The organism is Mesorhizobium sp. M0028 (genome assembly GCF_040323855.1).
Lineage (GTDB): Bacteria > Pseudomonadota > Alphaproteobacteria > Rhizobiales > Rhizobiaceae > Mesorhizobium.
Window position 1 is genome coordinate 1 of sequence record NZ_JAMYVG010000032.1, and the last position, 50,343, is coordinate 50,343.

At 60.2% G+C, this 50,343-nt stretch carries 43 protein-coding genes and 3 pseudogenes; 15 read left to right on the forward strand and 31 right to left on the reverse strand.

Annotation, left to right across the window (positions count from 1 at the left end; all coding sequences use genetic code 11):
* The 15 genes from NKJ93_RS31605 to NKJ93_RS31675 all read right to left on the reverse strand — a co-directional run.
* The coding region (locus NKJ93_RS31605) for a calcium-binding protein (RefSeq protein ID WP_502902613.1) at positions 1-245 on the reverse strand (245 nt) is incomplete at its 3' end.
* A gap of 197 nt (positions 246-442) precedes the next feature.
* Entirely contained in the window at positions 443-1,144 is a 702-nt protein-coding gene (locus NKJ93_RS31610; RefSeq protein ID WP_023722851.1) for an IS6 family transposase, read from the reverse strand.
* A complete protein-coding gene (locus NKJ93_RS31615) occupies positions 1,141-1,662 on the reverse strand; it encodes a hypothetical protein (protein WP_198030579.1) in 522 nt (173 codons plus the stop codon). The genes NKJ93_RS31610 and NKJ93_RS31615 overlap by 4 nt, the downstream gene beginning before the upstream one ends.
* Positions 1,663-1,820: 158 nt before the next feature.
* Entirely contained in the window at positions 1,821-2,198 is a 378-nt protein-coding gene (locus tag NKJ93_RS31620; RefSeq protein WP_156948343.1) for a hypothetical protein, read from the reverse strand.
* A gap of 93 nt (positions 2,199-2,291) precedes the next feature.
* Positions 2,292-2,495 carry a hypothetical protein gene (locus NKJ93_RS31625; protein ID WP_031195303.1) on the reverse strand — a complete coding sequence of 68 codons (204 nt, stop codon included), beginning with the start codon at positions 2,493-2,495 and terminating at the stop codon, positions 2,292-2,294.
* Complete coding sequence (locus NKJ93_RS31630; protein WP_023722846.1) at positions 2,492-2,938, reverse strand: hypothetical protein; 447 nt, start codon at positions 2,936-2,938, stop codon at positions 2,492-2,494. Before NKJ93_RS31630 ends, NKJ93_RS31625 begins: the two co-directional genes overlap by 4 nt.
* 435 nt (positions 2,939-3,373) lie before the next feature.
* Complete coding sequence (locus NKJ93_RS31635) at positions 3,374-5,149, reverse strand: ATP-binding protein (RefSeq protein WP_352549425.1); 1,776 nt, start codon at positions 5,147-5,149, stop codon at positions 3,374-3,376.
* Positions 5,150-5,253: 104 nt separating this feature from the next.
* Positions 5,254-6,843 (reverse strand): ATP-binding protein, encoded by a 1,590-nt coding sequence (locus NKJ93_RS31640; RefSeq protein ID WP_352593255.1) that lies wholly within the window; start codon positions 6,841-6,843, stop codon positions 5,254-5,256.
* Entirely contained in the window at positions 6,840-8,099 is a 1,260-nt protein-coding gene (locus NKJ93_RS31645; protein WP_023722843.1) for a metallophosphoesterase family protein, read from the reverse strand. Before NKJ93_RS31645 ends, NKJ93_RS31640 begins: the two co-directional genes overlap by 4 nt.
* Before the next feature lie 268 nt (positions 8,100-8,367).
* Positions 8,368-11,373 carry a TrlF family AAA-like ATPase gene (locus NKJ93_RS31650; RefSeq protein WP_031195301.1) on the reverse strand — a complete coding sequence of 1,002 codons (3,006 nt, stop codon included), beginning with the start codon at positions 11,371-11,373 and terminating at the stop codon, positions 8,368-8,370.
* A 95-nt stretch (positions 11,374-11,468) separates the two neighbouring features.
* Positions 11,469-11,762, reverse strand: coding sequence for a hypothetical protein (locus NKJ93_RS31655; RefSeq protein ID WP_023722841.1), 294 nt, complete (start codon positions 11,760-11,762; stop codon positions 11,469-11,471).
* Positions 11,763-11,932: 170 nt separating this feature from the next.
* Positions 11,933-14,041: an N-6 DNA methylase gene (locus NKJ93_RS31660; RefSeq protein ID WP_352516077.1), complete on the reverse strand. Its 2,109-nt coding sequence runs from the start codon at positions 14,039-14,041 to the stop codon at positions 11,933-11,935.
* An 82-nt stretch (positions 14,042-14,123) separates the two neighbouring features.
* Entirely contained in the window at positions 14,124-14,930 is an 807-nt protein-coding gene (locus NKJ93_RS31665) for a hypothetical protein (protein ID WP_352516078.1), read from the reverse strand.
* Positions 14,931-15,334: 404 nt separating this feature from the next.
* Positions 15,335-15,664: a hypothetical protein gene (locus NKJ93_RS31670; protein WP_051409787.1), complete on the reverse strand. Its 330-nt coding sequence runs from the start codon at positions 15,662-15,664 to the stop codon at positions 15,335-15,337.
* Positions 15,665-15,782: 118 nt separating this feature from the next.
* A complete protein-coding gene (locus tag NKJ93_RS31675) occupies positions 15,783-16,226 on the reverse strand; it encodes a hypothetical protein (protein ID WP_023722837.1) in 444 nt (147 codons plus the stop codon).
* Between the two features lie 261 nt (positions 16,227-16,487).
* On the opposite strand from NKJ93_RS31675, the gene NKJ93_RS31680 reads away from it, so the two are divergent.
* The gene (locus NKJ93_RS31680; RefSeq protein WP_023722835.1) at positions 16,488-16,694 is read left to right on the forward strand and encodes a hypothetical protein; all 207 of its coding nucleotides are present in this window, start codon (positions 16,488-16,490) and stop codon (positions 16,692-16,694) included.
* Here NKJ93_RS31680 and NKJ93_RS31685 read toward each other — a convergent pair.
* Positions 16,691-18,367 carry a RecQ family ATP-dependent DNA helicase gene (locus NKJ93_RS31685; protein WP_352593257.1) on the reverse strand — a complete coding sequence of 559 codons (1,677 nt, stop codon included), beginning with the start codon at positions 18,365-18,367 and terminating at the stop codon, positions 16,691-16,693. The genes NKJ93_RS31680 and NKJ93_RS31685 overlap by 4 nt on opposite strands.
* Before the next feature lie 117 nt (positions 18,368-18,484).
* Between NKJ93_RS31685 and NKJ93_RS31690 the strand changes: the two genes are divergently transcribed.
* A complete protein-coding gene (locus NKJ93_RS31690; RefSeq protein ID WP_352492926.1) occupies positions 18,485-18,802 on the forward strand; it encodes a hypothetical protein in 318 nt (105 codons plus the stop codon).
* A gap of 349 nt (positions 18,803-19,151) precedes the next feature.
* Here the strand turns inward: NKJ93_RS31690 and NKJ93_RS31695 are convergent, their stop codons facing one another.
* On the reverse strand, positions 19,152-20,183 hold the full coding sequence (locus NKJ93_RS31695) for an RHE_PE00001 family protein (protein WP_280940438.1): 1,032 nt from the start codon (positions 20,181-20,183) through the stop codon (positions 19,152-19,154).
* On the opposite strand from NKJ93_RS31695, the gene NKJ93_RS31700 reads away from it, so the two are divergent.
* The 5 genes and pseudogenes from NKJ93_RS31700 (at position 20,091) to NKJ93_RS31720 (ending at position 26,407) form a co-directional block, all read left to right on the forward strand.
* Positions 20,091-20,288 carry a hypothetical protein gene (locus tag NKJ93_RS31700; protein WP_031195293.1) on the forward strand — a complete coding sequence of 66 codons (198 nt, stop codon included), beginning with the start codon at positions 20,091-20,093 and terminating at the stop codon, positions 20,286-20,288. The two genes, NKJ93_RS31695 and NKJ93_RS31700, sit on opposite strands and share 93 nt — an antisense overlap.
* A gap of 35 nt (positions 20,289-20,323) precedes the next feature.
* Positions 20,324-21,976, forward strand: a complete 1,653-nt coding sequence (locus tag NKJ93_RS31705; RefSeq protein WP_023722830.1) for a TnsB C-terminal domain-containing protein — start codon at positions 20,324-20,326, stop codon at positions 21,974-21,976.
* Between the two features lie 7 nt (positions 21,977-21,983).
* A pseudogene (locus NKJ93_RS31710) lies at positions 21,984-22,861 on the forward strand (TniB family NTP-binding protein).
* A gap of 5 nt (positions 22,862-22,866) precedes the next feature.
* Positions 22,867-23,934 (forward strand): TniQ family protein, encoded by a 1,068-nt coding sequence (locus NKJ93_RS31715; RefSeq protein ID WP_023722827.1) that lies wholly within the window; start codon positions 22,867-22,869, stop codon positions 23,932-23,934.
* 154 nt (positions 23,935-24,088) lie between these two features.
* A complete protein-coding gene (locus tag NKJ93_RS31720) occupies positions 24,089-26,407 on the forward strand; it encodes a TOTE conflict system archaeo-eukaryotic primase domain-containing protein (RefSeq protein WP_352549423.1) in 2,319 nt (772 codons plus the stop codon).
* Positions 26,408-26,489: 82 nt separating this feature from the next.
* Here the strand turns inward: NKJ93_RS31720 and NKJ93_RS31725 are convergent, their stop codons facing one another.
* The 3 genes from NKJ93_RS31725 to NKJ93_RS31735 are packed head-to-tail and all read right to left on the reverse strand — an operon-like array spanning position 26,490 to position 29,964.
* Positions 26,490-28,307, reverse strand: a complete 1,818-nt coding sequence (locus tag NKJ93_RS31725) for an SWIM zinc finger family protein (protein WP_023722825.1) — start codon at positions 28,305-28,307, stop codon at positions 26,490-26,492.
* A complete protein-coding gene (gene scpB, locus NKJ93_RS31730; RefSeq protein WP_051409785.1) occupies positions 28,304-29,005 on the reverse strand; it encodes an SMC-Scp complex subunit ScpB in 702 nt (233 codons plus the stop codon). Before scpB (NKJ93_RS31730) ends, NKJ93_RS31725 begins: the two co-directional genes overlap by 4 nt.
* A gap of 2 nt (positions 29,006-29,007) precedes the next feature.
* Positions 29,008-29,964, reverse strand: coding sequence for a DUF1403 family protein (locus NKJ93_RS31735; RefSeq protein ID WP_352468045.1), 957 nt, complete (start codon positions 29,962-29,964; stop codon positions 29,008-29,010).
* A 126-nt stretch (positions 29,965-30,090) separates the two neighbouring features.
* On the opposite strand from NKJ93_RS31735, the gene NKJ93_RS31740 reads away from it, so the two are divergent.
* Positions 30,091-31,206 (forward strand): tyrosine-type recombinase/integrase, encoded by a 1,116-nt coding sequence (locus NKJ93_RS31740; RefSeq protein WP_023723132.1) that lies wholly within the window; start codon positions 30,091-30,093, stop codon positions 31,204-31,206.
* Between the two features lie 38 nt (positions 31,207-31,244).
* On the opposite strand, the gene NKJ93_RS31745 is transcribed toward NKJ93_RS31740, so the two are convergent.
* Positions 31,245-31,937 carry a nucleotidyl transferase AbiEii/AbiGii toxin family protein gene (locus NKJ93_RS31745; protein WP_023723131.1) on the reverse strand — a complete coding sequence of 231 codons (693 nt, stop codon included), beginning with the start codon at positions 31,935-31,937 and terminating at the stop codon, positions 31,245-31,247.
* Complete coding sequence (locus tag NKJ93_RS31750; protein WP_084643174.1) at positions 31,937-32,200, reverse strand: hypothetical protein; 264 nt, start codon at positions 32,198-32,200, stop codon at positions 31,937-31,939. Before NKJ93_RS31750 ends, NKJ93_RS31745 begins: the two co-directional genes overlap by 1 nt.
* A gap of 612 nt (positions 32,201-32,812) precedes the next feature.
* Between NKJ93_RS31750 and NKJ93_RS31755 the strand changes: the two genes are divergently transcribed.
* On the forward strand, positions 32,813-33,745 hold the full coding sequence (locus NKJ93_RS31755; RefSeq protein WP_031195486.1) for a recombinase family protein: 933 nt from the start codon (positions 32,813-32,815) through the stop codon (positions 33,743-33,745).
* Between the two features lie 301 nt (positions 33,746-34,046).
* Here NKJ93_RS31755 and repC read toward each other — a convergent pair whose 3' ends face one another.
* From repC to NKJ93_RS31775, 4 genes are all read right to left on the reverse strand, one after another.
* Entirely contained in the window at positions 34,047-35,390 is a 1,344-nt protein-coding gene (gene repC, locus NKJ93_RS31760; RefSeq protein WP_023723128.1) for a plasmid replication protein RepC, read from the reverse strand.
* 155 nt (positions 35,391-35,545) lie between these two features.
* A complete protein-coding gene (gene repB / locus NKJ93_RS31765; RefSeq protein ID WP_031195483.1) occupies positions 35,546-36,580 on the reverse strand; it encodes a plasmid partitioning protein RepB in 1,035 nt (344 codons plus the stop codon).
* Positions 36,577-37,758: a plasmid partitioning protein RepA gene (gene repA / locus NKJ93_RS31770; protein WP_023749471.1), complete on the reverse strand. Its 1,182-nt coding sequence runs from the start codon at positions 37,756-37,758 to the stop codon at positions 36,577-36,579. Before repA ends, repB begins: the two co-directional genes overlap by 4 nt.
* A gap of 1,006 nt (positions 37,759-38,764) precedes the next feature.
* On the reverse strand, positions 38,765-39,895 hold the full coding sequence (locus tag NKJ93_RS31775) for a site-specific integrase (protein ID WP_051409794.1): 1,131 nt from the start codon (positions 39,893-39,895) through the stop codon (positions 38,765-38,767).
* A 275-nt stretch (positions 39,896-40,170) separates the two neighbouring features.
* Here NKJ93_RS31775 and NKJ93_RS31780 point away from each other — a divergent pair, with 275 nt between their 5' ends.
* The 4 genes from NKJ93_RS31780 (at position 40,171) to scpB (NKJ93_RS31795) (ending at position 42,959) form a co-directional block, all read left to right on the forward strand.
* On the forward strand, positions 40,171-40,467 hold the full coding sequence (locus tag NKJ93_RS31780; RefSeq protein WP_352468047.1) for a hypothetical protein: 297 nt from the start codon (positions 40,171-40,173) through the stop codon (positions 40,465-40,467).
* Positions 40,457-41,050, forward strand: coding sequence for a type II toxin-antitoxin system VapC family toxin (locus NKJ93_RS31785; RefSeq protein ID WP_023723123.1), 594 nt, complete (start codon positions 40,457-40,459; stop codon positions 41,048-41,050). Before NKJ93_RS31780 ends, NKJ93_RS31785 begins: the two co-directional genes overlap by 11 nt.
* A 242-nt stretch (positions 41,051-41,292) precedes the next feature.
* Positions 41,293-42,243, forward strand: coding sequence for a DUF1403 family protein (locus NKJ93_RS31790; RefSeq protein WP_352516347.1), 951 nt, complete (start codon positions 41,293-41,295; stop codon positions 42,241-42,243).
* Positions 42,244-42,245: 2 nt separating this feature from the next.
* Positions 42,246-42,959: an SMC-Scp complex subunit ScpB gene (gene scpB / locus NKJ93_RS31795; protein WP_352468048.1), complete on the forward strand. Its 714-nt coding sequence runs from the start codon at positions 42,246-42,248 to the stop codon at positions 42,957-42,959.
* A 132-nt stretch (positions 42,960-43,091) separates the two neighbouring features.
* Here the strand turns inward: scpB (NKJ93_RS31795) and NKJ93_RS31800 are convergent, their stop codons facing one another.
* The 3 genes and pseudogenes from NKJ93_RS31800 to NKJ93_RS31810 all read right to left on the reverse strand — a co-directional run.
* The gene (locus NKJ93_RS31800) at positions 43,092-43,526 is read right to left on the reverse strand and encodes an RES family NAD+ phosphorylase (protein WP_352516346.1); all 435 of its coding nucleotides are present in this window, start codon (positions 43,524-43,526) and stop codon (positions 43,092-43,094) included.
* On the reverse strand, positions 43,523-43,909 hold the full coding sequence (locus NKJ93_RS31805; RefSeq protein WP_023680933.1) for a hypothetical protein: 387 nt from the start codon (positions 43,907-43,909) through the stop codon (positions 43,523-43,525). The genes NKJ93_RS31800 and NKJ93_RS31805 overlap by 4 nt, the downstream gene beginning before the upstream one ends.
* Before the next feature lie 89 nt (positions 43,910-43,998).
* Positions 43,999-44,235: pseudogene (locus NKJ93_RS31810) on the reverse strand (hypothetical protein); the annotation flags it as partial.
* Between the two features lie 246 nt (positions 44,236-44,481).
* On the opposite strand from NKJ93_RS31810, the gene NKJ93_RS31815 reads away from it, so the two are divergent.
* Positions 44,482-45,876, forward strand: a complete 1,395-nt coding sequence (locus NKJ93_RS31815) for a Do family serine endopeptidase (RefSeq protein WP_031195538.1) — start codon at positions 44,482-44,484, stop codon at positions 45,874-45,876.
* Between the two features lie 62 nt (positions 45,877-45,938).
* Here NKJ93_RS31815 and NKJ93_RS31820 read toward each other — a convergent pair whose 3' ends face one another.
* Positions 45,939-46,427, reverse strand: a complete 489-nt coding sequence (locus NKJ93_RS31820; RefSeq protein WP_156937504.1) for a hypothetical protein — start codon at positions 46,425-46,427, stop codon at positions 45,939-45,941.
* A 223-nt stretch (positions 46,428-46,650) separates the two neighbouring features.
* A complete protein-coding gene (locus tag NKJ93_RS31825; protein ID WP_352496426.1) occupies positions 46,651-47,385 on the reverse strand; it encodes a thermonuclease family protein in 735 nt (244 codons plus the stop codon).
* A 1,243-nt stretch (positions 47,386-48,628) separates the two neighbouring features.
* Between NKJ93_RS31825 and NKJ93_RS31830 the strand changes: the two are divergent.
* Positions 48,629-49,608 (forward strand): annotated as a pseudogene (locus NKJ93_RS31830) (IS110 family RNA-guided transposase); the annotation flags it as partial.
* Between the last annotated feature and the right edge of the window lie 735 nt (positions 49,609-50,343).

The following is a 50,343-nucleotide window of genomic DNA, read 5'->3' on the forward strand; positions in this document are numbered from 1 at the left end:
TCACCGGAGATGCGCGCGTTGAAGCGGCCGTTGTCGCCGGAGAGATCGTCCCAGCCATCTCCGCCGAAGATGCGGTCGTTACCCTCGCCGCCGATGACTCGGTCACTGCCCGCGCCACCCGAGATCTCGTCGTTGCCGCCACGACCGTCAATCCAGTCATTGCCCCCGAAACCCTCCATCCAATCTTCAAGCTCGGTGCCGAGGAGTGTTTCGGAACCCGGGCCACCCTCGATAATGTTTGCCATCGAAAATACTCCTAATGATGCACCCTGCCTGGCGCGTTCATATTCCTCATCGGATAATTAGAGAAATCGATTGCTTGGATAGACACACATTTACGAAATGGATGCACTCACGTTCACTTCCTTCTGCTGAGCAGTTGCGGGGGCATCGTAAACTTAAAGAGCGCGAGGCGGTCGTAGCCCGCTTGCCCCACGGCGGTTCAAGCCCGCGCGATTTTTGCCCAGAGGTTCATTGCCTCTGAACGCAGTTCGCGATGATGGCTGGAGGAGATTTCGTGGCGGGGGATGTGGAACAGGTTGGCAATCGGATCATGAATTGAGACGAAGCGCTGCAAATGGCGTTGTGACTTGAAGCGTTTCATGATCCGTTCCCGTCGCCGGACTGGCTGATGGGAATTCTCCGCCCGATTGTTCAAGCCTTGATGCGAACGGTGATCGACGCCCGGCATGATCTCTCGCTTTGCAGCGTCGTAAGACCGAAGCTTGTCGGTGATCATCACGCGCGGCGCGCGGCCTTGGCCCTTCAACAGCTTGCGCATCAGACGCTTGGCCGCCTTGGCATTGCGACGACTTTGCACCAGAACTTCCAGGACGAAACCGTCCTGATCGACGGCGCGCCAGAGCCAGTGCTTCTTGCCGCGGATCGAAACGACGGCCTCGTCGAGATGCCACTTGTCACCCAGCCGACCCGCTGAGCGGCGGCGGATCTCGCTGGCAAAGGTCCGCCCGAATTTCTCTGCCCAAAGCCGGACTGTCTGATGCGAGACAATAATCCCTCGTGCCGCCAGCAAGTCCTCGACCATTCGCAAACTGAGAGGAAAACGGAAATAGAGCCAGATAGCATGGGCGATGATCTCGGCGGGGAAGCGATGGCGGCGGTAGAGTGGGTCACGCTCTGTCATAGCCCGTCATCGCACATCGGTATCCACGCTTCGTTAAGTTGACGATGCCCCCCTTGCTCCCCGATAAGATGGGCAAGATTGGGTTTGAGATCGGCCAATCTGGCCAGCACCTCTTGGGCATCGCCTTCACGGACTGCCCAATGCGTGCGGTAGAGCTGGAACCGGTCCGCGCCGAACACCGACCCGGCCATCTCAATGTCGTCGAAACCCACCTCGCCGAAATCGACCAATGTCTCGAAAGTGGTGGAGACCTCTCTTCGCCCTGGCGTGGTGTCGGAGATCCGACCGTACTTGATGAGCATGGAGACGGCGTCTCCGGCCGACTTGATCTCACTGCACAGAAAAGTCGGCAACTTTTCGAGAAAGGCGATCGCAGTGGAATCGAGGCTTTCAAGCCGCTTCTCGGTGTCAGGCGGCGTGTATTCGAACATGCGCCCTCGCCCGATGGTGACGACATCGACGTTCCCCTCGACATATTCCCAGTTGCCAAAAGAGATGTAATTGAAGTTCTCCGTCATGAGTCCCATTCCGTTCGCCAAGCGCATTCTCTAAAGACGCCGGGCGGCGAGAGCAATTTAGTACTCGAGCGCATAACGGACACCTCTGCGATGCGGAGACGAACGAATGCTAGATTCCGTCAGCGGAATGCTCCCGCTGACTAGGATCGAACCAGCGCTCACGATTTGCGCTTCGCAACATAGTTGCGAAAGGCCTCTTTGAATTTCGCTTCGAGATCTACTGCCTGGGCCGAAGTCGGTGACGACAGGTCGAACTCCCAACCGGCTTTATGGTAGGCAATCATCCTTGCTGCGGAATCGGAGGTCGTGTTGGTCACCAGCAACCGATCTTGCTTACCGAGTTCTTCGGCGAGTCCGAGATATCCTCGCGCCAAACCCAACTTCAGGGTGCTCGCGTAAAATTTACATTCGGCTGCGTTCAGGACCTTGCTAGCACGAGGATGCACCTTTTCTTTGCGACAGACGCGCGCTTCGTGTTGATCGATCACGGCGAGATCGCATTCGTGGAGGACACCCGAGCGCCCCGACACTTTCACGCCGATATGCGCCTCAAGCGGCGGGCAGCCTGGTAAGCCTATAACGGCGTGGGTGTATTTCTTCTTCGGGCTGAAGATGTCGCCCGGCGAGGTTCAGAAAATCAAGTTGGTGGTGGCATTTCCATCGTTCGCCTCGAAAGCGATGGTGGCCCCAGCGGCGCGGGCCGCCCTCACGACGATCGCGAGCGTATAGCCTTCGAACACGTCGTTGGCGTCCGACGCCGCGGAGTAATTCATGCCATGTGCCGGACCGAGAATCGCGGAGATCTGTCCGACGAGAGTCGATGCGGTCATCATGCGGCGGTAACTCCAGCTTGCTGGCGCAGTTCCCGGAAGCGGCGGCGGGCTGCCTCCTGCTGTTTGCCTGAATCGCTGCGCAAGCTGTGGCCATCATCGCCTTCTCGTTCAGAAACGAACGTCACGCTCTTTACTTCCAAGATCTTCAGCGCATCGGTTGCGAACTGCGGGAGAGCCAATATGCGATCGATGGCATCGAGAAGAAGATTTAGGCGCTCAATGTTGGAAAAGAGCTGAGTCGTAACGAACTCCTGCATTTGCCGTCTGCCGCGCCGCTGACCCGCGACTTGGTCATCGATGAACTCGCTGGCATCAGCTTTAGTGATGACCGTCTTCCCGAGATAGATGCTCTCCTCAACTTGCTCTACTACCCAATTCAACCCGACCTTTCGGAGCACATCCGATATTTCATCATAAGCGCTCTTCGCCTCTTGTTCATCCATCGTTTTTCCCCCGGAGCTGTTGTTGTGTCACGCCATGATAGCAGCTGCGGTGCCTACCTCTGCTCAATGCGGTAGAGAGATCAAGTACACGGAGGCATTTATACCGGTCCGAATGTCCACTCTCCTACAATTCAATGTCGATTGTCAGCGAGCGGTCAGCATCCGGGATTCGCGGCGGGGTCCAATCCCAATCAACAATGCCTGGTCCTGCAGAAAATTGTCGTTCGGTGTGACCCGCGTGGATGACGGCTTTGTCCCGGCGCAGTCGCTAGGGTCGCTCGCCGCCGAGACCTCGGAGGAATGACCGGTTTCGGGAGAAGCGTGTCGTCGTCCGAAAGGCGGAGATGGGGCGCAAAGCGGCCATCCAAGGTTCGGCCTACGGAAGTCGTCTTTGGGTAGCAGGTGCATCAACTCATGCTACGCGACAGCAGGCAACTATCCGAGCTCGTGGATCGTTACGCCCGGCACGACAGCCTTGGCGATCTCGCATAGGTGCTGGTGATGCGTAAGGTAGATCACCTGACCCGCACTTGCCATCTCGCCAAACAGTCTGAAAACCTCCTCGGACCGGAAATGGTCGAAAGTCTCCATTATGTCATCGGCAATGAATGGCACTGAGGGTCGAAACTGGGCAAATTCGTAATACCCGGCAAGCCTCAGGGCCAGGTAGAGCTGAAAACGCGCGCCCTTTGACAACGCGTCGGCGACCTTGGACTGCCCGTCGCGCTGCAATGCGATGAGGACTTCGCCGCCCTTCACCGGTTGGGTTGCCAGGCCCGAGTACTGACCGCGCGTGATGAGCGCGAAAGCGTCAGATGCCCGCGCCATCATCCCGGAGCGATGACGCTCGCGGTATACGCGCAGAGCGTTTCCAGCCGACATAACTCCCAGTTTAAGCTCGATATAATGGACGGCCTTTTCTTCGATTTCCAGAAGGACGGTGCGACGTTCGGCATCTATTCGGGCAACAGCACTATCGCCGCCAATGGCGTCCAGTTTGTCCGCCGCTCGCGTCTGCCGGATAAGCTGTTGTTGTATCGCTTCATCAAGATCCCGAAGCCGCTGCTCGCCTTCAGCCTTTTCGATTGCAAGGCTATCGAAATCGAGAGCATTCAATATTGAACACGCCTGTTCGATCCCCTCCACAGCGAGCTCGGTCGACAACTGCTCCTCAAGGTCGGCTACAGCAGCGCGCAGACGATCTCTGTCCCGCAGCAGCTCGTCGCGTTCCACGACTTCGGATAGGGTGGTTACGCCAAAGACGCCCAAGACCTCGTTCTTGCGGCGTTCATGCGCCGCGATCTCGACATCGAGTGTGCCACGAGCATCTTGAAGGCGCTGCAGGTCATTGACGAGGTTTGCCTTCGCCTCGCGAGTGCGATCGGCGCGCTCCAGGCGCTCAGCAAGCCGGATCGCCAACTGTTCCGGTTCGTCGTCGTTCGGCGGTTCACCCGCTTCGGCTGCAGCTGCGGTAATCTCGACAATGAAATTATCTCTGTCTGCCTCCATCTTCCCGATGCGGAGCTGCATGGCATCCCGATCCTGAAGGGTTTTGGACAGTTCAGCCAATTGATCGAGTACGCTCCCCACTCCGGGCGCCGAAAGCCCGCTCTCGAGCCAGGTACCCTTAAGCGCCTCCGCAACGCCGGCCAGCCATTCTTCCTCACGCCTTTCTGCCACGTCCACGGCCCGTCGTCTGGCAGCCAGATCCTCCTCCTTCGCGCTGACTGTTCGGAGCGCCTCGGCACGTTCAGCGTCCACTTTGAGCTGCCTGTCGAGGAACAGCTCTGTGACGGCCATGATCGTCTCCAAACTCTCTTCGGAGTCAGACTGTATTCCGACGCTCTCCAGCGCCCCGCTCAACTCCAGGCGTATCTGGTCTCCCTCGTCGGCCGCCCGACCAGCCTTCTTACGTGCGACCTCGATCCCCTCCCACGCCGCGAGCGCATCGGTCCGGGCAGAAGTACGATCCTCGATCAGTTCGATCATTCGTTCAGGCGAAGATTCCAGGCTATCTCCGAGCAGATCTCTTGCCGATACGCGGATTTCCGACAGTGCTGCTTCCACGTCCAAATCGACCTGGGAAAGTTGGGCGCTCGCACGCGAGATGAAGGCCGCGGTTTCGGCAAGGCTGCGGGTCGTGGTTCGGATCTCGGCGAGCTCCCGCACGTTGGCCAGACGAACTGCTCCAACACTGTCGTCACGAGCCAACGCTACCGCGAAATCGTCCGCTGTTTCGCCCTTAAGGTCATCTCGATGCCTTGTCCAAGCCTCGTCCCGGGCACGCCGGATGGCTGCGGCGGCTTCATCGTCCGTTATGTCACCGAGCCACGAAGGGCGTCCAGCCGCGCCGAGAGCAACTCGTGATTGGCCTGGTATTCGGCAAGACGTTCTGAAAGGACTGCCCTGCTCGTCCCAAGCTCTGCTGAGCGAGTTTTCCATGCACCAATCTGCCGGGCCGTCGGAACTGAGATCTTGGCCAGCGCCTGAGCATCTCCGGACCAGGGATGCATGCGATGGACCGCTGTTTCCCATCGAATTCCGCTCTCGTCCTCTGCCTCCCGTGCCATCTTGATCTCCTTTAGGTGCCCACTCCCCCTCGCTTTCGACAAAGCCGAGGTAAGCCTTGCCCTGGCAGGCTCGGGCACGGCCCTTTCTTCACCGACCCGTTCGCGTGCCGTCTGAAGCGCATCAAGGGCTGCCGCGGCTTCGTCTCGGGCGACGCGCACGCTGGTAGCAATTCCGGATCGCTGCTCGACCATATTGCGAACAGCACCAGCAATGGCAGCAGGCAAAATCAGGGCGGCAGGCTCTGGCTCGGAGGACCTTCCCAGTGCGGCAAGGCAAGTTGCCATGGCGTTATCGAGTATTTGCAGCTCCGTCCTGCGACTGGGCAGGTCCAAGCCTGCCGAGATATAGCGCACCTTGCGATCCGCCAGTCCGCGAACCCGCTCGGAGATTGCAAGGATCACCTCGTCCACCTCGACCGACGCGATTTTCATCGTCACTCGCTCGACTTCGTCGACGTTTGCTGACAGCCGAGTTCTCAGGCTGGCGTCCTCATCGATCATTTCGGCGACACTACCTGTCCAGGTCCGTGGCGGTGAAGCGATGTCAGGCAACTCAGCCAGCCGGGCTACCTTACGTCGGATATCCGCGAGGATCGGGACTGCGCGGAGATACTTGGCAATGGTATCGAGCCTAGCCGACAGCACCGACCGTTCGGTGATGCTGCGATCGTATTTTTCCGCCGCATCAAGACGTTCGGCCTCGAGGGTCTCGAACGTCGAAGCCAGTGTGTCGATAGCATCCTTCCGGGACTTCAGTTCCGCAAGTCGCTTCTTGAGAAGCGCGAGTTCGGTTCCGTGTGCCTGCTTCCGATAAAGCCCGTCCGCTTCTGCCTCGAGCGCGCTTAATGTGTCACTCGCGTGTCCAAGACCGGCGCTGGCCGTGAACAGGAGCTTGCCCAGGTCTCCACGCGACTCCAGTATCGATTTTCCGCCGGCTTCCAGTGTCTCGTCGTCCAACGAGAACATGGTGCCGTATGCGTCCCGGGACAGACCTGCGAGATGTGCCGCAATCGCCAGTTCGCTCACCGGCTGGCCCATTGCGTTCAACAACGAGTTGTTGCGCTGTTTCGTGCGTGAGAACGTATGCTCCTCTCCCCCGAATTCGAGCACGCCGCCGATGCGCATCGCGCTATATTCATGCAGGAAATTGTAGCGGCTGCGTTCTTCAATCCCGAACAGCAAGTCCAGATAGCCGGAAAGCGCGGTTGACTTGCCGGCCTCGTTCAGCCCGAATACAATATGCAAGTCGGGCCCGGAATCCGGTTTTGGTCCGAACTCGATCGTCCTGTCGGTGAACTTTCCATAACGAATGAGATCAAGGCGCCGGAGCCTCATTGCGATCCACCTGCCTTGAGGCGGGCCGTGACCAGGTCAGCGCCGCTGGCAAGAACCCTGTCGAGGAATAATTCCAGCGCGGCCTCGTCTTTTCCGGCGAAGTCGCGCCCGTCGGGCGGAAGGTCCGCGATGGTTTTCAGGACGAATTCCCTCGCTTCAGCACGGAAGGCTTCTGAACTTGCATCGGCGCGCATGGATTCAGCGAGTTCGAAAATCGGATCCGCGACGCCTTCGAGTGCTTCCGTCCTGGGCGGAGAGAGGCCCAGCTCGAGCTTTTCCACCCATGTGTCGCCGGCCTGTTCCGCTACCTGCTCGGCTTCGGCCAGGAGCAGGTCCCTGTCGCGGATCAGTGCCCAAGACAAAGGCGAGTCACCGGTCAGACCGAGACGGACAACAACGTGACGGGATCTGACGGAAGCCCGGATATCTTCGAGCGCGGATCGGATTCGCCCGACGACTTCTGGCCACTCGACAGTCCCTGTCAGGTCGACGTTCACCCGCTCGAATTGCGCGATACTGGTCAGCCTTTCCTCGACCTCGACGGAACGGTCGTCACGTATCGTTACCAAAGTGACTGACTTTTCGCCGGCCTCGTTTATGTCCCTGCCTTGCGGCATTCCTGGCATCACCACCGTGCTCGCTCTAGGATGAACCTTGCGGACGTGGATGTGCCCGAGCGCCCAGTAGTCAAAACCATGGCCGTGCAAGTCAGCGACGCTGCAAGGGGCGTAGACGTCGTGACCGGGCGATCCGGCAAGACTCGTGTGCATGACACCCACATTGACCGCCCCTTCACGGGCGGCTGTATACTTGGGCAGCAGACTTTCAGGTGCCTTGGGGCTTGCGAAGCTCAATCCATGGAACATGACGTCAAGACCGCCGGCCGTTTGAAGTACGGACTGGGGACGGCCGCTGAAGATCGTTACCGTGTCGGGAAAGACGAGCTGTTTCGATATCCGCGACAGGGCGTCGTGATTTCCGCGGATCTTGAAAACCCTGACGCCGGCCTGGTGGAGGCGTGTCATCTGCGATGCCAGGAACCGTGCTGTTTTCATCGAAGTCTGATCGCCATCATAAAGATCGCCGGCAATGACGAGCGCATCGACGCGCTCCGCAAGGCACAGATCCACAATGGAGACAAACGCCTGGCGACTGGCGTCTCCGACGAGTTCGGCAAGATCGGGGCTTCGCATCGCGAGCGAACGCAGCGGCGAGTCGAGATGAATATCGGCCGTATGTATAAATCGAAATGCCATTCGGCGGTCTCCGGCCACTGAACATAGGGTGTTCGACTGCGGCTCGACAAAAAATTATACGACACGCGGTGTTGGCTGTCCTGAGCTCAGGCTGCCATTCATCTAGCACTCATGCCGGCGTAGTTTCGCTAGGCTCCTATCACGTCGCAGGATGCAGTTGTCAAAGCTCTGGCGGGACTTGCTATGTGCCTTTGCACCATCGATCTAGTTCCGCTTCGCCGGCAGTTCTCACAGGGCTAAACCCTGACGCAGGCCTGACGATGCACGGCTAGAAATTATACTTTAGGCGCCTCTTAACGAACGCCGGCTGAGACCCTTCCAATACATCGACAATACGCCGGTTAATATTAGGATTTTCAATTGCGCCACTCTCGTAGGAAAACTTGTAATTCTTGGTCTTGTCGAGTTTCACATAGACGATTTGCTCGGCATCCGCACCAACAGCTAGGTTCGGGTTGTGCGTCACGAGAACGACCTGACGACGTTTCTTGGCCGTTCGAATGCAATTGGAAAGCACCGAGAAGATGCTTTGATTGTCGAGATTGTCCTCGGGCTGATCGATGATAAGCGGGATGTCGTTCTTGTCGAGCTGCAAATAGAAGACAAGCAGAAGGAGTCCTTTCTCACCCGGCGACAGCTCCTCAAGATCCTTGCCGCTAAGACGCAACTTGTACGATGGTTCAATGTATTCGAGACTGAATAGGAAGTCGTAAAACTCCTTCTGGTCGCGCACCTGGTCGGTGAACTTCAAGTCCTCCGTCTGCATCGCGTCGAGAATTCGGTCGAGGCCCGCTGAAATCGCGGCGAAATCATTCCAGCTGACATCGCGGAGGAAGTCGGACAAGGTTTGGCCCGGCTCCTTGATTTGGCCATTGAACGGGCCTCGTTTGTTTTTGCTGACCTTGGACAGAAAGCTATCCTGAAAGTCCTTACTGAGAACGAACGACGCGTCGATCTCGACGCTGAAGCCCTCGATCGCAACCTCGGATAGCTTGGTGTCGACACTCTTCTTAAGGTCGGCATAGAATTTCAGGATCTTGTTCTTGCTCGCATAGATCGCTTCGACAAGCTTACGCCTCGCCTCCCGAGCCGCGACGATTTTCGCCGGCAAATCATTGTCCAGAGCGGTGATCTGGCTCTCGATATATCGAATGGTGTTCGGTTGCGGGTCGGTTTCATTGCCCGTGATCAGGATATTTCGGCTCTTCCAGGCGTCGAGGCGCTCCAGATACTGCTGATATGCGCGCCGCGGCGCGCTAAGCTTGTCCCGCGCGAGATTGACGGCATCGACCAAATGGTCGATGGCCTTCCGGATGTCCGGCAGGCTCTCAAGGGTCGAGAAGTCAAACCCGTGCTCAAACGTTAATTCATTGTTAGCTTCGAGCTTGCCGATCTGGTTGGTCAGGTCGGCAGCAAGGCTAAGCAAGGCCGCATTCTGGATGCGCAGCGAAACGATTTGATCGGCATCAAGCCCGAATTTACCAAGATCCGATCGGATCTGCTCGACCGCATCTGCGACCCGCTTGGTAAGACTTTCAAGTGACTCATTAACACCTTCGAGAACTTGCTTTTTTCTCTTTAGCTCAGCCAGATACTCGATGGCGGGTTGCTCCCGAGAGCGCAGAGCTGTAAGCTGGGCGCTGTATTGTTCGACGGTCGCTGAAAGGACTTTCTGTTCTGGGGTTTCAATATCATCCGGTGCGTCCATCACCTCCGGCTTGGCTAAAGCGTTCAATTCATTATACTTAGCATCAAGCTGCGCTTTCAGAGTCCGGCGAAACTGCGGATCAGCTTGTTCCTCCAAGGCGACCAGATTCACGTTCTGGGCACGAAGGCGCGTCTTTAGCGCACTGGTCTCGTCCTTGCTGCGCAAAGTTTTCAGATCCTGCAACTCCTTGAAGGAGGCTTGACCCATCTGTTCGGTCTCGTCCACGTGGGAGAAAACAACGTCTTCGATCTGCCGCCGGAATTTCTCGATCTGGATTTCGTTGGTGAGTTTTTCAAAATAGTTCTGCGGCAGGTAGCGGACCAACTCCGGCTTTGTACTTTCGACATGGTCACTCAGCCGCTTCGCGGTGAGGCTTCCACTCTGCCATTCAAGCTCGGCCTCGAAGTTCTCTGCGTAGCGTCTCTGCCGAAATTTCTTGTTTTCGGGGGAGTCTGACAGGAATGCGAAGTATTCCTCAAGGCGGCTTTCGCCGAGCAGACCGATGATGTCGACCAATGCGCTCTTGCCACTTCCCTTGTTTCCGATGATTGCCGTCAGTTCGGGATTGAGTGGAAGGTCTACGTTTTTAAACCACTGCCCCTGGGCGCCATCATAGCCTCTCACCTGCCCTATCTTGAGTCCTCTGAGAATCTTCGTCGGATGTTGGATCTTTCGCGTCTCGACGGGAGGTTCTTCTCCGATGAACACCCGAGCTTCGGGCTCGTAACAGATCTGTTGCAGGCCGCGAAACGTCGTGTCGGCTTTGATCCACGTGTATGGGTAGGAGGGGATGTTTCCCTGCAGCCGCTCTAAATCTTCAAATGAATGCGCGTCGCTGCCCCAGATCACGGGCTTGGGCTCCGACTGGCCGTCGTCATAGCGATCTTTTCGCAAGAAATGGTCGCGGCTCGCGCCATAACCTAGAAAGGCGTGGCATATCCGGTCAATGTTGTCCGCTACCCTCACTTTCCGAGGTGAAGACATGTCGGTGGACTTCATGCCATCGTTCTTAGCGGGAAACGCGAGGAGATAGGGCTGGCTATCACCGAATGCTTCGTTGAGCTTCTTGTTAAGATCCTCGAACGCCACCGAGGCGGACTCATAGTCCGCAGGCTTTGAAAGTTCAGCGCAGGATATGGAGGCGCCGGAACGATCCACACCTTTCGTTGTCAGCAGCTGCAGAAATTTCTCGATCTTTCTGCGGGGACAGAACTGCTCGTCGCTGTCGAAAATCACGTGAAGATGCGGGCTGTCACTCGCTGCGTTAATTGCGTCGGAGAGGCGAAATTCGATGTTAATGAAAAATGCCTTAGGGGAATCAGGATGCCTCTTGTGGAAAGCGTCAATTATCTCGAACGACCTGTCACAGCTGAAATAGTCAGTAATTCCGAAAACTTCGATGGGAGACGCTTCGAGTGCATCAATGTACTTTTCATCGATCTCTGGAGACGAATTCCCATATCCATTGGACATCTTGGTCCCCGGTGGGTGGAGATGTAAATCCCAACGGCGCCACACTGCCCCATTCTTGGAACCTGGTTTCATTCGTCCCCCGATCTCGCCCATTTGTTAGTGCCGTCTGCAACGATTATCAACTTGTCAATTGTTGTTGCCATTGAATGTATATCGCGCTCGGCCTCTGCTGGAGGCGAGAAGGTGGATCATTTGCTCGTCCGGTTTCCCCACAATGCTTCCAAGCCCTCGCGCACTTGGTTGCCGACCCTCTCGATAACGGCGCATTCGTAAAAGTCCACGTCGATATGAATCATGTGGTCGCCCACGAGCCGCGAGGTGATCGTGACTTTGGTTTTCCCTTTGAGCGGAAAGAATTTGTCAGGTTTCACTCGGAATCTCTTGCACTGGTATTCGACCAGTGACTTCACCTTCTCGTAGTCGATCTCGTAGTCGATCTCGGGGCGAGCTGACGCCCTGGCGTGTTCCAGCTTTTCGAGCACTGCGGGAGCCGATCCGAAGCGTTCCGTGAATTTTCGTTCCAAAAGAATTGGATTGAGTCCGTGTTCCGCCGCGATTTGGTAGCAGCCGCCAGCTCGCCACCACCTTCGACTTCGCCCCGCAAATCAGCGAGAGCATCTTCCACTGCATTGGTCATGCGGATTACCCTTGATTACGACAGCAGCTCGAACACGATCTCGTTGATCTCGCGGCCTTCGTCTGTGGAATCCAGGAGTTCCCGGATATGTCGTCGCGTGGCCGCGAAATGGAGATCACGGTCGATTGCAAAGCCTGCCACAATGCTTTCGGCCGCACTGCCCAACCTCGATAGCGTCCGATGAATTTCATTATTGGCATCGTATAGCGGGATAGGCACTTCCCAGACGTGCTTGTGGATATCGCGCTCGTCCTTGCCATACGACATGAACGGCCTGGCAAGCTCCGTGGTTACAGGCGCGTTCAACACCGCGCAAAGGTAATCTGCTTCCTGGACGGAATGAACCGCAGCCCAATAGAGCCCGTTGGCGACAATGGCTCTGCGGTTATCGATTTTAGCTGCGGCGACATGCATACCAGCACGGTTGTAGACCACCCGAAGCGGGGGGATCGGAAGCTGCTTGGAAAGGGTCGTTTGATAGTCGAGCCGATCGGCAAGTGTCATCCGATCGCTTGAGCGATTGCTGTCCCACAACTCGACGGCTCGAGACCACCATTGATGCAGGCCGGGGTGCATTTCGATCTGGCTTTGGTCGAGAAGTTCTCGCGCACTGCATGGGATCACCGAAAGAAGCGGATTGCCAACCCGGTAAGGAAACACGTTGTCGCCCGTAAAATACGGCCGCACGAATTCCGACTCAATCACGCCCTCTATCGCGGGCGAGTCCTTCCACGGCTTCTTTTCTTGAACGCTTCGCGACGATTTCACCGCAACGGTGCCCTGAACCCGTCCAAGTGGTGACACCTCTTGTTTCTCGACAACAAAAGCAACTCGCGGCGTGAAGGTCGCCCCTTGCGTAAACGCCGGAGCATATGGCGATTTCGTAATCTGCCCGACCCGGCGGACTTTGCCGTCAGCCCGCACGAGAGAAAGGCGGGCTTCTTCCCAGTGGCTGTTGGGTGTCCGCAAGCGGCCAGACCAGATTTCCGCTTCTTCAGGCATCGGTCGGCTGACTTCCGACCTCGTTCCGAATACCACACTCGCCGCCCTCGGGAAAAAGTGGGGTCGTATGCGCCGGAGATCCCATGAAGGGCCGAATGAAAGCGCAAGTCCTCCAGCTCCGTCGCCATAATGCCCGCGCCGGAAACCATCATAATGATCCCGGTCGATTGCCGCATTTGGCAGCACGAGACCGAATTTGCCGTCTTTGCGAAGATAGAGTTCGCTAGCCCTTACGACAAAGAGACCCGCCAAATCCTGATGGGTCGCGATTTCTGCGCCAGCCCAAAGACCACGGGCCTCGCTCATCTTACGAAAAGTCGCCTGCATGTTTGCTGGCATATGTCGGTAAGCAAGCCATGGCGGATTCCCGATCAGCACGTCCACGCGGTTGCCTGGACGCGACATCCAGAGCGGCCTCGCCAGGTTCCGCACATAGTAGCCCCAGATATGGTCTCGTCCTTCGTCGTGAAGGCGGCACATCGTTTTGAAGGTACCATTGATAACCGCGCGGTGCTGCTCCGGAATAGCCAACCGGTTGAACACAGGGTTCAGCGAAGGGATGGGATCACCCGCTTTCCTGCCTGCCGCCTTGTTGGCCATTTCGTTCACAAGAAGGTCAAACCTGGCCGCGTCTTCGAGCAGAGCATCGGGAAAGCGGAGTTCGGAATCGAACAACTCGCGCTCGTCGTCTGCACGGATGACAAGATTTCCTGCCGACCAAAGATCGACACCCTGTTCCTGAAACTGCAGGGAGTCACCAAGGTAGACAGGAATCTGGATTACGCCGCGATCCTCGTCGGTGAGCCTTTCGCGCCCGATCGCCAGAAGATAGGTGACGCGGGCAAGCGTGACGGCGACAGGATGCAAATCCATGCCAACCACGTGCTTGGTAATCCCATCGATCATTTCCCGAATGCCGATGCCAGCAGATTCCGCGGCCGCGACATATTTTCGGATCGCGTGAAACAGGAATGTTCCCGATCCGCAGGCGGCATCTAGCACTCGTGATTCCAATGGATCAGTGACCGTCTCGGCAACGATCACATGAGCCAGCCAGTCGGGGGTGTAGTATTCCCCCAGCCGCTTTCGGGTTTCAGCGCCAATGACGCTTTCGTAGAGCACCTTGAGAACGTCCTGCTCAACAGCGCTCCAGTCGAACCGCGCCAGTCTCTTGGCAAGCGTCCTGACGAATGTGTCGCCTTCCTCAACCTCTACAACCCAATCGAATTAAATCTGGTTCGACAACGCCGTAGATGCCGCTCTCATCGAATTTATCGCCAGCAAGGAGGGCAGCAGGCGAAATGGATTCGAGATGAAGCCCGAGAACGGCGTGCGCGATGATCTCCGCCGAATTTACCAGCAGCGTGTGCTCAATAAAGAGGTCATCGGTATCTTCGAACTGGGTCCCGAGTGCCGATGTCAAAAGGCGGGCCCAAAGCGTCCGCTTCATGATTACGCTCGGGTTTGTCTTGTTCCGTTCGTAGAGTGAGGACAGCGTTGCCCGATCGAGCGCATAGGAACTGCTGCCGGCACCAAGGCGCATTTCAATGTTCTGTGCGGTCGGCGCGATGCCGTGGGCAGTCGCCAAGACACCCTCAAGCCAGACGACGAGCCTCTCGACCTCGCCAGCGACGAGCGTTATCGCGGATACCAGATGGAGGCGGTCATCAACGAGGTTGTAGCAAATCCACTCGGTGCCGTCGGTCAGCACGCCGACATATCGAAGCCCCGTCTGTGTCATGCGGCGGGCAACATAGTCCGCCAGCTGTTCTTCCGCTTCGCGCTTCGCTTTCTCACGACGAAGATCTCGCTTCACCTCGATGACGGTGGAGCCGACCTCGACGTCAATCCGCTTGCCGTCACCCACCTGGGCTTCAAGATTTACGATGCGGACATCGTCATCCTCTAGTTCGAACGGTGCAGACAGAATAAACTGTCGCACGTCCGCCTGGATTTCCGATTCCGTCCGCTTGTCGTTCCGCCGCGCTATCCGCGAAAATAATTCGAGCAATACAGTATCCGCCCCGTCAAACCGATCACACCATTCACCGTTCGCACCTCTTGTGCAACCGGAAGGCTTTTTCGTTCACTGCTGCAGCGAGCTTATGCACTCGCCATAGAACGTCTGGGTGTCCTGACCGGGAGCGCTGACGCTTACGTTCGCAGGGAGCCTTAGGGAAAATGTGAATTCTTGAGCGCCGTAGGCTGCTGTCATCAAATTCGATCCTACACTCATAGGAACGGGCTTAGTCTGGCCAACTTGAAGCGAGTTGTCGTCGGCACCCATGCCACCGCGGAATGTCAGGATCATGGGAGGCATCTTCTCGAACTGGCAACTGACGACGGTGGGTTCGGCGGCTGTCGCCATGGTTGGCAGCAGTAAGAGCCAGGCGGACGCGAGGAAACGACGCGCCATTAGAATTTGAACTCTGGTCTTGATGCCGACGCGTTCGCTTCCATTTCGACGCAGCCCTTCAGGATTGAGTAGGAACTTCCACTGACATTGGCGACTTCGTCACAATAGCTGCGAGTCTGTGATGGAACGCCAGACCACACAGGCCTGAGATCGTCGTAAGCCTCTTGTTCCATTTTCATGCATCCGTTGTAGATCATCGCTGATCCGCCGCTCACATCGGAAACGTCCTTGCCGTACCCCGCCGGGTCATACCTTGGGATCTCCTGCGCGTGCGCGTACAACGTCGACACGATGAGAAACGACGCTATTAACACTGTTCTGATTGTCATCATGCCCCTCCACGACCGCGGCGACACTCGGACAAAGAGGAAGGGAATTCAAGCACCATTCATGGCGCTCAGCGGGTACATGCCTGATCTTCCAGGCCGACAATCGGCCCTTCTACCTCTAGAATGCCTTGGTTTTGCAGAAATTGGCGTTGAAGTAGCTTACAGCAGCAATAATCCGGGACGGTTCCCGCAGGATCGAACCGTGCATACTGTCGCTGTTGCACTTGATGTATCCACCCTCCCGAGCACCGCATCCGAAGCCGGGATCCTGCCGATACTCGTAAGGTACGCCGTCCTTCTGTGGCCAATAGACCGTGCTCGAGCTGAGAGGCGGATAGACAGTCTCTTGGGTTTGCCGATTGATCATGTCGATCTGCGTCTGGAGGGTTGGTGGTTCTTCCGACAATCGCTCGAGGTTGCGTGCCCTAAACATTTCAGTGACGGGTTCACTCCCGGTGTCGGAGATCCCGCTAAAGAGAAAGGCGGCAGTCTCTGCGGATTGTGCGAAAGCGGAACCGGCATCAAAACCAGATACATCGCTACTGTCCGAAGCATTCGCCATCCCCAAGCCCGACCCTTCGTCGACACAATCACATCTATCTGAGCCCCGGCAACAGAATTATGAAGCCGTACAGCTTTCCCGTTGCTTCACTCGAGAAGCCCCTTTTTCACCACGATTTGGTACGTGTCGGCCGTCAGCTTGCCAATCGGACAGCCGCTTTCCCGGTCATCCAAGGCGGCATGTCATCGTTTGCCATGCGGCTGACGGGCGATCCGTTCAGGTGAAGGCAACCGGTACGGACGCGGACCGGTCTTTCGGCATATGGACACGAGTACTGATCACCTGCTGCTTTTCGACATCGATTTCGACAGCCTCAAGGGTGAGGTCATCTTCAAGGGCCCCGAGAAGGTGGCCTTGGCAAAGATACCCGTGAGCTGGATCGGGCAGCGTCCGGTTGCCAAAGGCATCATCCGGGCGGCTGACAAATCTGTAGACGATCGAGATCGGCTAGGGCGCATAGATCGCTAGCTGAGAACCCCGGCAACGTATCCGCTCATGCCACGCCTCTTGATTTCGGCCCGGTCGCAATGATCACAGCAAGCTCGAAATCCCATTGTGGGCGAGCGGCTCCCGAATACCCAGTCGAGAATTCTGACTGACAGACTCGGACGTTCCCTGGATTTCGGGCCTTGGAAGTAGGTCGAGATCGCCTCTCTCATACAGCTCTGCGACCTCATCATCTCGTTCACCTGGTCGATCTGGCGGAAGCGTTGTTCAAGCCTGTGTTCGCGATCGACAATCAAGACATCAGTCGATGCGACTGTTTTCTCGGCCATGAATCGAAGACGCGAGACGTCGCGGTTTACACTTGAGCCATTGTGGAACATGACAGCCACAGAGGGCCTTCCGTCCCGGCCCGCGCGGCCGAATTCTTGCAGTTGATCCTCGACAGAGGCCGACTGCTGCCAGTGGATCACCAGGCGGACGTTCGGGACATCGAGACCCATCCCAAACGCGTTCGTGCAAATGATCTGGTCGACTGACGGTCTGCTCTGCCCGAGGAATCTTTTCACGAGTTCCTGACGATCCCAAGAGGTTCCCAGCTTCGAATGGTACAACGGGACATCAAGCCCGCCATCGCATAGTGCCTGCTGCAAGTGCTCGCCGACTGCTACCGACGGCACGAAGATCATCGCCTTCTGGCCGCGGAGCTGAGGCAATCTGAGCAGAGTAGCGATTTCCGTTGCCCTGTGTTCGGTCGCACACCTCCAACGGGCGAGCGCGATGTTGGGGCGGTCTACGTCCCGGACGAAAACTACGGCATCGTCAACACCAAGCGAAGCCAGGATGCGTTCCTGCATCTCCCTCCCTGCCGTCGCAGTAAATGCGAGCACGGGTGGCGATCCCAATTTCTCCCTGACCTCACGTAGGCGGCCGTATTCAGTTCGGAAATCGCGACCCCATTGGTCGACGCAATGGGCTTCGTCGACGACCAGGAATGTTGGCTTCGTTTGCTTGAGGCGCTGTCGCTCTTCCTCGCTGCGGACGAAAAACCGCTCGGGTGCGAGATACAGCAATTTGATCGCGGATTGGCCGAGCAACGAAAACCGCGTTTGCTTCTCTTCTGCATTCAGATCGCTATTGATGAAGGTGGCCGGAATCTTTTTGGCGAGTAGGTCCGATACCTGCTCCGCCATCAGGGTCTTCAGCGGACTGACAACCATGGTGAGACCGCAACGGAGAACCGCAGGAAGTTGGAAGCACAGCGTCTTGCCGGATCCGGTTGGGCTGACGACGAGAACGGATTTGCCTGACAGGGCAGCCAGAACGATCGGCAGTTGCCCTTGGCGGAACCGATCCAACCCGAAGAGACGGAGAGCCGGGCCGAAATTCGCGACCGCTTCCGAATACTGACCGTCAGTATCCAGCCATCTGGCCAGCCTGACCGCCCATCTTTCGATAACCCTGCGTGCTAGTCCGCCTGCAAGATTTGGATGATGAGATGCGTGGCACCCATCGCAGAGGGTGATGAGGTTCGAGAGTTCGTCACTTCCGCCCATTGACCGCGGCAGGAGATGGTGAACATCAGCCTCGGCGGATTTCACGGGTGTCGAGCAGGCCACGCAGCGGTAGTTGTCGCGTTTGAGAACCAGGAGGCGAGTGACCTGCCATGTGCCTGCGTTAGACGATTGGTCCATCATCCGGTCATGCCCATCCCCCGTGAAGGTACAGACCTGTAGCAGACGTGGGTTTACCAAAGACTGACCATTGATCAGCGCCACCGCTTTGGTAGAGAATAGGCTGGGCAACGGGGGTTCTTGAATTTTATGATGCGTTGGGCAGCCGTCTGCGCGATGATGGGGCTGGCAATCTTTTCAAGTTCAGCGATAGCCGCCGAAGTCGAACTTCTCGATCTCCCGGGCGACCTCGAAATTATCAGCATCAAGGGCGAGATCACCGATGGCGCCACCGATCGGTTCCACGAGCTGGTAGAGAAAAAGGAGCGGATATCCGTCGTTCTTCAAAGTCCGGGTGGCCTGATCAAGGAAGCCCTGCAGATCGGCGCAGAAATCCCGCTCCGAAATTCTCGACAACGGTTTTCGCCGACGGCGAATGCTACTCCGCCTGCGGCCTGATCTGAGTATCCGGTGCCAGGCGTTACATGTCGCCAGATTCAAAGATTGGCTTCCAGGCAGCTTTCCGCAGCCGTCGCCGCCCGCACGATGGCAGCGAACCATTCTTTCTCGTGTGTGAACGCCTGTAAGCGCTCATCCGACCCCCTCGATTCCGGCCCTGCTCAGCCTGGCCTGACCATGCGAAGAATCCTCTGATTTGGACGGAGGTGACTGCATGGATAGAGACGGCAAAATGGGCGTCCAATTGGACGCCTCAAGCGACGGCTATGCCGGTCGGCTGGAGGTGATCGAGGGCCCGACGGGCCGGCGGCGACGCACGGACGCCGAGAACGCGCTGCATTCCCGGTCATCAGACAACGGCCCAGGCCTGGAACCGCTTTCGGCCGGTGATTTCGCGCAGATTGAGCGCACCTACAAGATCCTGCGCACCCTGCCGGCTGACCTCCAGTTCCTTCTGGACCATGGCCGTCGACACCAGCGGCCGCGCCAGGACCAAGTCTATCAGCCGCGGCAGTTGCGAGTTCGTCCGCCGCGACCGCAAGCGCCGCTCCAGCTGGCACCGCGCCAGCACCAGCCGGTCATGTTCTTTCAGCCCGGCCGATGCCGCCGCGTGGATGGTCTCGAGGACAGCGAGCAGCCGCACACTTTTCTCACGGGCGCGCCGCCGGTCCCTTTGGATAGCGCGCAAGCCGACAGAGAGACTGGCGAGATGGTTGGCGGTCGTGCCGGTCTGACGCAGCAGGGCCGCGGCCAAAAGCGGCCCGAGCCATGGCGCGTGCTGCAAGACCTCGATCTCGGTCCAGGCGTCGATAAGCAACGCGACGCGCAGCACGGCGGGCAGGTCGATTGTTGCCTGCAGCACTGCCTGCCATTCAACCAGCCGTGCATCCTCATCCCAGTCGAGGTCGTAGACCAGCGCCGGCCGGTCGTTCGCGATCGGCCTTTTTGGACCGGCCTCGATGCCGGCGAGCACCTTTGTCGATCGGGCGAGCAAGGCGTCGATTTCGGCGAACTCGTGCGCCAACGCGTCCTGCTCGGCCGACGACCCCCCCTCATCGACGCCCTCTTCAGAAGGCCAGGCACCCTCGCCGTCGCGGCCTTTTTGCGCCGGCTCCGCAGCTGCGCCGCCGCGGCCAGTCAGCGCCAAAAGCCCGTCGCGGCCGAGCGCCCAGTTCGGCTTGTTCGCAAAAATGTGGCGGCGGGCGCGCAGCACCGCATGTGCCCGGGTGAGCTCATGGGTCGGGGTGCGGATGTCCATATGGGCGTCGTGCAGGACGAGATCCTCAAGGTGCACGAGCTCGCCCTCGATCCACAGCGCGGCGGCGGCATCTGCAAAGTTCTGGCGTTCGACAAAGCCGTCGCGGACGGGCGAGCGGGCCAGCCGCTCGTCGAGGCGGGTCAGTGCCGCGGTTGTGGCTTTTACTTGCGGATTTCAATCCTGCGAATGTCATATCCGCGTTGGCTTTGGGTGGTATTGCGCGACTGATTTCTCGCTAAGAATTTCAATCATGGGGTGCCGCCTTGCAGAAGCTGGTGCAAAAGGGGCCTTCGGCCGCGTCCCGAACTGCGACCGACGACCACTGGTCGCAGGCGCGGCGGATAGCGAGCGAACTCGACAAGGTCCTCGATGGTTCCGCGCCGCGCCGATCGGCGATTGCTCGCGTAGCGGCTGAGCTGCAGTTGTCGACCCGTCAGATCTACAATCTCCTGGCGCGCTATCGTGACGACCGAACAGTAACGGTGCTCTTGCCGAAAACGGGCAACACACGCCGGAAGCGGTTGCCGTCGAAGATCGAGGAAATCATTGCTGCGACATTGCGCGAGCAGTGGCTTGTTCTGGAAGCGCCGCCGCTTGCCCCTGTCGTCGCCGAAATCCGCGCGCGTTGCGAGGAGGCCGGCCTTCGACCGCCGTCCTACATTGCCGCCGCGCGCCGCATCCCGGCTTTGTTCACGCCGGAAGAGATTGCCAAGGGGCGGTCAGCCAACCCGAAGCACCTTCGTCGCCTCAAGCCGCGGCCGGGCTATATCCATGCCCCGCGCCCGCTCGACGTCTGTCAGATCGATCACACGCCGACCGACATCAACTTCGTCGAGGTGGTCGACGGTGCCGGCATTTTCGTCGGCCGCGCCTACCTGACCATCCTCACCGACGTGTTCTCGCGCTGCATTCTGGGTTTCTGCCTGTCCCTGGAAAAGCCGTCTTCCCTCTCCGTCGCACTCTGTCTTGCGCACGCAATGTGCCCGAAGGAGCAGTGGATGGCCGCACGCGGCCTTGACCATGACTGGCCAATGCTCGGCCGACCACGCCGACTCGTCACGGACTCGGCCAAGGAGTTCAAGGGGCGGGCGTTTCAGCGCGGCTGCGAGGAATACGGCATCGGCATCCGATATCGTGACCGCGGCCGCGTCCATCAGGGTGGTGTGGTCGAGCGTCTGCTGGGCAAGCTCAATGCCGTGCTTGCTACGCACCCGGGATCGACCGGACGATCGGTGGCCGACCGTGACGAATATCCGTCCGAGAAACGTGCTTGCCTGAGCTTTGCCGATCTCGAGCGTTGCGTCGCGCTTGCTGTCGTCGATCACAATCTCCAGGAGAACGCCAAGACGCTAAAAGTGCCGCTTACCGAGTGGCAGGCACACGCGGTGGATAATCCGCGCTTCAATTACGACGCGCATGACGTCCTGCTGACGTTTCTGCCGGGTGCCGAACGGCGCCTGACGCCGCAAGGCATCAGCATGTTTGCCCTGTTCTATTACGCGCCATGGCTCGGTTCGTTCGTTCCCGAACGCGACCGGTTGGGCAAGCTGGAGATTCGTTACGATCCGCGCGACATCAGTCATGTCTATGTCCGCGACCCCGCAGGTGTCGCCTTTCGCTCGGTCCGGCGCCGTGACGGGATTTTGACGCCGGTCACCCTGTGGGAGCACGAAAGCGACCGCGCCAACCGCCGGATGGCGAATGCCCGGTCGAATGTCGAGAAGGTCCAGCTCCGCCGTGAGATTGCGTCCGTTGCCGGAACCGCCAAGCACAAGAAGACGGAATTGCGCAACGCCGTTCGCGCTGGCCATGCGGCGGGAGCTTCCAAGCCTTATGAGGCAATGGCGCCGGTGCCGCCGGCCCCGGTGGAGCACCCGGTGCGTCAAAAGCGGCGGCTGCCGATCGAAGAATGGTAGCGCGTGAATGGCCGATCATCTTCTCGACCATGTACGGCCCTATCTCGATGGAAACATCGAGGAGCGGATCGCCTTCATCCGCTCGCCGCGCTGGATCGGCCATCACGCGGCGCTGGACGCTCATGAGCGGTTGGCCGACTTGCTTTCCCGTCCGGCTGCACTGCGCACCGGCGGCCTGATGCTGATTGGTCCTTACGCCAACGGCAAGACGATGGTCGCCGAGCGATTCGCAATCGAGCATTTGAGGATGTCTCCGACGCAACGGGTCTGGATCGTGCAAACCCACGAGGGCGCGGGGCTTGCCCATTTCTATGCCAGCGTCCTTCAGGCGCTGAAAGCGCCGATCGGCAACGTCCGCAATGTGGTCGGAAGGCTGCGCAACTCGATCACTTGCTCGCCAGCCTCGCGCCCCGAATCCTGATCTTCGACGAATTCCACAACGCGTTACGCGGCCGCACCCGCGACGTCGAGGCGATCTTCGCCTTCCTGCGTCGGCTTGGCCGGATTCACGACATCTCGCCGGTGCTGATCGGTGAGGTCGCCGTCTATGACTTTATCAATGCGACCGATGAAATGGCGAGCCGGTTCGAGCTGTGCGCGGTCCCGCGGTGGCGCTATGGCGAAGAATATCTGGCGCTCCTCGACAGTCTCGAGGCGGCCCTGCCGCTCGCCAAAAGCTCCGACCTGTCGGAGGAAGAGATGGCGCGCAAGATCTTTTCGCTCTCGGAGGGCCTGATCGGCGAGGTCGTCGCCATCCTCACCAAGGCGGCGGCGGTCGCCGTCCGATCCGGCGCCGAGTGCATCTCGATGGCGATGATCGATCGGTTAGGCCACATTCCACTCTCGGCCCGTCGTCAGGCGCCGGTGCGCGAAGCCCTGCTATAGCGGCTATGACCGGCACGGCCGAGTTCGCGATCGAAGTGCAGTCGCACTACCGGGAGATTCATTCCGACCGCTGGCCAGTCGTGGTCGTGCCGCAAGCGGATGAGCTGCTATCGAGCTGGCTCAATCGCCTGGCGTTCGCCAATGGCATCGCACCGCGCCATTTTGCCGACGTTTTCGGGATAGACGGCGGCATGTGGTCGGCGCGGCTCGATCTTGCGCTGCCGGATGGCGCGGCGCGCCTGCTTCATCACTATTCCGGAGTTGCGCGAGACACTTTGGCTGCAATGACCCTTGCGCAGGATGAGCGCACGCGCCTCCTGCTACCACTGCGCCAGACCGGCCACCGAGGGCGCTCGACCTGGCTGCAATTCTGCCCTCAGTGCCTCACCTCCGATTTGGCGCCTTACTTCCGCCGGCGGTGGCGGATGGCGAGCAGTATCTCCTGCCCGATGCACGGCTGCGGGCTGCGTGACCGGTGTCCGTCTTGCGGCAGCGGCACTGCAGCATTTAATCAATCGGGCCTTATTCCGCAGCATCATTGCGCCACTTGCCATTTCGACCTGAGAACAGCCGCGAAAGTCAGCGTGAAAGCGGCAACGCGGCGTTTCGAGCGCTGCCTTCATGACATGCTCCGCATGGAGGCCGCCAAGGGCTTTCTCGCAAAGAGTTCGCTGATCGCGCGACTCCTCAGCCTTCCGACGGCCGTTGATCCCGGCTCGGCCAGGACGCTGATCAACCTATCTTCAGCCGCGCGCATCCGCTGTTTCGACCAAATAGCAGAAGAATGTCACGATCATCTGACGGCCGGGACGGAGGCTTTCGAAATCATCTTCTGGCGTCAGCGCATTCTCGCCGCCGGTAGCCTTGCTGCAGCCTTGCAACCGCTCTGCCAGTGGATGCGCAAGCGTGTCATGATCGAGGACGAAGCTCCCCAAAGGACGATTGATATCCAGGGCGTCGATCTTTCTGCCCTGATTGGCGCTTATCGACGTGTTAGAGAACGGCAGTTAGGTGGTCATGGTACCAGAGCATATCGGCCTGTTGGAGGCCGAGCTGACATATCTGGCGTTTGATTGACAGACAGTGGTTCAGGCTGTGTCGAAATGCGATTTTGAAAGAGACGATGAGATTGACCGTATCCGTGCCCGCCTGGAATCGCTGGCTGCGGAGCGACGAGCCCTTGAAGCAAGACTTGTCGAGCTTGATCAGCCACAGGCACTGCTCCCCTTGGCGGACCTGTCCGCGCCTTTCGCCGAAGCCGCGCCGGTCACCAATGCGTCAACGGCGGTAGACAAAATTGCTCTGTTCCGCCGCCTATTTGCTGGCCGATCGGACGTGCATCCGGTCCGCTGGGAAAACAGGAAGGCGGGGCGGTCGGGCTATGCGCCGGCCTGCGCCAATGAGTGGGTGAAGGGAATCTGCGGCAAGCCGCGGGTAAAATGTGGCGAATGTCCACGTCAGGCCTTCATTCCGGTCTCCGACGACGTAATTGAAAACCATCTGCGTGGCGCGACCGGGTCGCGACGCGGCTCCGAGAACTTCGTTGCCGGGGTCTACCCGCTGCTGCTCGACGAAACCTGCTGGTTCCTGGCGGCTGATTTCGACGGCGAGAGTTGGTCCGCGGATGCAATCGCCATGATGGAAACTTGCGATGCCAAGGGCATTGATTCCGCGCTCGAGCGGTCGCGGTCCGGCAATGGCGGGCATCTCTGGATTTTCTTCTCCGAACCGATCCCGGCGCGCACCGCGCGACAGCTCGGCTCCCTCCTCGTGACCGAGACCATGGAGCGACGCCCGGAAATCGGCGTTGCTTCTTACGACCGCTTCTTTCCAAGCCAGGACACCATGCCTATTGGCGGATTCGGGAACCTCATCGCCCTTCCGCTGCAGCGGCGCGCGCGGGAACAGGGCAACAGCGTCTTTGTCGATCGAGATCTGCGTCCCTATGCCGACCAGTGGGCGTTCCTGTCGTCATTGCCGCTTCTGCCCGCCGACGCGGTGAGCCGCTTGGTAGACGAGGCGGAGATGCGGGGCCGCGTGCTCGGCGTGCGATTGCCGGTCGAGGACGAAGCAGCGGATGAGCCCTGGCGGATGACGCCTTCCAGGCGTGCTCCGATCGTAGTCACCGAGCCGCTGCCAGACCGAATCAAGATCGTGCTCGCGGATCAGGCCTATGTCGAACGCACCGGCCTGCCCGCCACCATGGTGGCGCGGCTCATTCGGTTGGCTGCTTTCCAGAATCCGGAGTTCTATCGCGCCCAGGCCATGCGCCTGTCGACCTTCGGCAAACCCCGGATCATTTCCTGCGCGGAGGTGCATCCGAGTCATGTCGGCCTGCCGCGCGGCTGTCTGGACGAGGTGATCGGCCTGATCCGGAATCACGGCGGTGACGTCGACCTGGAGGATCGCCGGGAATCGGGAGCTTCGCTTCCCGAAGGCACACGGTTTCTCGGCGCGCTGAGGGGCAGGCAGGTCGAAGCCAATGAAGCGCTGGCGGCGCGCGACTTTGGCGTGCTAGCTGCCGCCACGGCATTCGGCAAGACGGTCGTCACCGCGGCACTGATCGCGCAGCGCGCCCGCAACACGCTGATCCTCGTGCACCGCCGAGAACTGCTCGCCCAGTGGGTCGAACGTCTGAAAGCCTTCCTCGCAATTGACCCGCAGCATATCGGCGTCATTGGCGGCGGGCGCCGCAAACCGACAGGCATTATCGACATCGCGCTTATCCAGAGCCTTGTCCGGCGCGGCGAAGTTTCGGATCTGGTGGCCGACTACGGCCATCTCGTCGTAGACGAGTGCCATCATCTGTCCGCAGCAAGCTTCGAGCTGGTGGCGCGGCGCGCCAAGGCGAAATACGTCCTCGGCCTGTCGGCGACTGTCGCGCGCAAGGACGGGCACCATCCGATCATCTTCATGCAATGCGGACCGGTCCGGTATCGCGCGAGTGCGCGCCACCAGGCAATCGAAAGCACATTGAGCCACCGTGTCCTGGAACGATCGACCACATTCCAGCTTCCGCTTTCCCTTGCGAACATGGAACGCCCCTCGATGCCAGCAATCTATGCCGCGCTTGCTGTGGACGAGCCCCGCAACGATCTGATCTTCGACGACGTGCTGAAGGCGCTGGAAGCGGGGCGGTCGCCGGTCGTGCTGACCGAACGGCGGGATCATCTCGAACGCTTGCAGGCGCGATTTGCCAAGTTTGCTCGCAATCTCGTGGTCCTGCGCGGCGGCATGAAGGCTGCGGACCGCAATGCGGCCGAGGCTGCCCTTCGCGTATCGGACGATCAGGAACGGCTCATTCTGGCGACAGGCCGCTATCTCGGAGAAGGCTTTGACGACCATCGGCTCGACACGCTGTTCCTGACCATGCCGATCTCGTGGAAGGGGACGCTCGCCCAGTATGTCGGGCGCCTGCATCGCGAACATCAGGGCAAGTCCGACGTTCTCGTCTATGATTATGTCGACGGGGCCGTGCAGGTTCTGGCGCGTATGGCCGCGAAGCGGCGGACCGGATATCGGACCCTTGGCTACCGTCTGGAATAGCGTCGGTCAGGGTCTATCGACGATGTTGCCGCGTTCGTGCGACGATATGGCGGTTTGGCTCTCCAAGGCCGTCCGGCCATGCCTATGCGCCCGGGCGCAACGCTTGGAGCAGCGGCTTGAGCTTGTGCTTGCGCCGGTGTTTTTCGATAAGCTTGTCGATTCTTTCGATCCAGTCGTCGAACCGGCCCGCCGCATCATAGGCGAGCACCGCCTTTTCCAGCCACTGCGCCGCCAGTTCGTAGAATCCGGCCTGGCCCGAATCCATGACGTTGACGGCCATGCGCTCGCAGACATCGATGACCCAGTCGGGATGGCTGGCGTGCGCCGCCTCGGCGAGGCGCATAAGAACCGTATTGGACGGATTGCGCAAAACGTTCTCGACGTCGACGGACCGCACCGCCTCGTCGATCCTGCCTTCGTTCAGGAAAATCTCGGTCCGGTCGTGAGCGTGTTTCGCCGCCGCCAGCTTCGCGAGAAGGCGGGCGCGCATCGCCGTCCATTCCGGTCCGGCCAGGGTCTCGGCCGCCCGAAAATCATCGAGCGACAGACTGTGCTCGAAAGCGGCGCCCGCCGCCGTCAATGCGGGTTCTCTCCTGGCCAGCGCGGCGGCGCAATCGCGCAGCCAGCGCGCGAGACCGACAATCCCATAGGAGCGGTCCTCTTCCGCCTTCAGCGTCAGACCCCATTCGGCCAGTTCCAGCGCCTCGTCGATCTGTCCCGCCTCCTTCAAGACCTGTGAGAGCAGCAGAACCTCTTCGGCGGAGCGAAACTGTTTCCGGGCATAAGCGGCAGCTTCCGCGACACGTGCCAGCCGCACGAGCATCGCGGCATGATCGCCATGCCGTCCCGCCGCTCTGGCGAGGTTGAGAAATTCCTCCGCCCGCCCGCCGATATCGAGCACCCGCAGCCGGGCTTCCGTCAGCCGCTCCATGATCCAGTCGCCCAGGCCCGAGAGCGGCCAGGTTCGTCCCCGGCCGGCCATCACGTCCGCAAGACCGATCTCATCCCAGCCCTGTTCGAGCGCATCGATCGCGACCTGCAGATGGTCGTCGAGGCCGTAGCCGTCGAGTTCGCCCTGCCAGACATCGAGCCGCGCCATCAGGTCGTCGCGTTCGCCAGGTGCGAGATCGCTCATCAGGACCGCCTCGGCGATCAGTTGGCCGAGCACGGGAAAAAACTCGTGCAGCGTTTCGTCCCAGTCGGCCTGTTCGAGCCATGCGGGCACCAGGGCCTCGGTGACCGGCTCCAAAATGGCGAGGGCGTTGCGACCGTCACCCGCCTCGAGGAAAGGCCTCGCCTTGTCGATCAGCGCCGCGACGCCGTCCTCGTCGATCGCGGGGACATCGTCGCTCCAGCCGCGTCTTCGGGAATTGCGCCCCGACAGCAGCGCCTCAGCCTGCCGTCTGATCGGTTTCGGATCGACGGCGGTGCGACGCGCACCCGCCAAAAATCCGTCCGGCGCGCCGACGGCCAGTTCCGCCTCGAGCCAGAGCACCAAGCCCGGATCCTCCTCGGCCCGGCTGATCAGCAGCGCCGCCAGCGCCGCCCGATCGAGGTCCCGGAGCATGTCCGCGAGCGGAAGCCTTTCCACGACCTCGCCCGGCTTGGCAACAAACTTCAGGAGCACGGCGACGACATGCTTGCAGGCGCCGCCCCAGTCGTAGGGGCAGGAGCAGCGTGTCTCGATCACGCCGCGCGTGTCGGCGACGCCGCCATCGCGGAGCCTGACCGACACGACGTAAGGCGCGAATTCGCTGCCTTCGACCTGCGCGGTCAGGACATCGCCGCGGCGCACGAGTTCGGAAACAGCCCCGCTGCGAAAGTAGCTTTTGCCGCGCGCGAAGGATTCCTCGGTGGCGAGGGCACGGATCGTGTCTTCCCCGAATGGCGGTGGCGTCATGGCAGCCCCTGCTCCTCCGCCTCTGCGTCTTCGCTGACAATGCCGAGCGCGCCGGACAAGTCGGCGAGCAGTTTTGCCTTGTCGAGCAGGCCGGCGTCCTCGAGCTTCTCCATGTCGGGGAGATCGCGCAGCGTCTCGAAGCTGAAGTGGGACAGGAAGGTCTTCGTCGTCACATAGGTGTAGGGCGCCCCCGGCTGCGGCGCGCGCGGTCCGGAAGCAATGAAGCCGGCGCCGCGCAGATTGCCAATGAGGTCGCGGCTGATCTCGCGGCCGAAAAAACCGGACAGCTCGGCGCGGGTGATCGGCTGGAAATACGCCACCGTCATCAGCACCAGCGCTTCCGATTGCGACAGGTCGACGGTCTGTTCGCTGACGCCCGAAGCGGCGCGGATAGCGTCTGAAAAAGCCGGCCGGGTGCGGTGCTGCCAGCCGTCGGCGACCGCCACTAGATCGTAGGGTCGGCCGCGCAGTTCGGCGCGGATGTCGTCGATCAGAAGATCGAGATTGCAGTCGCGGCCCACCATCCGCGCAAGAACCTCCCGCGACACCGGCTGGTGGGAAGCGAAAATGACGGCCTCGACCCGCCCCATCCATTCACGCCACCGAACCTCCGGCGGCAGGTGGTCGAGATCTCGGTCAAGCAACAGTCGTTGCCCATCCCCATTTCCTCGGCGAGCCTTCGTCGGACGCGCCGCCATCATCACAGCCCGTAGATGCGAAAGGTGGCGCGGCCGGACAGTTCGCGCACCGCGCCGAGACCGGTCAGCCGCTCGAACAGGCGCCGCGCGCCCCATCGCGACAGATGGGGCGTCTGCAGCGAGCCGGGCACGGCGTCCTCGTCGAGAAGCAACCTGATCGCCTCCCCCGCCCCTTTCGCCCTGAGCTTGGGCGCCGCCGCGGCAAGCCGGGCGGCGTTCCGGGCGATGTCGGCGGCCAGCCGGCAGGCCTCCACCGAGGCTTGCGCGACCGCGAGGCAGACCGCCCGCTCGAACTTTTGCTCCCCCGGCCGTATTTTTGCGCCTCGTGCGCCCTCGGTGCGAAAGGCTGACGAATGCACCTGCGCCATCAGGAGCGGCACCGGCCGCGGCCAGCGCAATCTTTGCGCCAGCGACAGGTCGGCGAGCCACCAGCCCAAAAACGCCGCCTCCGGCCGCGCGGCGTGGACGTGCCCGGCGATGGCGGCGGCCATGAACGGCGCCGGCGGCGCGGACCGCAGCAGATCGTCCATGCGTTCGGGGATGGTCGCCAGCGCGCCATCCCAGCGGACCCCGAGCAAGTCGCAGATTCCGCGCAGGCCGTCGGCGTCGACCGCCGGCGAGCGTGAGGCCAGTCGTTTCCATGCCACAAAAATGGCGCCGGAGGGGCCGGGATCGTCGCCTGGGCTGCGCAGATGCCAGGCGTCGCGCAGCGCCGCCTCGTCCTCGGCGCGGCCGGCGAGGCGCACGGCGGCCGCGGCGCATTTCAACGCCTGGCGCTGGCGCCAGGCGCCGGCCCAGGGCGGTGCCGCGCGCACCAGAGTGTCGAGCGCATGCAACGCCGCGCCGGCCATGAACGCCGCCTCCGCATCGCTTGTCACCGACCCGCGCTGGGTCGCCCAGCCGGGCACGGTGGGCGGCTCGCAGGTCGATGCAATCGGCGACATGGCGGGACGAATCATGGCGTGGACGATAACGCCATCGTGCGCTTTTCGCTAGCGATCCGGTGCAAAGCGCACAGCCTGTCGCAACGCTTTTATGTCCGATAAGCTTGCCTTATCGGACGTATTCTGATAGCCTCCCAAATCATGCAAAATCCCCCGGAAAACAGGGCCATAACCGACGAACCGACCCACGACGATTTGCCCGACATCGTCGACCTTGTGCTGGAAATGGGCTCCTCACCCCCCGCCTCGCGGGCGCCGGCGCGTCTGGAAGCCCTCGTCGAGACCGCGACGGCCTACGCCAAGGCGGCCAGCTCCGACAACACGAGAGACGCTTACGCCAAGGATTGGCGGCATTTCACCAGCTGGTGCCGCCGGGAGGGATTCGATCCGATGCCGCCGTCGAGCCAGGTCATCGGCCTCTATATTGGCGCCTGCGCCGCCGGGGATCCGAGACGCGGCCTCCCCCCACTTTCTGTCGCGACGATCGAGCGGCGCCTCTCCGGTCTTGCCTGGAACTTTACCCAGCGCGGCGTGCCAATGGATCGCGCCGATCGGCATATTGCCACCGTGCTCGCCGGCATTCGCCGCAAGCACGCAAAGCCACCGCGGCAAAAAGAGGCCGTGCTCGGCGACGATCTCATCGCCATGATCGCGACGCTCGGCCATGATCTGCGCGGCCTGCGCGACCGCGCTATTTTGCTGCTTGGCTTCGCCGGCGGGCTGCGGCGCTCGGAAATCGTCGGCCTCGACGTCGCGCGCGACGACCATCTCGATGGCAACCACAGCGACGGCGCCGGCTGGATCGAGATTTTTCCTGACCAGGGCGTCCTGGTGACGCTGCGCGGCAAGACCGGCTGGCGCGAGGTCGAGGTCGGCCGCGGCGCCTCCGACCAGACCTGCCCCGTCGCTGCCCTCGAGAGCTGGATCCGCTTCGGCCGCATCGCGAGAGGCCCGCTCTTCCGGCGCATCTTCAAGGACAACAAGACCGTCGACGTCGAGCGGCTCTCCGACAAGCATGTCGCGCGCCTGGTCAAGCAGACCGCACTCGCCGCCGGCGTCCGCTCGGATCTTCCGGAAGGGGAACGGAAACTGCTGTTCTCAGGACATTCGCTGCGCGCCGGCCTTGCCTCCTCGGCCGACATCGAGGAGCGTTACGTCCAGAAGCAGCTTGGCCACGCCTCGGCCGAGATGACGCGCAAATATCAGCGGCGGCGGGATCGGTTCCGCGTCAATCTCACCAAGGCGTCTGGGCTCTGAAAGCCCCTCCCCCGCTTGAAGCCGGCTGCCGGCGTTGGTCAGGATGATGTCGCTGGCGACAGCACCTCTTCGAGCAGGGCTGTTGCAGTGGCAAGGCTATCAGCAGCCATCTCCTCGTAGTCTGGCATGATCATGAGCTGTGCAATCGTCCGTCTGACGAACTCCGGATTCAGCTCTGCAAGCCGCTCCCTTGTTCGAGCGACACGATCCGGAAATGCCCGGAGGGCTCCGACAACGCCGGCTCGATGCGATCGCGCGGCGGCTGCGATATCGAAGATGTCCCGCGGTCTGGGCTCCGCGCCTCGGTAATAAACCTTCTTGGCAATGATCTCGGGAATGGTCTCAAGCCATACCGAACGACCTTCTACCTCTCGCTTTTCGAAAGGTGTCCCGGTCAAGGCCCCGGCCACGATGAAGTCAATCTCGCCCAAGCCCTCGAACGCGAATTTCTGAAACCTCGTCCCGTCGCCGTCATATGCGGCAGGACCCGTGCTGAAGCTCAGTTGGCTCTTGGATGGGTCAATGAAGCCGAGTAGCTGAGGGTCGTCGAGGAAGATATCGACGTCGTGGCTTTCGCGATGGTTGATGTGGATCATCATCGCCGTGCCGCCGCCAAACGACCATTCGAATTCAAAACCTCCGGCCTTCTCCCGGAGCTGGTCGATCAGATCGGCAGCAATGGCGAAAAGCCGCCGCCATTCGGACGGACGACGGCTATGGACCTCGATCATCAGGCAGCGAGTTGATAGCTCTCGCCGGACCAGGCAGAGAAATGGGCCGCGAAAGCCTTCAGATCATCAACCGCTATCTGGTGCGCGGCGGCGAACTCCATCTGCTGCTCGACCGGTACTTCTCCAAGGAAGGCACTGACCTGCCCAGGATACTGCTTCGCCAGATCTAGATCCGAAAGACAATGAGCCAGCGCCACCCCGTCGAGCTGTTCGCTGTAGGGCGCGTTCACTGTCGTCAGAACCAAGGCCAGATGCTCACTCATAGTCATGCAAAATAGTCAATTCGTGGATGGGGCACAAGCTGCGAGACTCGGGCACTGCAAATGGCTCGCGAGACTCACAATCGTCCTTCCGTCGACCACAGTGACGCCTGAGCGGCCATGCGCGCGTAAACGGACGAGCTACAGACGCGCGCGGGATCGAGCGGCATTCGGCCAGCTGCGAACTGATCTTCGGAAGCACGACTCCGGCACGTCTCGCCCTTACGAAGCCGCAGGGCGAGATCGGCGGTGGCGCGATCGGTTCCGCGTCGACCTCACCAAAGGCTCTGAAGGTCCCCTCCCCGCGCTTGAAGCCGTAAGGTGTAAACGGCGGTACTGAACTTCAGCTTACGACTTCAATTGAAATCGGGAAATAAAAGCGACAGTCACAGGCGATATCTTCGGCAAGAAAGCTCACTATCGATAATGACCTCATATCGGGACTGTACAGCACCACGCCCTGGGGCGGTCAGGAGGCTAGAAATGGTTGATTTTCAGCCTCATCGAAGCCGTAGGAGCTACCCAAAGGGCCACTAGAGACGTTTACAAACGATCGTTTGTTGATATCTTCGGTGTTTGTACAAACGCCCTTTCCTAAGCTGAGAGACGCCGCAAATGGCCCGTGAAGCGCAAGATCGACGCTCCGGACGACCACAGGGCCGACAAATCGGGTACGCGCGCGTGTCGACGGACGAACAAGCGACGGAAGCGCAGGAAATTGAGCTGCGGTCGGCTGGCTGCGACGTGGTCGTTCAGGAACATGGATCCGGGGCGTCAAGAGCTCGCCCTGCCCTACTGCGGTTGATGAGCGATATCGGCGCCGGCGATGTCCTGGTCGTGGTGCGCCTCGATCGCCTCGCGCGCTCGGTAAGCCATCTTCTTCAGGTGATCGAGGATCTGACTGAGAAGGGCGCGCATTTCCGATCTCTCCGAGATCCGATCGACACGTCGACGCCACAGGGCATGTTTTCGCTACAGGTACTCGGCGCCGTTGCCCAACTCGAGCGTGCGCTGATTTCAGAGCGGACCAAGGCCGGCATTATCGCTGCACGATCGAAGGGGCGGCTGCCAGGCAATCCTGGTATCCGGGAGCGCAGGCCCGAAGCCCTGGCGAAGATGACAGCGGTACAAAAGGCAGCCTATGGCCGACGGCTACAATCAACGATGAACCAGTGGCTTCCGACGGTCCGCCGGATGCGACCCGACCACAACTGGGACGACATCGTTCGGGTCTTGAAGCAGCGCGGCCTCGACTGGACGCCTGAACGACTGCGGCGGGCAGTGAGGTGGCTCGTCACAGAGCACCTGGCCGACTCCACACTGCTAAAGCGGGCGTCTCCTCTGTCTCCCGAAGATCGCCTGATGACTCTCGTGGCAGGGATTTCGCAGTCTAACCCAAACCTGTCGCTCCGCGACATCGCTGGCCAGCTCGAGCGTCTGCATGAGCGAACCCCACGAGGAAGCGCAAAATGGTCTGCCTCCTCAGTCAAGAACCTGCTCGATCGAGCCCGACGGCTTGGACTCGTCGCCGAACTACCTGCGAACTGACCGCCATCCCGCTGCAGAACAGTCCTCAGTTTACGGTCTGTGGCTGACGCTCAACGTTCCCGAGCCGCTTGTACGCGGCCCAGGCATCAGCTGGAACGGCGCTGCCGGCCCGCGCCAGCCAAGCCGCACGATCGGATTCGGTAAGCGAATTCCACCACACCATCCCGGCGGTTTCATCGGGCGTCGGTTGCGGGTCATGTTCTTTTCTCATACCTTCGATGCTCGCATAAGACGCTCGTCCCGACAAGCGCCGCAGCGACCCGCCCAAGCTCATAAAGCGGATCGAAACCCGCCCACCTCATCATGATCCGCGCCCCGGCTTGTCGAGGCTGCGGCGCAACGCATTGCTGATTTCCAGCCGGGATTCGGTGCGCACGACCTTGCCCGCCATCTCCAAATCGACGGCAGCGGCTTCAGCTCCGGTTCCGGTCATTTTCGACGCGTCAAGCTTGGCCCGCAACAAGGCCATCACCATCGGCCAGACCGAGAACTTTCCGACCTTTGCTCGATCTGTCAGGCTGCGCAAATAGCCGCCGGCGCTGTTGATCTGGTCCTGCCGCTGGTAGATCGCGGCAATGGAAATTGCCGCCTGCTGCTCACCCATTGCCGTTCGCGCTTCCTCCCAGGCGCTCGGGCTGACGCCCATGGACGGTCGGGCAACCTCGGCCGCGGCCAGAAATTCACGCCAGTTGCGGATTCCGCCGCCGCCCTTCACCAGCCAAAGCATGTTCGGGCAGGCATCCAGCACGATCCCTAGCGGCAGTTCGCGTTTCGGTAGGCTCCGTACGTTGTCGGTGTCCGCAACGTTTCCGCCCGCTTCATCTTTATTTCCTGAGCCGCTTTCAGATTCAAATTTAGAGTCTGGTTTTGAATTCTGTATGTGGCGCCCATTTTGGGACTCATTGGCGTCCACTTTCTGTGTTTTTACAAATGATTCCAATGCTTCACGCACTTCAGCCCAAAGGCCTTCAAGTTCTTCGGCAATCACCTCGAGAGTCTGCCTAGGTGCAGTGCGTGGTATCTGACCAACAATCGCCTGGTAGGCCTGCTGGACCCTGCCCCAGTTCGCCGGAACGCCTTCCTCAATCCCCGCGTCGATCATCTTGACGATGTCACGGCGGCATATGGTTAGCCGCTCCTTAACGAGACGAAAGGCCTTCTTCTCAGATCTGACCGCTTCCGCAAGATCCTTGAACTCCTCAGCGCGCGCCACGATCGGCGAGATGTCAAAGCCATAGGCTTGCTCGATCTCGCCCGCCTGCCCTTTCCGGGCGAAGCGCTTGCCGTTTGGGCTGTCCCGACGGATGATCAATCCACACTCGACCAGAACGGCCAGGTGTCGCCGTAAGGTCGTTGGGGGCATGCCATTGGCGCGGCGGATCAGCTGCTCGTTGGATGGCCATACAACCAGTTCACTGTCGCCATAAAGTGCCGTGTCCGGATGGAACGACAACAGCGCGTCGAGAATAGCCAAAGCGCGATCAGTGGCGCCCAGAGCGATCCTGGCATCCTTGATATCTTGGAAGACATGCCATTTGTGGACGATCGCGTCCTTCGGCACGGCCCTTGCGGTGACTTGGCTTGAAATCATGCCAAGCGTCATCGGCCGCCGCCCAAAGGGCGTCGTCGCAATATTCGTCTCCATTTTCTTTCACCCTCGATTAGGCAAAAGAAACCTGCTCGCCAAAACGACGCCAATGACTCTTGACAGTGATTCGTGGAGATGCGATTCTCAGAGTGCTTAGTTCAGAGAGAGGCTTCCACGGCTTGCCGTTCGGGGGCCTTTTTCTTTTGCGGTTTTCAGACTCCTTGTTTCGTGATGGACTTCCGAAAGGCCTCAAACAGGTCGTCCAGTTGTCCGGCGATAAACGCTGCGAAACGCGATCCTTCAGCCTCTCCCACCGCAATCATGGTAGTTTTTCCGTTGTCTTTGAGGCTGACGCTGACTGTTTTGTCTGGAGCAGCCCAGGATTTCATAGCAATCTTGGGCTTTGATGGCTTGGCCGGACCCGCAGGTTCTTTGATCGCATTATGATCCGATGGAAGCGTCTCAAGCAGAATAATGAATCTGTCGTCGGACGTTGCCTCGCGGAATTTGTTTTTGCGAATAAGATCGAAAGCTTTTGCGGGTGAGCCGTCTATGGAATAGCGGTTCGAGAATTCCTGCCATCGTCCTCGACCAATCCCGGGAGCTTTACCAATCGATTGCAGTATCTCCTTGTCGACCGATGAGGCGATTTTGATCATCTCGGAGACATGCGATTTTCCTGTCGACAGCGAAGCGCAGATGGTGTCCCGTTTGTATCCCGCTTCCTGCTGCGCAAGCGCAAAAGCGCACTTCTCAATGTATGAAAGATCCTCTCGAGCGGTGTTTTCTTCGCCTTGGAAAATGACTGCTTGTTCATCAGTTAACTCGCGGACGGCCGCTTTGAATCCGATCCCAAGCTGCTTAGCTGCCGCTAATCTTCTGCGACCATAGACGATTTGAAACTCGCCATCCTTGCCTTGTACTGGCCGAACCAGTCCAGGCACAATCTGACCGCGCTCCCGCATGGATTCAGTGATCTCAGCAATGGCGGAAATCTCGTAGGCGTCATCATATCGATCGGTAATAGACGACGGCCGTATTTTGTCGGGATCGAGTTCAATGATCTGTTCGCCTGACTTCAGTAACTTGTCGGCGATATCGCTACGCTCTTGCATTTGGCGAACACCAGCCGCCACCTTCATCAGGTGCGGCGATGACGTGCGGCGGCTGACGCCCTCCTCCGAATTGTCCTCCCCGAGTTGCCCCAAAACAGCAGCAAACATGCCCTTAGAATCTTTACGGCTCACTGTTCACGCCTCCATGCCATTGTGATGAGGCTTTCTATTTCCGCGTTCGCGGCATTGATCGATTCGATTGCACGATCATAAGTTTTAGGTGCCGAAAACCTCGATCGTTGCACTTCATAGAGGCTCTGCTTCCAAGTGAGAGCGTCCGCAACCGCAGTGGATTTGGAGACTGAATTCAGAAGTAAATCCTCGCCAAACACTTGGCGCATTAGGGCCTGCATGTTGGCTTGCGGGTGGTCGTTGGCCTCAAACTTTGTGATGAGGAATTTGGCGAAATCCCAACGTGCGCCTGCACCAGCCTCATCCAGGATTTGCATATAAGATGCGGCCAGCTCCAAAAACTTCCCTGTGGAGTCGACATCGAGCATGTGCGCTGGAACTGGGATTAGGACTCCGGTAGCGGCAGTGAGCGACGAAAGTGTCAGGAAATTGAGTGACGGCGCACAGTCGAGAAGGACGATGTCGTAGTTATCGACGATCTGTTCGAGCGCCTGTGACACTCGAAGCAGAAAACTGGTTCCACCGCTCTTGCGCATCTCAAGGGTGACGGCCGTCTCGAATTCTGTCAGCTCAAGACCGGCGCAGATGACGTCGAATCCGATGATATGCGTCTGATGAATAATCTTTTCCGTTGGCACCGGATCATCAAACCGAATCGCTGAGTAAAGGGTGTCACCTTCTCGGTAGTCAAATCCGGGTAACGCTCCTTGCAGACTTGTCAACGACGCCTGGGGATCCATGTCGACTGCGAGAACGCGATATCCACGTAGTGCCAACCAATGACCCAAGTGAATAGTGGTCGCTGTCTTGGACGATCCACCTTTGAAGTTCGTGATCGCGATGATCTGGCAATCCTCGCCTTTAACACGACGAGGATTGATCCATTTCTTCCGTGCCTTTTCCGCCAGGTGCATCCGAAGGTCCAGCACCTGCTCCACAGAATATAAGCGCTTTCCGGTGGTCGTTGTCTCTGGCTCAGGCCCCTGCCCTTTTAAGGAGACCTGCCGTATGTAAGCTTCAGTCACTCCTAGCAATGCTGCCACTTCCGTCGAAGTGAATTTGCGCATCGTACGAATCGCATCTGGAGGATACTGAGCCAGCGAAAGATTGTTGAGTGCCTTCTCGAGTTTCGTCGAAAAGGTATTCATGAACTGAAGGCTACTTAGATGCCGCGTCACCCAGATTCTCCTCTTGCACCCAGCGCCTATTGATAGCGACTGTGGTTAACAAGCTGTTAACGCCACGCCAACTACGCCAACTTTTCGAATTACGCGGTTTTTCCGTTACTGGAGGTATGCCCGATTCGGAGAATTCGAGCAAATGGACACAGGGCAGTTCCCAGCTGGGAACTTTTCGCTATCGCTGGCTTCCCTGTGCCGTCAAAGTTGCGCATCAGGCATTGAAAAAGACAGCTATGAAGTTGGTTACGCAGCATGGGGGCACGGGCGGGCCCCGTTGCCCGTTTTGTTCTCGTAGATAGTCGACGTTGGTGTACCGGTTGGCCTCTGGCTTCCGCGTACGGCCGCGAGCGACCTACAAAAGCGCAGGTAGGTTTCGGCGCATGGAGAGATACCCCCTCCCCCCACTTTGGCGCGGCGGCGAAATTCCCGTTGTGACGGAGGCACTGAGCTCGCGCAGTCCTAGGGAAGTCACCATCCTTTGCGTCGGGGACGATGGGTTGTGTTTGTAATGCAGCCATGCCGCGCCGCTTCCGATGTCACTTCGGTGAACGCCCCCAGGCAGACAAGTTAGACGCCCCACGGCCCCTACCCTGCAACGAGGCATTCCTTCCGGGCCGAGCGACTCTCGCGAATGGCAACTCAGCGGCTAGGATCTATCGCCAGGCGTCCCACGCGATTTGACAGCAATCAGCACCGTTTGGCACGTGGGCGTCCTGTCCACGCGCACTTTCCTCCAGCGTCGAGCAAGAGGCTCCTGCAGTCGCCAGGCAACTTCCCTCGGGGGCTAGTCCAAGTGTCGGCGAAGGATCCTGGAGAACTCATCGAGAAGCAACTTCTCGCACAACCCGTATTTTGAGTTCCCAGCTGGGAACAGCTCTTCAAGTTGGAGGCTTGCGCCCGCACCAATAAACCTTAGAAACCCATCAACTTGATGGTTGGATCTGTGGCGCCGGGGTGGATTGGCGCATCCAGAGGCACCTGCGGCTGGGGGGCGTACCGCACTCTACAATCCTGACGCCTTAGTTAGATTGACGCGGAAGCGATCGCGCCGGCGCTGGTATTTGCGTGTCATCTCTGCCGAGGCGTGACCAAGCTGCTTCTGCACGTAGCGCTCGTCAACCTCGGCAGAGGAGGCGAGGCCAGCGCGCAGCGAATGGCCGGAAAACTTTTGGCCGCGCTCGCCCTCGGAAAGATCACCGCGCACGCCGGCGGCCAAGGCCGCGCGTTTGACCAGCCGCGCCACCTCCTGATCGTTGAGCCGCTCGGCGCCCACAGCTTTGCCCTGCCCCGTGACGCGGCGGAAGAGGGGGCCATGCGCGATGCGGGCCAGCTTCAGCCAGGTCTGCAGGGCGACGACCGGGCAGGTGGCATCGGACGAGCCGCGGCCAATCTCGACCTCGCGCCAGCCGGTCTTGCCTCGCAGCGTAACCAGCACGCCCTTGTCCGGGAAAAATTCAATCCAGCCGCAGCCGTCCTCGGTTTGATCGCGCGCAACATCGAGGCCCACGATTTCGGAGCGGCGCAAGCCGCCGGCGAAGCCCAAAAGCAACATGGCGCGGCCGCGCAGACCGCGCAGCGTGCCACGATCGAGCGTTTCCAGCATGGCGACAAGATCGTCGCGCAGGATGGCTTCCTTTTGACGGGGAGGGGAGGCGTGTTTATTGCGGATGCCGGCGAGCACGGTGGCGATATGCCGGTCCTTCCGGTCGAGCGGTTGACCGCGTTGCGTATAGTTCCAGGTCAGCGACGACAGGCGGCGCTCAATGGTCGACACAGACTTTTTGTCCCGTTCCGATCCTGAGGCCTGGGCCGTGATGTAGAGGCCGACGACTTGTGGATCTGGCGGCAGCGGATCAAACGCCTGGCGCCGGCACCAGGCGCAAAAATGCTTCCAGTCGGCGGCATAGGCGCGACGGGTGTTTGCCGAACTCGCCGCCTCGACGTAATCGCGCGCGCGGTCGGCCAGCTTTTCGAGATGGGCAGGCAGTGATGCTCGTCGCGAGTCGAGGACCTGCGTGGGAGGAGCGGGAGCCTCATCCGGATGCCCCATTTCCATGACGACGTCGACAATGTCAGGCAGGTCGCTGGTGTCGACCGCGTCGATGGGCGTCATGAAATTACGGGGACTGCCCATCGAAACTCTCGATCATTTGAATGTCACAGTGGTGCGATTCTGAGAGCCCCAACGTGCGACCAAAGCGCCCAATTGTCCACCGCGAGGTGCTTGACCAGTAGCTCCCGAGATTTGCGCCGGTCGCGTACGACCACACGCTGGGTCGTGCTTTAGCATGACCGGGCGACGGACCATGTCCGATCCAGTGTTGACCCTCCTAGGGCCCTCTTTCTCAGTGCCGATCCTTGCCTTCATGTTCAACATCCCTTATGTTTCGTTCAACAGGAGAATCCAGGATGAGCGTACGTGGCGCAACGGCAGCCGAAAGCGAGGAGCGGATCGCCCACACCCGGAACCGTCTGGTGCTTGAGCAGGCGAGGGCGGTCGGCCTTCTCGGCGCGGCCAAGAACACACGCCTTTCCGGGAGGGTGCCGTCGGAATTGATCGAGGCGGCAAAAAAGCGCGCTCATGTGACCTCCGACACTGAACTGCTGGAGCTCGCCTTGTCGCGGCTGGCCCTCGAGGACGATTTTGGCGCCCAGCTCGTCCGCCGCAAGGGCAGCATCTCCGCAGACATTGATCTTGGCGTTTGATCTCGGGAGCGCACTGCGTTCCCTCAAACCACAGCGGCGTGCCGGCGGGCTGGAACGGCGGCCGGATTCCGCTCTGTCCTGGGCAGGGGACCAGCCGCCTGTCGGCGGTGCATTGCTTCTCGACACGAGCGTCTATCTGGATGTCCTTCAGGGGCGCACGCCCAAAGTGGTCGATGACCTTCTGATCTATAGGCTCTGTCAGCACTCGGCCGTCTGCCTTGCCGAGCTCAGCCACCTGTTCGGCCGGCTCGACCCAGCGCACCCCACGACGAAGTCGGTCCTGAAAGTGGTTGCAGGCACGATTGAAGACATTCCAGTGCACCGGCTGCATGCACCCGACGCCACCGCCTGGGGACGCGCCGGCATGCTTGCCGGCCTGCTGTTCCGGCTGAGCCGTCTGCCGAAAGGGGAGGGCCATGAACGCCGCTTCCTCAACGATGCGCTGATCTTTCACCAGGCCGGTCTGCTGGGCGCGACGGTCCTGACCGGCAATGTTGGGGATTTCGATTACCTCAACCAGCTTGTTCCGTCGGTGCGTGTGATCTTCTACCGGCCGGTGACAGACTTGCGCCCGCAGGGTTGAAAGCGTCTGTGGCAGATGCCCGTGCACCGTGATCGTCCAACCTCCTTTAATGACCACCAGTCTTCAAAAAGGTCGCTGACACTCTCCTGCGACCGTTGAACCGCGGGCGACAGCGGCCATTTCTAACGTAATGACAGACACGAACGATAAGGCATTATCGTTCGTCATTGTGCAACGACAGGCTGTGCGTTTGAGCCCTCGAATGATGGCGTAAAGCGCACGCCCAGTTTACCATGTCAGACATGATTCGAGCCGACCCCTCACCTGTTAGCGCTCCTCTGCCGCCGCGTGTGCCGGGCTGGGCGCTGCCAGACGGGCCAGTTTCGAGCGATGCCGATGCCGCGTTTTGGGCTGGGGCAGCCTTGACTTCGCTCGATAATCTGGTGCGTTCGGAGCCGCCCTGGGCCGGTGCCTGGCGGCAGGGGCGGGCCTTGAAATGCGCCGCCGCCGTTCGGCTGGCCGGCCGCAGCGAGGACGAGGCCGCCCTGCGCGATGCCTGGTATATGCGTCCCCCCGACACCGATCCTGGACCTGCCGGCGCTGTTTTGGGCGCCTGGCGACAACTGGCGTTGCGGCCGCCGGTGGTCAATGCCGCGAGACTGGCCGAAGTGGTCGCGCTGCTCGGCTTGCGCTGGGACGATGCCTTTGCCGATCTTCCCGAGGTGATCGACAATCTTGCCCGTTCCGGGCGACCGGCGCCGTTCGCTGCCGGGGCAATCGCCGGCTACGTGGTCGCAATGCGGTCGGAGGCCGAAACGCTGGCCTGGTGGTGTGCCGATCTGGTCTTGGCGCAAAAGCTGCGCTGGTCGCGGCCCGTGCCAATGTTGGTGGCGCAGGCGTTTGCTCCGGCCTTCCATGCTGAAGGCGGACGCGGCAAACGGATCCGGCCTGGAGGGGAAGGGTTTGAGCGGGCAGTATGCGTGGCGCTGGCGCAGGGCGCGGCGGATGCCTGCCGGGTCGCCGGCGAAATTTCTCGGCGGGCTGAGCGGCTTATGGCGGTGGCGCCTAAGCTCCGCGCCAAAGGCGCAGGTGAGGCGATCGCAAAACTGCTCGACAATGATGCCGTCTCCGGCTCGCTCGTGACCAAAAACCTGTCGCGGTTCGGGTCACGGCGGCTGTTCGACCGGTTGATAGAATTCGAGGCAGTGCGTGAATTGTCGGGACGGCCGACCTTCCGGCTGTATGGGCTCTAGCGATGGCCGACCAAACGGCCCAGAGAAAAGAAAATGCCCAGCCATCGCTGCTCGACACTGAGTTGGAACACCTGCCGGCGGAGTTGCGCTGGCGCGAATGGATGGGTCGCGTCGAAGCGGTGATTTTTGCGGCCAACACGCCGGTGATGCGCGAGACGCTGGCGCGGGTCGTCGGAAGAAGCTGCAACATCGACCTGGTTATCGACGACATTCGCGAAGAATTGCGCGGCCGGCCCTATGAACTGGTGTCGGTCGCCGGCGGTTGGCAGCACCGGACCAGGAGGGTCTACTCCGATGCAATTCGAGCTGCCACGGGGCAGGGTACGGATGGCGGGCCGGGGTCAAAACCCCTGTCGCAGTCCGAGGCGCTGATCTTGATGTGCATTGCGTATTTCCAGCCGATCACCCGGGCCGAGCTGTCGAGCTTCTTCGGCAAGGAGATCTCGCGCGACCTGATCGGCGTGCTGCGATCGCAGGATTTTATCGCTTCGGGTCCGCGCTCGCCGCAACCTGGCGCGCCCTATACTTATGTGACGACGAAAACTTTTCTCTCGCAGTTCGGGCTCGACACGCTGCGCCAGCTACCGGATTTCGAGGCGCTTGAGGACGCAGGGCTGCTGTCGAAGGAGAAGCTGCTGGCCGGCGATATTCCAGCCGGGCTGGCGAGCGGGGAGGGCGACGGCGAGGACGATGTCGTTGGGGACCAAGCGCCGTGACGGGGGACGTCGTCGCGTTGCGATCCCAGAGACGGTCGATAACTCAGCACCAGGACGACTGGTCGTGCGGCAACCGTTGATCGGGATCGTGAACCGCGACATGGTCGCTGTCGACAAGATTGGCCGGAAAGATCACCAGATTGGTGCCGCCGGCGTGACGCAGCGACGGAACAGGATGCCGCGAAGTCCGGCGGTGATGACCAGATCCGCGAGCTTCCACGATGGCGGGATCTTCTTGTCGATGCGAGCGACCTGGCGCCAGGCACAATCCCACTCCTTCCACGGGCCGTCCCAGATGTCCGGGTCGAAACCCTGCGAAAGGTCGGCTACCTCGGCGAGCGTGATCTTGTAAGCGGCAAGGGTGGCGGGCGGGGTGATGCTGGCTCCCTGCTTGTATTCATCAAGCGCCGTCTGGGTCGCACGCGACAGATAAAGTGCTTCGATGCCTGGCCGGTTGAAACGACCGCCGTCCATCGCTGCGCCTGCACCGCTGGTGGGCAGGAAAGCCCATTTGGGAGTCAGATAGCGATGGAAGATTTCGTCTGGACCGATGCGGGTGATCCTCACCCGCGCGCACCATTCTCGAGATCCCGGATAAAGGCCAGAACCGCCTCGACCTGGCCGCCCGCGACGAGCTCGGCTGCGGTACGATGGCCATAGTCGGCGATCGGTTCATTGCGGTACCAAAAGATCGCCTTGTTGACGTCGCCGGTGAGTTCCGTCGCCGCCGAGATCACTTTCACCATCTCGCGCATCCGGCCCTGCAGGCGCTCCGATGAGGGATTGCGGAGCGTGTTGCGGTGGACACCGGTCAGCTGGGCCAAGTTGGCCACCTTCACGCCCAGCGCCTGCGACAGGCGCTTCGGCGAGATATAAGGCGTGCGCGGCTCCTGCAGGCTATCGACAAAGCCGGAAATCACCGTGGAATGTGCGAGCTGTGCGTGGGCCATGACAAATCTCCGACCTCTCATATGCACAATATATGCACATTCCGATGCATAGCAAGTGGACGGAGGCATCGTCTTGTCCCCAACATGGAGCTGACCGGTTCGGTTGCTCCCGGCGGCATGCGTAGCGCCGGCACCGATTCCACCGCACAGGCATCCGATGCCCAGGACGAAAGGATTGCACGCTTCTCCTGGACGTCCAGCGTCGCGTCAGTCAGCACGTCCTGAGGTCGCTCGAAATGCCGTGCTGGATGGAGCAACCGGTCAAGAAAAACATCAGGACCCTCGGGCCCGATTGGGGGAAAACTCGTCGAAATGGCTCCTTCCATCGATGGTCCTCCGCTTTGAATAGTCTCCTTTGTTGATGTCATCTTTGGTGGCTCTCGCGATTTTCACCAGCCGAAATTTTGGAGAGTTTCGAGCAAATTTCAATGGCCCGACAAGGCCAAATCCTCGCAGTTCAGCCCACGATCAACATTTTTTCGAACCGGTGAAACAATCGGCGTGAATGTCAGTTGTTGCGTCTGGGAAAAGTCGCGCGGCAGCGCCAGGGCGGTCGGGCAGGAGAATCAATCATGTCTTACATTGCCAGGAAGCGACTGAGCATGGGCCTCGTCGCAGGAATCTTGATGCTCTCGGCTGGCGGCTTTGCTCCGGTTTCAGCACAGGAAATCCCGAACGACTTCAGCGCAATCCTGCGTCAGAAGCTGCCGGCCGTGGTCGCGATCACGACGAGGCAGATCATCCAGGACCAAACGATGCTCGACGATTTTCTCAACCCCTTCGACAGCCGCGGGCCTGCCCAGCCGCAGGTGCGAGAAGCTCTCGGCTCCGGCTTCGTGGTCAGTCCGGAGGGCTACATCGTCACCAACAATCATGTCGTGGCCGACTCCACCGAAATCCACGTCGTATTCTCCGATAAGGAGACTTCGCGCGCGCGACTTGTGGGCCGCGATCCAGCAACCGACATCGCGGTGCTGAAGGTCGATCCACGCCCCAACATGACGACCACCGCCTGGGGTGACTCTGACGCAATGCAGCCGGGTGCCTGGACGATCGCGATTGGCAGTCCCTTCGGGCTCGGGGGAACCGTGACCGTCGGCGTTCTTTCCGCCCGCTCGCGCGACATCCAGGCCGGCCCTTACGACGATTTCCTCCAGACAGACGCCTCGATCAACAGAGGCAATTCCGGCGGCCCGCTGTTTAACGCGCGCGGCGAAGTGATCGGCGTCAACACGGCCATCGTCTCGCCATCGGGCGGCAGCATCGGCATCGGTTTCGCCGTGCCGTCCCGAACTGCACGAAGCGTCGCCGATCAGCTGATCCGTACCGGCCGGATTGACCGCGGCTTCATCGGAGTGCGTCTCCAGGAGGTGACGCCGTCGCTTGCCCAAGCGCTTGGGATATCGAGCACCAAGGGAGCGCTGGTCGCCTCGGTCGAGCCCGGCAGTCCGGCGGAGAAGGCCGGCCTACAATCGGGCGATGTAATCACCCGGTTCAGCGGCAAGGACATCCAGGGCGTCCATGACTTGACACTGGCGGCAGCGAACGAAAAGCCAGGGTCGAAAGCGACGCTGACAAGGAACCGCGGCGGCTCCCAGCAGGAGGTGGAGCTGACCGTCGGCCAACGCAAGGACGAGGAGGTGCAGACCGGTGCCGTTCCGAGTCCGGAAGCGGCGGACCAACGCCTCGGGCTGTCGCTCAGCACCATTCCGGACGAAGCGCGCCAGCAACTCGGTCTGCAGCCGGGTACCACCGGCGTGTTTATCCAGGAAGTGGCGCCGAATAGCCCCGCCGCCGAGAACGGCCTTCGACCTGGCGACGTGATTGTCTCGGCCAACAACCGGGATGTGGCACAGCCGTCAGATATCCAGGAGGAGTGGGCAAGATCCCGGCAGCAGCACAAGCCCATTCTGTTGCGCATAAACAGGCAAGGACAATCGCTCTTCATTGCCCTAGCTGCTTCCTGACGTAGCGTGCGTCGAAACCAAAAATGTGGCAAAGTTTCCGTTCCGTATCCGAAAGAACGGAATCAGGTCGCCGGAGCCCAAACATCACTCCAGCCGCCTCCTCCCATCTCGCGCGCGGCAAAAAGCAGCCAGCCGGCCGTGGCTCCCATCATCGTCCGCACTTGAGCAGCTCGTGCCGAGCCCGTGTCAATTTTGACGCACTCCGTTCCTATATAGCGTGATAGAAGACCTTCGCCGCGTTGGCGATGATGAAGACCGGCCTTGCCGGAACCGCGCAGCGAGCGCCCTTCCCGAAGACGCCATATGACCACATCTCGCACGGTCATTGTTGAGACGGCAGCGTCAAAGTTCGCCGCATCAGTTGCAACGAGTTCTGGAAAATCAGGCCGGACTTGATGCCAGCGAATGATAACGTCAGGTCGGCTCGCCGTGTTCTGCATCGCTCGTTGTCGATGGGTGGCGATCATAATCGATGGGCGGGGCAACATAACTTCGGCCTCGGCTCTGCCGAACTCCCTGCCGATTTGGAATGCCGCTGAAAGCTGTCTCATGAACGGAGGGCTGCACGTATTTTGGAGGCATCGTTGGATCTTCCCGCTTTCATTTAGTCGACAATAGCTGGTCCGCTTGGAACGGCAGTCCGTCACCGTTCAAAAGCCACCCGTCGAGGCGGCCCTTTCATTAGGAACCCCTCCACATGACCAAACCCACCCCAACGCGCCGCGGCGCCAACACCGACGTGCGTGCGACCGTGAAGCGGCAGCACCTGCAGGTTCAACACTGGCTTTCGCAGGCGATGCCGTCTTTGTCGCGGTCTAGCTTGCGGCCCCAAGAGCAGTTGGCTGGGTACCAACTTGCTTCATCGCACGAGCTGATTTGGGAACAGGTGCGCCGCGGCTCGCATGAATAGCCGCTTTGTGCGACCTGATGGCGGTTGATTAAGCCAAGCGGCTGGTTAGAAAGCGGCCGGTTGTCGGCATGCGCTAGACGCCACACCCAAGGCGCCTGAAAAGTTCCGGCCCACAGACCGAGCTTTGCCGCCTCTGCCTTCGCCTGCTGCCCCGCATAGGCGCCGTGGCTGTAGAGGGGCCAGTCCAGTGCCAAGCCCTGCTCGACAAGCCAGCGCTGAACGCTACGACCGCCCGCCCGATCGCAGTTCCCGACAAGACGCCCGTACCGATCACGATCGACAAAACTGCAATGCAGCGGTCGCGAAGCTGCCAGGAACTTGTCCAAGGCTTGGGCAGCGCGGCGCCCGCATGGGTAGTCAAAGCCCTTGGCGTCGTCGCAGTGCTGACGGCTCTCGGGCGCGTCGATGCCATTGAAACGAATCCTTTGGCCTGCAATCTCTACTGTGTCGCCATCGATCACCGAGGCGCGGCCTTCCATGTGGCCAGGCAATGGTTCTGTCCAGTTTGTTATCGTGCTCTGTTGGCCGGCGGTGCTCTGGATCGCGAATTGGGTGACTGCGGCGGCAAGCGTGCCGGCGCCGAGGAAGATCAGCCCCAAGAGGGGTCGCGGCAGCCGCCGTAACGGCATTCTTCTGCCGGCGCGCCTTCGCCAGCGGTCAGCCTGATTGGCGCCTTGATAACGGTGGCCTTTGCCCACGCCCGCTCTCCCGGAAGAGAGAATGCCGCCATTCCGGGCGAGAGTCCAGAAGCTGCACTAGCCGGTCGGCAACTGGTCAACGCGGGGGGCACCGGCTCAGCCTTTCAACCGTCTCAACTATGGCCTTCGCAAGCGGGCATCAAGGTCCGCGTGAAGCACCTCCGGGGCGAGGAAGACCTTCGGCACGCCTCGCTGCAGGATTTTTGGGATGAAGACTAGAACGCCGTTTGTGTCTCCAAGACGCGACAACGCAAAGTTCACCGGCCCGGCCAAGCGCCGACTATTTGACAAGCGCGCAAATGGCGTATGCTGTCAGCGTCCAAGCTGTTGGGGACGTAGCGGCTACATGCGCTTGTGCTACCCACCCTGGAGCTGGGGAAGTAACCGGCAAGCTCCTAGAAATTAGAGCATTTGAATTTGACGCGCTGGCACCGCCACCTATGACGACTTTTGGCTTGGGACACCAAGCCTGTGCGGATTTGTCTGGGCTTGTATCACTCGCGCTTGCATACTGGGTGATTTCCCAACCGCCGACGCCGTCCTTCCCCGCCGGACCCTCAGCCCCCATTGCACCTCTAGGTCCCTGCTTGCCGGGAAGACCTTGTGGACCGACAGGCCCTTGGGGCCCTGGGGGGCCTGCCGTTGTGCAACCTGCAAGGAGGGCGACGCATCCTAGAGCGGTAATAATTCTCATGACCACCTTCCCGGTTTCCCGGTGAGTTGACGACAAAAAACATTCGCCAAATCAACCGAATGTACCACCACGCGATTGTCGTGGATAGGAACGCGATCGGCGGCTAACGGAACGTCGCATATGCGCCGTGACGACGGGCGGCCAGCAATCGTAGCGTAGAGTGTTGACGCGCCTTCCTTGCCGTTGAAGCTCTCGATGAAGCCGTATCCGGCATGATGTTCTTGGTGCCATCGTTTGTTCGGTACGTCAGGTTCGTTAAGCTTGGCGCATCCGGGCCACGGGGCACCGGGAGCACGCAAGTGCGGGCAGGCCGGCGTATGCAGATGAACTGCGAGTTCGAGCACATTATCTGGCCGCCCCTACGACTCGCCCGGATGCGCTGCGAGTGCGGATCCGTATTTGTCGTGTTGCCCGCTCGCTCCCTGTTCGTGACCAACGATGGAGGGAACCGTGCGTATTATCGGCATGGACATACACCGCGTAACCGCCGAGGTCGTGTCGTTGCTTGATGGCGAGATCGTCAAGCTCGGCCGCGTTCAAATGCTGCGCAATAAGCTCGAGGAGTTCGCCAGGAAGGAACTCACCCACGATGATCATGTGGTGATCGAGGCGACAGGCAATGCTGCTGCCGTCGCTGAAGTGCTGTCGCCCTACGTCCATCGGATCGTGATCGCCAATCCCAAGCAGGTGCACATGATCGCGCACGCGAAGGTGAAGACTGACACGATCGACGCACTGTCCTTGCGAAGCTCTACGCCTCGGGCTTTCTGCCGGAGGTCTGGGTTCCGGATCCGGGGACCCTTGCCCTCCGAAGACAGGTCACCAGGCGGACACAGCTGGTTCGCCAGCGTTCGCGGCTGAAGAACCTGATCCAGTCAATCCTCCACGCCCACCTGATCCCGCCGTGTCCGCATGGGAACCTCGTCGGGATCAGCGGGCGCAAATGGCTGACGAGGCAAATATTGCCTGCGGATGAGCGCGCCGCCATCGAGCGCCACCTCGGCTTGATTAACCAGATCAACGAGACGTTGACGGTGGTCGAGGCGGATATAGCCGTACATGCCCTTCAGGATCCGACAATCCGCCGCCTGATGACGTTGCCCGGCCTCGACGTCACCGTGGCTGCGAGCGTTGCCGCGGCAATCGGCGACATACGGCGCTTCAGCGATCCACAGAAGCTCGTTGACTATCTTGGCCTCAATCCGAGCGTGCGGCAGTCCGGTGAGGGGCCAGCCTATGACGGGCGCATCACGAAGCAGGGCCGCGGCCATGCGCGGGGGATGCTGGTCGAGGCGGCATGGGCGGCTGTGCGATCGCCAGGACCTCTTCGCGCCTCCCACAAGCGGATCGCCTCGCGCCGCGGGAAGCACATCGCGGCCGTCGCCACTGCGCGCAAGCTTGCAATGATCATCTGGCACATGCTGAGCAAGGATACCGCAAAAAAGCCTCGGCGCTGGGTCGTTGCGCCGAGGCTTTGGGCACGTACAAGCTACACCAACATGTCCGTTTATAAACGTGCGCTAATAATGTAAAAAACGGTGAACCACGCACAGGCGGAAGGGCGCACGCTCAAAGCTGGGGTGAAGCGGCAATATCAGTCATGACAAGTTGCGCGCCCTGATTGTTCCACCTGGCTTTCGACCGAACGAGGGGACGAGGATGTCGGCTGTGTTGATTTGGCAAGATGATGTACTCCGTCACCGCTCATGCCGATGAAGGGAGGCTTGAACCGCAAATCTCGAAATGTCTAGTGATGGCCACTGGGACCCCGCACATTCGGGGATTCGAAGCTGATTTTCAGGTGGTGCTAAGCAAGGCCGGCAAGGTGGAGACGATCACCGTTATGCTAGGTATGCTCATACATCGCGCTTTGCTCTGAGTGGCGGCCCAGCAGCTTGGGTTAGGGGGGCCGCTGGGCCTGACCAGCGAGCGTTCGGGAATGCTCGACTGGCCGGTTAGTATTTTAGATAAATCTAATATAATCGAACCATGCGAACGAAGTACGCGGCGGTAAGAAAGTGGCTGGCGTCCGATTCACTTACCGCGCGGTTTTGCCTTGGGTTCTGGCGAGCTTTCGGAGGGGTTTGCAGCCAATTTTGCAGATCGCCGATCTGTTACCCACAGGGACTTTTTCCTCGCCACCAATTCGTCACGATCGCCCTCAG

Excerpts from the sequence above, each read along its gene's own strand:
- NKJ93_RS31610 (WP_023722851.1), bottom strand. The coding sequence starts at position 1,144 with ATGACAGAGCGTGACCCACTCTACCGCCGCCATCGCTTCCCCGCCGAG.
- NKJ93_RS31615 (WP_198030579.1), bottom strand. The coding sequence starts at position 1,662 with ATGACGGAGAACTTCAATTACATCTCTTTTGGCAACTGGGAATATGTC.
- NKJ93_RS31625 (WP_031195303.1), bottom strand. The coding sequence starts at position 2,495 with ATGATGACCGCATCGACTCTCGTCGGACAGATCTCCGCGATTCTCGGT.
- NKJ93_RS31630 (WP_023722846.1), bottom strand. The coding sequence starts at position 2,938 with ATGGATGAACAAGAGGCGAAGAGCGCTTATGATGAAATATCGGATGTG.
- NKJ93_RS31640 (WP_352593255.1), bottom strand. The coding sequence starts at position 6,843 with ATGAGGCTCCGGCGCCTTGATCTCATTCGTTATGGAAAGTTCACCGAC.
- NKJ93_RS31645 (WP_023722843.1), bottom strand. The coding sequence starts at position 8,099 with ATGGCATTTCGATTTATACATACGGCCGATATTCATCTCGACTCGCCG.
- NKJ93_RS31650 (WP_031195301.1), bottom strand. The coding sequence starts at position 11,373 with ATGGGCGAGATCGGGGGACGAATGAAACCAGGTTCCAAGAATGGGGCA.
- NKJ93_RS31670 (WP_051409787.1), bottom strand. The coding sequence starts at position 15,664 with ATGACAATCAGAACAGTGTTAATAGCGTCGTTTCTCATCGTGTCGACG.
- NKJ93_RS31675 (WP_023722837.1), bottom strand. The coding sequence starts at position 16,226 with ATGGCGAATGCTTCGGACAGTAGCGATGTATCTGGTTTTGATGCCGGT.
- NKJ93_RS31680 (WP_023722835.1), top strand. The coding sequence starts at position 16,488 with ATGGACACGAGTACTGATCACCTGCTGCTTTTCGACATCGATTTCGAC.
- NKJ93_RS31685 (WP_352593257.1), bottom strand. The coding sequence starts at position 18,367 with ATGATGGACCAATCGTCTAACGCAGGCACATGGCAGGTCACTCGCCTC.
- NKJ93_RS31715 (WP_023722827.1), top strand. The coding sequence starts at position 22,867 with ATGACCGGCACGGCCGAGTTCGCGATCGAAGTGCAGTCGCACTACCGG.
- NKJ93_RS31725 (WP_023722825.1), bottom strand. The coding sequence starts at position 28,307 with ATGACGCCACCGCCATTCGGGGAAGACACGATCCGTGCCCTCGCCACC.
- scpB (WP_051409785.1), bottom strand. The coding sequence starts at position 29,005 with ATGGCGGCGCGTCCGACGAAGGCTCGCCGAGGAAATGGGGATGGGCAA.
- NKJ93_RS31735 (WP_352468045.1), bottom strand. The coding sequence starts at position 29,964 with ATGATTCGTCCCGCCATGTCGCCGATTGCATCGACCTGCGAGCCGCCC.
- NKJ93_RS31740 (WP_023723132.1), top strand. The coding sequence starts at position 30,091 with ATGCAAAATCCCCCGGAAAACAGGGCCATAACCGACGAACCGACCCAC.
- NKJ93_RS31745 (WP_023723131.1), bottom strand. The coding sequence starts at position 31,937 with ATGATCGAGGTCCATAGCCGTCGTCCGTCCGAATGGCGGCGGCTTTTC.
- NKJ93_RS31750 (WP_084643174.1), bottom strand. The coding sequence starts at position 32,200 with ATGAGTGAGCATCTGGCCTTGGTTCTGACGACAGTGAACGCGCCCTAC.
- NKJ93_RS31755 (WP_031195486.1), top strand. The coding sequence starts at position 32,813 with ATGGCCCGTGAAGCGCAAGATCGACGCTCCGGACGACCACAGGGCCGA.
- repC (WP_023723128.1), bottom strand. The coding sequence starts at position 35,390 with ATGGAGACGAATATTGCGACGACGCCCTTTGGGCGGCGGCCGATGACG.
- NKJ93_RS31775 (WP_051409794.1), bottom strand. The coding sequence starts at position 39,895 with ATGGGCAGTCCCCGTAATTTCATGACGCCCATCGACGCGGTCGACACC.
- NKJ93_RS31780 (WP_352468047.1), top strand. The coding sequence starts at position 40,171 with ATGAGCGTACGTGGCGCAACGGCAGCCGAAAGCGAGGAGCGGATCGCC.
- NKJ93_RS31790 (WP_352516347.1), top strand. The coding sequence starts at position 41,293 with ATGATTCGAGCCGACCCCTCACCTGTTAGCGCTCCTCTGCCGCCGCGT.
- scpB (WP_352468048.1), top strand. The coding sequence starts at position 42,246 with ATGGCCGACCAAACGGCCCAGAGAAAAGAAAATGCCCAGCCATCGCTG.
- NKJ93_RS31805 (WP_023680933.1), bottom strand. The coding sequence starts at position 43,909 with ATGGCCCACGCACAGCTCGCACATTCCACGGTGATTTCCGGCTTTGTC.
- NKJ93_RS31815 (WP_031195538.1), top strand. The coding sequence starts at position 44,482 with ATGTCTTACATTGCCAGGAAGCGACTGAGCATGGGCCTCGTCGCAGGA.
- NKJ93_RS31820 (WP_156937504.1), bottom strand. The coding sequence starts at position 46,427 with ATGAGACAGCTTTCAGCGGCATTCCAAATCGGCAGGGAGTTCGGCAGA.